Raw genomic sequence first — 57,671 nt, forward strand, 5'->3', positions numbered from 1 at the left:
TTCGAACCCGTCAGCTGGGACGAAGCCTTCGACGTCATGGCCGCCAAGTGGAAAGAGGCCCTTGCCAAGAAAGGGCCGACCAGTGTTGGTATGTTCGGCTCGGGCCAGTGGACCGTTTGGGAAGGTTATGCCGCTGCCAAGATGATGAAAGCCGGTTTCCGGTCCAACAACATCGACCCGAACGCGCGCCACTGCATGGCCTCGGCGGTGGTCGGCTTTATGCGGACATTTGGCATTGACGAGCCGATGGGCTGCTATGACGATTTTGAGCATGCCGATACGTTCGTGCTCTGGGGCTCGAACATGGCCGAGATGCACCCGATCCTGTGGTCACGTCTGACCGACACGCGTCTGACCAAACCGGGATCCGAAGTGCATGTGCTGTCGACTTATGAACACCGCTCGTTCGAGCTGGCCGACAATGGCATGGTCTTTGCGCCGCAGACCGATCTGGCGATCTTGAACTACATCGCCAACTACATCATCCAGAACGGCGCGGTGAACGAAGAGTTCGTCAAGAACCACGTCAACATCACCAAGACCGCCACCGATATCGGCTATGGCCTGCGCGACAATAACCCGCTGCAGCAAGAGGCCGAGAACCCGAACTCGGGCAAATTGGAACCGATCAGCTTCGAAGAATATGCCGAGGCGGTTTCGGAATACACGCTGGAATACACATCGGAACTTTCCGGCGTTCCTGCCTCTCAGCTCGAGCGTCTGGCCCAGCAATATGCAGATCCAAACCGCAAGGTGATGAGCCTGTGGACCATGGGCTTCAACCAGCACACCCGCGGATCGTGGGTGAACTCACTGATGTACAACGTGCACCTGCTGGTCGGTAAGATTTCAGAGCCCGGCAATTCGCCCTTCTCGCTTACCGGTCAGCCCTCGGCCTGTGGTACAGCACGTGAGGTTGGGACCTTCGCTCACCGTCTGCCCGCCGACATGGTCGTCGCCAACGACAAGCACCGCGAGATTTGCGAGACTGCGTGGAAAATCCCTGCGGGCACCATCCCGCCCAAACCCGGCTTCCACGCCGTATTGCAGCACCGCAAACTGAAAGACGGTGATCTGAACGCCTATTGGGTGCAGTGCACCAACAACATGCAGGCCGCACCAAACATCAACGAAGAGGGCTACCCCGGTTATCGCAACCCGGAAAACTTCATCGCCGTCTCAGACCCTTATCCGACCGTGACCGCCCTGTCCGCTGACTTGATCCTGCCCACCGCCATGTGGGTCGAGAAGGAAGGTGCCTATGGCAACGCCGAGCGTCGCACGCAATTCTGGCGGCAGCAAGTTAAGGCTCCGGGTGAGGCGAAATCGGACCTCTGGCAGCTGATGGAGTTCTCCAAACGCTTCACCGTTGAAGAGGTCTGGGGCGAGGAACTGCTGGCCACCATGCCCGAACATCGCGGCAAGACCATGTATGAGGTGTTGTTCGCAAACGGCACGATCGACCAGTTCCCGCTGTCTGAAACAGCAGAAGGCTTCGACAACGACGAGTCCGAGCACTTTGGCTACTACGTCCAGAAGGGCCTGTTCGAGGAATATGCCGAGTTCGGTCGCGGACATGCGCACGATCTGGCACCGTTCGAAACTTACCATCAGGCCCGCGGTCTTCGCTGGCCGGTCGTGGACGGCAAAGAGACTCTTTATCGCTTCCGCGAAGGCTATGATCCTTACGTACCCGAAGGTGCGGATGTGAAGTTCTATGGCCATAAGGATGGCAAGGCCAAGATCATCTTTGCCCCATACGAACCCGCCCCCGAGGAACCGGATGAAGAATTCAACCTGTGGCTCTGCACAGGCCGTGTGCTGGAACACTGGCATTCGGGTTCTATGACCCGCCGCGTGCCCGAACTGCACCGCGCCTATCCCGCCGCTGTTGTCTACATGCATCCGGACGATGCGCGCGATCGTGGTCTGCGGCGCGGGCAGGAGATCGTTCTGTCTACCCGCCGCGGCGAAGTCAACAGCCGGGTCGAAACCCGCGGCCGGAACAAAGTTCCGCGCGGTCTTGTCTTCATGCCTTGGTTCGACGAGGGCCAGCTAACCAACAAGCTGACCTTGGACGCGACCTGCCCGCTGTCGAAAGAGACCGACTTCAAGAAATGCGCCTGTAAGGTCGAGCGCGCGTAAAAGGCTGGCAAGGCAAAGGTCGTCCCCATGTCTCGTGTTGGCACACCCCTTTCGCCGCAGCGGCGCCGGTTCCTTCAGGACTCGGCGCGCGCAGCGGGTGGCTGCGTCGCAGCCGGGTCCCTGTTGGCCTGGCTGGCGCGGGACGCACGGGCGTTGCCGGCCGAAGCATTGCGACCTCCCGGTGCCTTGCCGGAAAAAGACTTTCTATCAGCCTGTATCCGCTGCGGTTTGTGCGTGCGGGAATGTCCCTATGACACGCTGAAACTGGCCGAACTGGGTGTTGATGCGGTGGCCACCGGCACGCCGTATTTCACCGCCCGTGATGTGCCTTGTGAAATGTGTGACGACATCCCCTGTGTCGCGGCCTGCCCCACCGGGGCGCTGGACCCTGGATTGGACAACATAGACGACGCCAAGATGGGCGTGGCCGTTCTGGTCGATCAGGAGAACTGCCTGAACTTTCTCGGCCTGCGTTGCGACGTCTGTTACCGCGTCTGCCCCATCATCGACGACGCCATCACTCTGGAAACCGAACACAACGCCCGCTCAGGCAGTCATGCGATCTTCATTCCAACCGTTCATGCCGATCATTGCACCGGATGTGGCGTTTGCGAGAAAAGCTGCGTTCTGCCCGAAGCTGCGATCAAAGTTCTTCCCACCCGATTGGCCCGGGGCAGCAGCGCAGATCACTATCGCAAGGGCTGGGAAGAGAAAGAAGCCAAAGGCGCGCCCGTCGTCGAAGGCATTATCGACCTGCCAGACCGCTTACCGGGACCGGGCACCGATAACCTTGTCGCACCGGGCGGGTTTGAGCCCAGCTTCAAGTTGCCGGAGGTCACCCAATGACCGCCCGCACAAATATGCCACTGGGGCAAGAGGCCATCGCTAGCAAAGGTTGGTTGAGTACCCATAAATACCTGCTGCTGCGCCGCGCCAGTCAGCTGTTCTTTCTGGTGCTGTTTCTGCTGGGCCCATGGTTCGGGATCTGGATCGTGCAGGGCACTCTGGCCGGGTCGCTGACGCTGGGCGTGCTGCCCCTGACCGATCCGTTTGTTTTTCTGCAAAGCCTGATCGCCGGGCACTGGCCCGAGCTGACTGCCGCCATCGGTGCCGCCATCGTCCTGGTTGCTTACGCGTTGATCGGAGGTCGCGTCTATTGCTCGTGGGTCTGCCCGATCAACCCCGTAACCGACGGCGCGCATTGGCTGCACCGCAAGCTGGGCCTGCAAAAAGGCTGGCAACCCAAACGTGGCACTCGGCTGTGGATTATGGCCACTGTGCTTATCGTCTCAGGCCTGACCGGAGCCATCGCGTGGGAGCTGGTCAATCCGATCACCATGCTGCATCGCGGGCTAATCTTTGGCATGGGATTTGTCTGGGCGATGGTCGCCGCGATCTTCCTATTCGACCTGCTGGTATCGCGCCACGGATGGTGCGGCCATATCTGCCCGGTAGGCGCGTTCTATGGATTGATCGGCAGCAAAGCGATGCTGCGGGTCAGCGCCGCCAACCGCTCCGCCTGCGATGACTGCATGGACTGCTACGCGGTCTGCCCGGAAAACCACGCGATCTCTCCGGCGCTGAAAGGCAAAGATACCGTGCTGATCCTGTCGCCCGACTGCACCAATTGCGGGCGCTGCATCGATATCTGTGCCGAAGACGTTTTCAAATTCACCCATCGGTTCGACGCCCTGACCGTCGCGCCACCGGAACCAACCGCCGCGCCTCAGCCGCGCGCCTCAAGACCTTTTTGAAGGAGTGAGAAGATGAAAAAGCCGATCCTAGTGGGCCTTGCCCTGATCCCGCCGCTGCTCCTCGGTGGCCTGGCCCTTGCACAATCTGCCGGGGTCAACAGCCTGCGCGGTGCCGAGGTAGATGAACCTGCCGTTCTGGATCAGGTGCATCGCACGGTCGAAGGCCGCATGCAGCGCAACTATCGCCAGCAGCCGCCGCTGATCCCGCACTCGATCGAACAGTACCAGATCGACCTGCGCACCAACCAGTGCCTGTCGTGCCACGACTGGACCAAAGCCGGTGAGCGCAATGCGCCGACACTGTCGATGACCCACTATCTGGACCGCGAAGGCCGTGAGTTGGATCAGATCGCGGGCACTCGGTATTTCTGCAACCAATGTCACGTGCCGCAGGCCGATGCGCTGCCGCTGGTCGACAACACTTTTGAACCTTCCTCCGGAAACTAAACTCAGGTCGAAAAGGAGAGCGCGACATGTCCGACTCCCAAGAAAAACAAGGGCTCATCCGGCGCCTCTGGACCTGGTTCTGGAGCCCGATCGCCGTCCTCAGCGTTGGTTTCACCCTGCTTGCCGGATTTCTGGCAGGCATCCTGTTCTGGGGTGGGTTCCACTGGACGCTGGAACTGACGAATACAGAAGAGTTCTGCACCTCGTGTCACACGATGGAGGTCAATCTCGGCGAATACCGCGAGACCATCCACTATAACAACCATTCGGGCGTGCGGGCGATCTGTTCGGATTGCCACGTCCCGGACGAGTGGAACCATAAGATCAAAGCCAAGATCATGGCCGTTAAGGATGTCTACCACGAACTGGCAGGCACGATCAGCACGCCCGAGAAGTATGAGGATCATCGTCTCGCTATGGCGACGGCCGTTTGGAAGAAGATGAAAGCATCCGACAGCCGGGAATGCCGTAACTGTCACAACTTCGACTATATGGACTTCACGATTCAGGAAACCCGGGCCGCCAATGAACACCAGCGCGCGATCGATAACGGCATGACCTGTATCGACTGCCATCAGGGTATCGCGCACAGCCTCCCACCCAACTATCTGGAAACGTATGAAAAGATTGCGAAAGAGATAGACGGCGAGGTTCTGCAGGAACACGCAGCCGCTTCAGGAGACGACATCCGCGCGTTCCTGAACAAAAGCTCGGATTAAGGTGGGACAGAGATGTTAGAAATACTTGGAACCATCGGCGGCAACGTATTGGGCCTACCCGGCATTCTGGGTCTGGCACTGGGCATGATGACCCGCCAATATTGGTTGGGGGCCCTATTGGGCGGTCTGGTAGGCCTGATCGCACCACTGCTTTTTGCCGGGTGGCAATTTTCCCATGTCGGAGCCATGGCGCTAATCATCGCGATCATCGTTGGCGTCTGTGCCGGTACCCTTGGCACCGCCATTCGCCGCAAGGGCGCGACAGTCTGAACAGGTCAACCCGGCAGCAATGTCGGGTTACCGACCCCAGTTTTCCGCCGGATCACTTTCGGCATAATCCCGCAGCAATGCTATATCCGATATTACAGCGTGGTTGCGGTTGATCTTTACCCCCACCGCCTTAAGCCTTGAAAACGCCCGGCTCAGGCTTTCGGGTTTCATACCCAGACGACCCGCGATCAGCATCTTGTCATAAGGCAGCGATACTTCGCACTCACCCGCATCAGTGTCACAGAGGTTCAGCAAAAACTCGGCCACGCGCTGTGCGCCGGTCTGCGCCTTGAGCTGTTCCAGCTGCGCCACCAGCGAGTGCAGATGGGTGAAGGTCGCGGCCAGGATCGAGATCCCGATCTCGGGGTCTTCCTTCATCAGCGAAATCAGGATTGGACTAGGAATGTGCATGACATCACAGGCCGAAACGGCCTCGGCCGAGACCGGATAGGGCACGTTGCGCAGCGCCACGGCTTCACCAAAACTGTCGCCACGGGTAAAGACGCTGACTACCGCTTCGGCACCGGTCGGGGTCATGCGGAACAGCTTGACCCAACCCTCCAATACGACGTGTATGGCCTGCGCCGTTTCCTCCTGCAGGAATATCGTCTCACCACGGTCATACTGACGCCAGATCGCGTGGCTCAGCAGCGTTTCCACATGCTGTTCCGGTAAACTGCGCAGCAGCAGCGACTGACGTGCGATCGCTTTTTGTGCTTCGTGAGACAAGAGAATACCCCTGTTACTTCCTGCCGGCGCGCGCGCTCGGTTGGTCCATCCCTGTCCCACGCTATGCCAGAGCCGGCAGTTGTGCACCATAGTTTTATGTTGTGTAAACTTGACTATTGTCATGTTGCGGGTTGGTTCGCTGCCCTATTCTCGGCTCAAAGCCAGTATTCCGGGGAGCACGTAACATGGACTACGAGCGTTATTTCAGCCAAAGCCTCAATGACCTTCGGGATGAAGGGAATTATCGTGTTTTCATAGACTTGCAGCGTCGTTGCGGTTCTTTTCCGAACGCACGTCAGACGGATGGCTCGGTCCAGCGGAATGTGCGGATCTGGTGCTCGAACGACTATCTCGGCATGGGCCAGCACCCCTCGGTGATCGGTGCGATGCATGACGCATTGGACCGCTGCGGCGCGGGGGCTGGCGGTACGCGGAACATATCGGGCACCACGCATGATCACGTGCTGCTTGAGGCCGAACTGGCTGATCTGCACGGAAAGGAATCCGCGCTTCTGTTTACTTCCGGGTATGTTTCGAATTGGGCAGCTCTTGGCACCCTCGCCGCGAAGATTCCGGGCCTGATCGTATTCTCTGACGCGCTGAACCACGCCTCGATGATCGAAGGCATCCGCCACTCGCGGGCGCAGAAGGTGATCTGGAAACACAACGATCTGGAAGACCTTGAGGCAAAACTGGCTGCCGCTGATCCAGATGCGCCCAAGATGATCGCCTTTGAATCGGTATATTCGATGGACGGTGACATCGCCCCGATCAAAGAGATTTGCGATCTGGCCGACAAATATGGCGCGATGACCTATCTGGATGAGGTTCATGCGGTTGGTCTTTACGGCCCGCGCGGCGGCGGCATCGCCGAACGCGAAGGGCTGATGGATCGCCTGACTGTTATCGAAGGCACGCTAGGCAAGGCGTTCGGTGTGGTGGGCGGGTACATCGCTGCCTCTGCTGCGCTGTGCGATTTCGTGCGCAGCTTTGCCAGCGGCTTCATTTTCACCACCGCCCTGCCGCCTTCGATTGCCGCCGGGGCTGCAGCCTCGATCCGGCATCTGAAACAATCGAATACTGAACGCGACTTGCAGAAAGCCCGCGTGGCACAGGTTCGGGCCCGTTTGGATGCGGAAGGTATCCCCCATATCCCCAACCCCAGCCATATCATCCCAGTGATGGTCGGCGATCCGGTGAAGTGCAAGTTCATCTCGGACACGCTGCTGGAAGAGTTCGGCATCTATATCCAGCCGATCAACTATCCCACCGTGCCGAAAGGGACCGAGCGGCTGCGGATCACGCCGTCGCCCGTCCATACCGATGAGGATATCGACCAACTTGTCGGCGCGCTGTCTGCCCTCTGGCAACGCTGTCAGATCGCGCGGATGCCGATGGCCGCCCAGTGATTAAGAAGCGCCCCCTTGCGTGACACTTCGCCGTCTCCTCGGAGGCGGCGTTTTTTTGGTCAGATCAGGTAGAGGACGAAGATGATGATGGCAAATCCTGTAGTCACCATGGTGAACCCCCGCAGCCAGGCCGGGCTGTTTGCGAGATCAAGATAACGAGCCAGGATGACGCGGCATTTCGCCAGTGCGAGGATCAGAATGCCGCCGGCCAGGGCGGCAGGCGGGATGGGCAGCACAGTCAGCAGTGCAGATGCGACGCTGAGCATCAGAAGGGTTAGCCATGCGCGTGTGAGCGCATTCGGGAGTCTCCGGCGGGCGTATTTAGGAAAAGATGAAGCTGCGGGCATCCGCATTATCCCAGCAGGTAAATCACGGGGAAAAGCAGGATCCAGACCAGATCGACCATGTGCCAGAACTGCGCACCTGCCTCGATGTTGCGGGGGTCATCGCGCCAAGCGACCAGCAGCAGGATGCCGACGCCAGCCAGCACATGAGCGGCGTGAAAGCCGGTCAGCAGGTAGTAGAACAGGAAGAACGGGTGGGTCTCGTAGGTGATCCCTTGTGCGGCTTTGCCTGCGTATTCCACGCCCTTGATGACAAGGAATACGGCGCCCAGCGCGGCGGCGGCGATCAGTGCCAGACGGGCTGCGAGCCGACGCGCGATCTGTCGCCAGTGCAGCGCTTGCGCCGCCAGATAGCCAGAGGTGACCAGCACCGCCGTATTGAGCGCCGCTCCGGTACGATAGAGATGCGATTGTGCTTCGGCGAACCCGGCCGGATCGGTCAACCGAACGCCCATGAAGGCAATCAGGCCAGCGCCGAATACCAGCAGTTCCGAGATGATCAGAACCCACATCAACAACTCGCCCGGAAGCTCGTCGATCAAAGAGGTATCACTCATGCGCCAACCAGTTGGCGGTAGATCTGCGGCAGGGCCATAGTCAGGCGGTGCGGATCGGGGATGACCGCAAATCCGCCTTGGCCGAACATGCGCGGGAACCAGCTTTTACCGGTTTTGTCGATGGTAACACCAAAGACCGATTGCCCGGCGCGGCGTGCCTCGCGGATGGCTTGGCGTGTGTCTTCGATACCGTGACGGCCTTCGTAGTGGTCCAGATCGTTGGGTTTGCCATCGGTGATCACCAGTAGCAACCTGCGTTTGCGCGATTGACTGGCCAGATCAGCCGAGCAATGGCGGATCGCCGCACCCAGCCTTGTATAGTGGCCCGGACGCAGGGACGCGATGCGCTGTTCTACCAATCTGCCCATCGGCTCATCAAACCGTTTGCAGCGCTGCACGTAGACGCGTTGGCGTTTCAGCGAGCTGAAAGCGTGAATGGCAAAATCGTCACCGCAGGCGTTCAGACCCCAGGCCAGCGCGGCCAGTGCCTCGCGTTCGATGTCGATCACGGCACGGCCTGTCACGGCGCTTTCGGTGGAGCGGCTGACATCCAATAGAATCGAAACGGCCAGATCGCGGGCTTCGGGGCGGGATTGCATCCAGACGCGTTCATTGCCTTCACCGCTGGCGTGGCGATCGGTTTCGGCACGCACGGCGGCCTCGATATCCAGTTGATCGCCGTCCAGATGGCCGCGGGTCATGACGCGGCCCGGGCGCAGCGCCTCGAACTGGCGCTTTACGGCGCGGATGCGGCGGGCGGTGGCCGGGTCTTTGCCGAATTCAGCCGAGTCTTCGCGGATATCGGCATCCGACAGCAGGACGTTGACGTGATCCGGCAGGTACTGCCCCGTACGCACGTCCCATTCAGGATAGAGGATGCGGCCTGAAAGACGCTCGCGGTTCACGTCCTCGGGCGCGAGGTCCAGATGCAGTTTCAGCTTGGTTGGCGGGGCTTTGGAGATCTGCCCCAAACCGATTTCTTCCTGATCGTCGGCGGCTTTCTTGGCGTTATCGGGATCGTCATCATCGATGCGCCGATTGATATTCAGGAACTCGGCCCAGCTGAGGATCGCTTCGAACTTGTGCAGGATGAAACTGTCACTGCGGTTGGCCTGATCCGATTTACGGCGGCGGGCGCGGTGGGTTTTCTCCCCTGATTCCTCAGGTGGACCTTCGGTATCGGGGTTTTCGACCTCGTTGTGTTCGGAAAATCCGACGGCGCGCAGTTCGGGCCACAGGGGAACAGGGCGGAGATGCTGATATCCACGTGGGGCGGTCAGATCATCATCCAAGGTCAGAAGCTGCTCGGCCCGCGCTGACAGGGGTGCGGGATCGCCCAACATGTAACGAACCAGTTCCTCGACCGCTGCTTCCACGGGAGGCAGGCCAGGGATGTCGCGGTGATGCAACACACCCTTGCAAAGCTCGTTATAAAGTGGGCGCAGGCCGGGGGCGTCGTCCAAAGTAGCCTCGACCATGCTCTGCGCGGCGATCAACGCGCGCAGGTCAGCGCGCAGAGGGTCATCTTCATCAATCCGGGTTCCGGCATGGGCGGCAGCAGCGGCCAGCCAGACAAAAAGCGCGCCATTGGCTTCGCGCGCGGGGAAAACGGCCAGCCGGTCCGGTAGGCGCAGAACTTCGCCATCGAAGGAGGCGCGCGGCATCAGCTCGGCCTCGGTTGCCAGCTTGCGGCGCCAGCTTAAACGGTGACGTGAAACCTCGGGTGAGACCGGGCGCAATTCAACGCCCGGACTACCCCCAAGCCCTCGGAAGAGGACGGCCAGCCGCCCTGCGACCTCAGAGAGGTCGACCGCGGCTCCATCATGCACCTCAGGTGCATCAAGGCGGCTGGCAAGGGTGTGCCATAGTTTCCCGATCGTTTCTTCGGGTTCCCATGGCTCAAAATCGATCCTGACCATCGGCCGGCCTCACCCAAAGACAGCCGTGACAAGATCGAGGAGCCCGCGTTTGATGTCCTCGTCATCAGTCAGAGGTTCAATCATAGCGGCAAGGATGGCGCGGTCGGTTGACATGCTCTGTGCGATTAGCGTCGCGGCATAGACAACCAGACGGGTGGAGACGCCTTCCTCAAGGTCCTGACCCTTGAGCCCACGCAGCTTGTTCGCCAACCGGATCAGGGGCTTGCAGCGCTCCAGCGCCAGCCCGCTTTCCTGCGCGACAACTTCGGCTTCCATCTCGGGCGATGGGAAGTCGAATTCCAGCGAGATGAACCGCTGCCGGGTCGAGGGTTTCAGGGTTTTCAGGATATTCTGGTATCCGGGGTTATATGAGGCCACCAGCATAAAGCCGGGCGCGGCCTCAAGTTCTTCGCCGGTGCGATCGATCGGCAGGATGCGCCGGTCGTCGGTCAGCGGGTGCAGCACGACGGTGACGTCCTTGCGGGCCTCGACCACCTCATCCAGATAGCAGATCGCGCCTTCGCGCACCGCGCGGGTCAGGGGGCCATCAACCCAGACGGTTTCTCCACCTTTCAAAAGGTAGCGGCCAATCAGGTCGGCAGCGGCAAGGTCATCGTGGCAGGCCACGGTGTAAAGCGGGCGGCCAAGCTTGGCGGCCATGTGGGCCACAAAGCGGGTCTTGCCGCAGCCCGTCGGCCCTTTCAGCAAAACCGGCAGATCGTTGTTATAGGCGGCGGTGAATACATCGCATTCATCACCTTGGGCGAGGTAGAAGGGGGCGTTTGCCGCCCCCTCGTTCAGTTTCATGGAGCCGTCCATCTTCATGACTCCGCCGCGACGTGGTCAGGATCGCTTTCCAGCCGGTCGCGTTCGATTGGGCCGGGTTCGACCACCTCTTTCCGGGGAACCCAGATCGAGTAGATGAACAGCAGCGCGCCAAGGACCACAACCACACCAGAGCCGAGACGCATCCAGTAGAAGATCGCGATCTGGTCCTGTACGTCCATGAAGTAGTCACCGACCACACGTTGCATGTGAGTCTGCACGGTACCGCCGAAAGTCAGGACGAAGGTCATGAACACCATGCCGCTGGTCATCAGCCAGAACGAACCCATGTTCAGAACCTGATTATAGGGATCACGGTTCTTCAGGATCGGCATCGCGTAGCTGAAGATCGCCAGGTTGAGGCAGACATAGGCACCGTAGAAGGCCAGGTGACCGTGCGCGGCGGTGATCTGTGTACCGTGGGTATAGTAGTTCACCCCATGCAGTGTGTGCAGGAAGCCCCATACACCGGCACCAAAGAAGGCGAGCGTGGCACAACCCAGCGACCACAGAAGCGCGGCCTTGTTGGGGTGGTCACGACGGCCTTTCCAGACCATGACGAAGGCAAAGGCCATCATTGCGAAGAACGGGATCACCTCGAGGCTCGAGAAGATCGAACCGATCCACTGCCAGTAAGCAGGCGTACCGATCCAATAGTAGTGGTGACCTGTCCCAAGGATGCCCGAGAACAACGCGGCGGCGACGATGACATAAAGCCATTTTTCGACGACCTCACGGTCTACACCTGTTAGTTTGAGCATCAGGTAGGCCAGGATCGACGCCATGATCAACTCCCACACACCTTCGACCCACAGGTGGACAACATACCACCAATATTGCTTGTCCAAGGACAAGTTGCCCGGGTTGTAGAAGGCAAACAGGAACAGAAGCGCCAGACCCCACAGACCCAACAGCAAGATGTTGGTGATGGCGGTTTTCTTACCCTTCAGAACAGTCATCGACACGTTGTAAAGGAAGATCAGCGCGGCCACGACAATACCCATCTTGACCCATTTGGGTTGCTCAAGGAACTCGCGCCCCTCTTTGCCCAGCAGCCAGTTGCCTTCGAACAGGTTGAAGACATAGGTCACAACCACGCCCAGCGTGCCGACCACAAGAATGATCAGCTGCAGATAAGCCAGCTTGGGTGAATGGATTTCACGTTCCGCCTCTTCCGGGATCAGGAAGTAGGCCGCTCCAAAGAAGCCAAGGATCAGCCAGACGATCAAAGAGTTGGTGTGAAGCATCCGCACGATGTTGAACGGCAGAAGCTCACTCAGGAAGTTCGGGAATACATAGATGAAACCGGCCAGAAGGCCGCCGATCACCTGTATCGCGAACAAGGCCATAGCTACAGCAAAGTAGGCATAGGCTATTTTTTGGGATTCGTATTTCATTGCTCCGTTCCCTTTCTCAGCCTGCCTCGTTGGGCGGCCAGCCCTGGGCGTCGATATTGTCGGTCCAGATCAGGAAGTTCGCCAGATCACGGATCTCTTCGTCGCTGAGGTTGAAATTGGGCATCTGTCGACGACCGGGAATGCCGGTCGGTTGTGCTTCCATCCAGCCCTTAAGTGCTTCAAAGGCTGATTCTGGGTCGTCCAGCACACCCCATCGGGTCATCACATTCGCGACTTCCGGCGCATAGTAGGCACCTTCACCCATGATAGTATGACAGTTGATGCAGGCGTGTTTTTCCCAGACATGCTTGCCCCGGACCACACTTTCATCAAGCTTTGCCGAATTCTCGGAGTTGACGATATACAAGTGCGAATGGGCCGACAGGGCCAGAAAGATGAGGATGAAGAACAGTGACCCGCCATAGAATATGTTGCGAGCCATGCTCTTTGTCATGACTTCTCGCATTGCGCTCTCCTTTGCGCAGATTAGCTAGTATGGAGACAATGCCGCTTGGGTAGTGGGGCTGCCTTAACGAAAGTCAAGACTGCAGAGGATGAGCGTTCCCCATTCCAAATCTTTGGTCATCAGAGGCCAACAACGATCTATCTTGACCCAACAACGGCAGATTCCCCTCATTAAACCGATATTTTTAATCGAATAATAACCTTGAAAACTGCATTTAGGGTGGTCAATTTCTTGCAGAATTCTTTGTCGGTCGGGGTTTTCCCTTCGGCCTGCGGTCCACTCAAGCTAGGCGGATAATATCAATGCCTATTAATATCTACGGTGCCTTTCGTACTGACACGACGATGACAGACAACACAGCGACCTTTGCGACGCTTGGGGCCACGTTTCAGATATCCCAATATAGCCAGATCACGATTGACGATGGTGCGGATGGGTCGGTTATTGAAGGCGACAATATCGTCAATGAATCCCCGAACGACCCGACCCAGACCTATTTGGGAGAGGTGTTTATCTGGGACTACACGATCGAAGTGAATGATGGCGTCAACACCTATCAGATTGGTGTGATGGACTGGGATGAAAACGGAGATGGCGATTTCGATTTCCCAACGGCGGAACAAGGCTATTTTCTCGGCTTTATCGGTGATGTACCCCCACTTAATACAACGCTGACTGTTGGCTCGGTTGTCGACAACGGCGCGAATATTGAAGTAGATACCGTTGTTCCCTGCTTCTGCGCTGGCACGCTGATAGATACACCAACCGGACCTCGCGCGATCGAAACACTATCCACTGGTGACAAAGTCGTCACCTTGGATCACGGTCCCCAAGTTATTCGTTGGATTGGATCGCGAACGCTTGATGCGTCTGAACTGGCTCGCAAACCCAGATTACGCCCTATCCGGATCGCTGCCGGTAGTCTGGGCAGCGGCCTGCCACGTCGTGATCTTTTGGTCTCACCCCAGCACCGCATGCTGATCCGTTCGAACATCGCGATTCGCATGTTCAACAGCGAGGAAGTCCTGGTCCCAGCCCACAAGCTTGTTGGCATCCCGGGAATTACTGTCGAAGAGGACGCTCAGAATGTCGTCTACCATCACATGCTCTTCGACCGGCATGAGATCGTGTTGGCCGAAGGTGCGCCATCCGAAAGCCTATTCACCGGGCAACAGGCGCTAAAGGCTATACACCCGGAAGCACTGGCTGAAATTGTTGCGCTTTTCCCTGAACTGGCCTCGCAGGATCATCAACCTGTGGCTGCGCGCCAGATTCCCAGGCAGGGAAGAAAAATCCACTCATTGCTGCGACGGCACAAAAAAAACGACAGAGCCTTGATCCGACCGTCTTGATACGGATTCATCGGCGCGCCTACAGTCAGGAAGCAATACGTGGCCCAGTCAAAGCAGGCCACATCGTGATCAGGTAAAGAACGATAGCGCTGATCCACAGACCGTCAGATACCAACATCATGACCAGATACCCCTGGTCGGTCACTGAACCAACCCAGCGCAAAATAGCAGCCGAAGCCATAAGACCGTAGGCGACCGCCATAGGTGGTGGGGCAACAAGTGCGCGGCCGCTATGGCCCAAAGCAGCCCGACTCATCACAGCTAGGGTCATGCCTCCGACACAACCGATCCCCAGAACGTGCAACGCGCCGATTTCGCTGCCGATACCCAGAACCGCCACCCCCCATAAAACCAGCCCCAGTGCCAGCATTCCCAGACCCAGATGCAGGGCAACCAAGATCGGTTGACGTATGGCCCAGCGCGCGCGCCATCGTGACATGCGCAGGATTTGGGTTATGCCAAGCGCTACGGCCGCGCCACCCGCTATCTTACCCAATCCGAAGAGAAAAACGCTGAGCGGTAGTAGCAGCGCCAATCCCATGCTGGCTTTGTCTAATGCAGCTACCGACACCGGCCACGCGGCTTCCGGCTCGCCAGCGCGCTTCATCGCATTCCGGGTGAAAGCTGGCGTTATACGTCCACCAAGTATCGCGATCATGCTGCACAGCGTCAGCAATCCTACACGCAATCCTATGTCCAGTGTACCGCCGGTAATGCCCATCCAATCAAGATGGGTCAGCAGATTGGCAATCCAGAAATAGCTGAGCAACAACAGAAAGATCATGTTCTGCGGCTTGGGGCGTCGGATCAGTTGGCTTGCGATCTTTGCCGCCAGAATCGGTACAAAGGCCAGATCGAAGACAGCGACCAGACCCGGCGGCAGAGCCCCGGAGAACCACATCGCGATCCGTCCGGCCAACCAGATACCCGCGGCAATAACAATAAACTGTACCCTTGCTTCCGGCGTACCCGTCCAGTTTGGCACCGCTGTCAGTAGAAATCCTCCAAGGGCAGCCGTGGCATATCCAAATATCATCTCATGCGCATGCCACATGGGTGGGTTCATGGCATAGGTCGGATTTTCGTAACCGACCAACCCGGTCTGAGTCGTGAGCCACACACCCCAAGCACCACCCGCGAATACACCGAATAGCCCCGCTGACAGAAAAAAGACGCGAAATCCTTCACTCAGTACCCGCGCGATCATTGCCGGCATGCCTGCTCTCCTCGGCCTTAGTGGCTGTTGGATCCGGTCTAACAAACCCGACTCGTTCGGGACTTAACCGAAATCAAGCACCCGGAGAAACATGACCTTAAAACATAGGTTTTTCTCATAATTTAAAGGCTAATCAGGACCTTCATTTTCCAGTTTGCGACCCTTCCGTTGACTTTCGTCAAGGAGTGATCGGCGCCAATGTTTCAGTCTGCAACCTGCCTCACCACGCAAATGGAGAGTGATCATGTCACTTGGAATCAGCTACGATAAGACCGGCCGCGCCTTTGGGGTCGGTTTGGCAATGCTGCTGGGCTCTGTCGCCGCGCCAGCATTTGCCGAAGAGCCAACGTTGAGCGACGAAGCATTTGAGTCGTCCAAGCAGCTCTATTTTGAACAATGCGCAGGGTGCCACGGCGTTCTGCGCAAAGGTGCAACCGGTAAGAACCTGGAACCTCACTGGAAAAAAACTGCAGCAGACGGCACCGTCACAGAAGGCGGCACGCTTCAGCTGGGTCAGGAGCGCCTTGAAAAGATCATCGCCTGGGGAACCGAAGGCGGGATGAACAACTTCTCGGACATTATGACCGAGCAGGAAATCAAGGACATGGCGACATACATCATGATGGAGGCCCCCAAGCCGCCGGAAATGTCGCTGGAGCAGATGAAAGAGACCCGCAAGGTCTATGTGGAAGAGGCCGACTATCCGACCGAGCCGCTGCATGGCCGCAACTGGGAAAACTTCTTCGTCGTCATCGAACGTGACGTGGGCAAAGTGGCTGTTATCGACGGCGACACCAAAGAAGTGCTGACCCACATCCCGACCGGTTATGCCGTACACGTTCTGAAAGCGTCTGAGCACCACTCGATCACCGAGCCGGAGCATCCCGGCCGCTTCTGGTACACGATGGGCCGCGACGGCAAGATGACTAAGATCGACCTCTGGCAGAAGCCTGAGAACATGTTGGTTTCCGAGGTCAAAATCGCCTATGACGCACGCGACGTTGCCGTTTCCGGCGACGGTAAATACGTCATCGGTGGCGGCTACTGGCCGCCGCATTTCGCGATCGTTGACGCGCAGACCATGGAACCGGTCAAGGTCGTTTCTACACGCGGTACCAACGTAGACGGCGAGTATGTGGAAGAAGCCCGCGTAGCCGCGATCTACACCACGCCGAACGAACCCACCTGGATCGTTGCCGTGAAAGAGCTCGGCCAGCTGTGGCAGGTCGATTATACCGACCTGGACAACCTGCGGATCGACAAGATCAACTCGGCCAAGTTCCTGCATGACGGGTTCTTCGACCCGACAGGCCGGTACTTCCAGATCGCTGCGAACGCGTCGAACAAGATGGTCGTCGTCGACACCGAGACCCACAAGCTGGAAGCGATGATCGACACTGCAGCCCTGCCGCACCCGGGACCCGGCGCCAACTGGGTCGACCCGAACTGTGGTCCGGTGGCTGGTACAACCCACCTTGGTGTTGGTACCGTAACGGTCTGGGGTAACGACCCCGAAGGTCATCCGGATCAGGCCTGGAAAACCTGCTACGAAGTGGAAACAGACGGCCCCGGCCTGTTTGTCCGTACCCACCCGAACTCGGACTACATCTGGGCCGACCAGACCAAACACCCCGAGCCGGAAATTCAGCAGTCTGTTCAGGTCATCTCGAAAGAGACCGGCGAGATCGTGAAAACCATCCAGATCACCGAAGACGAAGGCAGCGCCGCTGTTCACTTTGAATTCAACGCGGATGGTACCGAGGTCTGGGTTTCCAAATGGAACCTGTCGGATTCGAAGGAACCCAACGGTCAGATCGTAATCTTCGACGCCAAGACGCTGGAAGAGATAGGTCGTATCGACGGGCTCTATGCCCCGACTGGCAAGTTCAACGTCTACAACCGGTCGAACCACGTCACCTGACGGTTTGAGAACCAACACCGGAAAGGGCGGGCCCCTCGCCCGCCCTTTCCTCGTTTGACCCATCAGCCAAACTCACCGGCCTGCCATCTAAGGCCAGATAAGAAAGCCAAAACGGAGCCCGGATATGACCTCCGAACCGGATAAGAAAAAACCGATCTGGCGCCGGTATTTCCTATGGGGAATGCCTGTGGCCGGTATTGCTGCGGCCTTTGTCGGCGGCATCATCTTCTGGGGCGGGTTCAACACCGCCATGGAAGCCACCAACACCAAGGATTTCTGCATCTCGTGCCACGAAATGCGCGATTTCGTCTATGAAGAATACACCGGCACGATCCATGACGTGAATCGGTCGGGCGTCGGCGCGGTCTGTTCCGACTGCCACGTGCCCAAGGACTGGACGCATAAGATCATCCGCAAGATCAAGGCGTCGAAAGAGCTGTACGGCAAGATGGTCGGCACCATCAACACACGCGAAAAATTCGAAGCCAAACGCGTGCACCTGGCGATGAACGAATGGGAGCGGATGAAGTCCAGCGACTCGCGTGAGTGTCGCAACTGCCATGACTTCGAGTCGATGATGCCCGAGTTCCAAAAACCCCGTGCGCGTCAGCAGCACCTGAATGCGATGACCGTCGGGCAAACCTGTATCGACTGTCACAAAGGGATTGCACACTCGGACGCCCGGGATCGGGCTGACGAGGAGTATCTGGAAAAGCTTGAGGCCCCGAACCCGTCCTTTATCCGCGAGATACCGCCGGAATACCTGGCCAGCCTGGAACGGATCGAAGCCAAAGAAGCTGCCGAAGCTGAGGCCGAAAAAGCTGCCAAACAGACACAGCATGAAGCCATGCAGGCTCAGATTGCCGCGGCTGTGGATGCGGCGGTGGCCGAGGAGCGCGCCAAAGCCGGCGGCGAAGAGGCCGCAGCGCCTTCAGGTGGTGGAGGTGGCAGCGATGTCGGCTCGGACATAGATTGGAACGCGGTAGCTGCTACAGATCTCAAGCTGTTCTACCCCGGTCAGGCTTCGTTTGAATGGGTACAGAATGGCAAATTCCACGGAGGCGCTCGTCCGCTGACAAAAGGTGGTGACCAGTGCACGACCTGTCACGCCAAAGAGCTGGATACCATCGGCAACAAAATCGTCGCAGGTGGTGAGCTTGAGCCGACGCCGATCCCCGGCAAACGGGGCGTGATCGATGCGACCGTACAGGCCGCGCATGATGATCAGAACCTCTATGTCCGACTGCAGTGGCCGGATGCCGGGCACAATCCTGCACCTTTCGTTGATGGTGGCAAAATGGACCCTGACAACCAGATCAAGGTTGCCATGATGATCACCGGCACAGGGATCGAACTGGGCGAACAGGTGGGGTGTTGGGCCTCGTGCCACGCCGACAACAGCTATATGCCATTCGCGCCCGAGGCGGACGCCATCGCAGGCAACGCCGATGTGGCGGGACGCATGACATCTCAGGATACCGTGACCAAATACATCAGCGAAAGCCGCACCGATGTCGAAGTCAAAGGTCGTCGTGGCAAGGCGCTGGGTGGCTGGGACAAGCTGAAGGCCGAGGAGGAGCTTGCGCAATATCTTGAGGATGGCACCTATCTCGACCTGATGCGCGTCTATGCAGACGGCAGCGCAACCAACGGATATCTGCTTGAGCAACGCGTGGTGAACGAGGGTGAGATCGCGGCTGCGGCCAGCCTTGATGGTGGTATGTGGACAGTTGTGTTCTCGCGGCCACTGAACTCCGGCGCGCCCGGTGACGTGCCGCTGGAGGCCGGTCAGACCTACACGGTCGGCTTTGCCATCCACGATGACTTTGCCGCCGCGCGGTTCCACCACGTCACGCTGGATACCAGCCTGGCGCTGGACGATGACAGCGCCTTCATCAACGTGGTCAAACAATAAGGAACTGGGGCCGGGCAATCCGGCCCCTTCCGCTTAGAAGAGGAGACTTGGACGATGAAACCCCAACACCTTCTTCCCGCTTTGCTGTTTGTAGCCGCACCTGCCTGGGCGGATGAGACCGCCGAGCTATGCGCTGAAGCCGAAGAGCGTTATACCGAGCTGTTTGGTCAGCCCTCATCCTCCGTTGAGGATGCGGAAGTGGTGCTGATGTACAAATACACCTTCTGCCCCGTCGAGCTGACCGTGAAAGCAGGCACCACGGTGCGCTGGGTCAATATGGACAAACGCACCAGCCACTCGGTCCTGCTGAAAGATGGCAGCGAACCCGAAAGCGACAGGCTGTTTCCTGAGGAAACGGTTGAACTGACCTTCCTCACCCCCGGCCCGCAGGAGTATTTGTGCGGACCCCATTGGGAGACGCAGAACATGATCGGCATGATCACCGTCGAACCCTGAGCCGAGGCACCATACAGGCATGAGAGAGAGGAGCGCGGGACCAATTCCTGCGCTCCTTAACTTTAGTCAAGGAGGTTCCTTTTCGATTGCGCCAGTCTGGCCGCATGACACGCCCGGCTCACCCAGCAACGTCCCCTGATCGCGCAGGAATTCCGGGCTCCGAAGACATTCAGACCAAGCGAGTTTGCACATGAGCGGTAAGGTTTTTCTGATTGGCGCAGGCCCTGGTGACCCTGAACTGATGACCCTGCGCGCACTGCGGATGCTGCAAGAGGCGGATGTGGTTGTTTATGACCGTCTGGTCTCGGCCGATATCCTCAACTTGCATGCCGAGAGCGCACGGCTGATCCCGGTGGGAAAGGCCCCCAAATGCCATACGGTGCCGCAGGATCGCATCAACGAAATCCTGGTCGAAGAAGCAAGCGCCGGTCACACCGTTGCGCGGCTGAAAGGCGGCGACCCGATGATCTTCGGGCGTGGATCGGAAGAGGCGGCGCATCTGATGGCCAACGGCATCCCGGTCGAATATGCGCCGGGCATTACCGCAGCGCAGGGGGCATCCTGTTCCACCGGCGTGCCGCTGACCCATCGCGGGCTGGCGACCTCGGTGCAATATGTCACCGGGCATCGGCAGGCTGACAAGGTGCTGGATCTGGATTGGAAACGTCTGGCCGACCCGGACTCGACGCTGGTTGTCTATATGGGCGTCGCCAATATCGGCCAGATCGCCATGGGGCTGATGACCAAGAACCTGCCCGGTTCGACCCCGGTGCTGGCAGTTGGTAAAGCCACCACACCGGATGAACACCGCATGGTGTCCCGGCTGGATCGATTGGCAGCGGATGTGCGCGACGCTGATTTGAAAGCACCGACGCTGTTCATCATCGGCAAGGTCGTATCGCTATACGCAGAACGGCCCGTGGCTGAACTTCTGGAGCAGGCGCATGGCTAAGTTTGGTTCGAGGCGATCAGGGGGCAGTCGGTCGCTGCCCGATGGTGCTGCCAAGGGCCCAGGTTGGACCGCGCGCGCTGTACTGACAACGGCTGTGCTTGTGGCCACATCTGCCTTTGCCGCCGACACTCTTGACCCCAACGCGCTGAAACGTCTTGTCCATCAGGACTGCGGCTCGTGCCATGGGCTGTCGTTGAAAGGCGGTCTCGGCCCTGATCTGAGATCCGAGACATTGGAGCACTACGACGCGGACGTTCTGACCGGCGTGATTCTCGATGGCATCCCCGATACCGCGATGCCCCCATGGCGGCCTTTGATCAGCGAAGAAGAGGCTGAATGGATCGCGCGTTATCTGCTGGCACAGGAGGCACAATGAAACAGCTCATCCTCACCCTTGCCGCCACCCTGCTGATGACAACAGCACAGGCTGAGCCCACCGCGACCGGAGACCTCGGCCTTGTGATCGAACGGGCAAAAGGCTCGGTCCTGCTGGTGGATCAATCCGACCGCGCCGCGCTGGCCCGGATCGAAGGGCTTGGCGATCTCTCCCATGCCTCATTGGTCTATTCCCCCGATGAACGCTTTGCCTATGTCTTCGGGCGCGATGGAGGACTGACTAAGGTCGATATCGTCACCCGCCAGATCGTGAACCGCGTGGTCCAGGCGGGCAACGCCATCGGCGGCGCGATTTCGGATGACGGAAAACTGGTCGCCGTATCGAACTATGAACCCGGTGGCGTGCGTGTCTTTGACGCCGAGACGCTGGAGATGGTGGCCGATATCCCAACTGACAGCAAAACCATCGGTCTGGTCGACGCACCGGGTCGCCGGTTTGTCTTTACCATGTGGGATACGGGCGAGACCTGGATCGCCGATTTCGCCAAGGGTGACCCCGCAATCACCAAGATCACCGATATGGGCAAAAACCCCTATGACGCGCTGATCACCGCCAATGGTCGCACCTATATCACCGGCCTGTTCGGTGAGGATGGACTGACCGCGCTGGACCTGTGGTCCGACAATCCCGAACCCATCCGCGTGCTGCCTGACTATGGTCGCGGACAAGAAGAAATGCCGGTCTACAAGATGCCCCATCTCGAAGGCTGGGCGCTGACCGGGCGCGAATTCGTGCTGCCGGCTGTCGGCCATCACGAGGTTCTCTGGATCGCTTCCGACACCCTGACCGAGACCGGGCGCACGCAGACCCACGGCCAGCCGGTCTTTGCCATGGCCCGACCCGACGGTCGGCAGGTTTGGGTGAATTTCGCCCACCCGTTGAATGATACAATTCAGGTCATTGATTCAGTGAGCAAGGAAATCATCCACGAGTTCAAACCCGGCCCCGCCGTGCTGCATATGGAATTCACGCCTCGAGGGCATGAGGTTTGGATCAGCGTCCGCGATGCCAACAAAGTCATGGTCTACGACACCCAGACCTTTGAAAAGCTGCGCGAGATTGAGGCCGACAGCCCCTCGGGCATTTTCTTCACCGCGCGTGCGCACAGAACGGGGCTTTGACATGCAGCATATCACCGACCCGATCGACCGCCGTCTTCTGGACGATTTCCAGCGTGATTTTCCCATCGTAGAGCGCCCGTTTCAGGTTCTGGCCAACGCGCTTGGGCTGGAAGAGGCAGAAGTGCTCGACCGTCTTGCGCGGATGCGCAAAACCGGACGCATAACGCGGGTTGGCGCGACGATTGCACCCGGCGCGGTTTCCGCCAGCACGCTGGCGGCCGTGGCGGCTCCGGAAGAACGGCTGGAAGAGGTCGCGGCGCTGATCGATGCGGAACCCGGTGTGAACCACAATTACCAGCGCGAGGATGACTGGAACCTTTGGTTCGTGGCCACCGGCCCGGACCGGGCACATGTGAACGACACCCTCGCCCGGATCTCGCAGCGCTCGGGGCTGCGGGTTCTGGATTTGCGGCTGGTGCGGCCGTTCAACATTGATCTGGGCTTTCGTATGTCGGGCGAGACCCGCAATGCTCCTGGCCCGCGGAAAGTGGATCGTTCAGCCATGCGAGAGGGCGACCGACCCCTGTTGCAGACCCTCAGTTCTGGCCTGTCGCTGGTCTCTGATCCTTATGCTACGCTGGCTCGGACCCTGAACCGCAACACAGAAGACGTAATGGATCGCGTAGCCGCCTTGCACCGGGCCGGGATCGTCTCTCGCCTGGGCGTCATCGTACGCCACCGCGCTTTAGGCTGGTCCGCCAATGCAATGGTGGTCTGGGATATGCCGGCCGAGCAGGTCAGCAGCGCTGGCCCTGCACTGGCAGCGCATCCCGGTGTGACACTGTGCTATGAGCGCAACCCGGTCGAGGATATCTGGCCCTATCGCCTCTATTCCATGATCCATGCGCGTTCGCGCCCTGAGGCAATGGAGGTTCTGGCCGGGGCCGCCGCCTTGCCCGAGCTATTTGGCGCGCAACGCAAAGTGCTGTTCTCGACCCGCTGTTTCAAACAGACCGGCGCATTGATCCAACCGAAGGAGGCCGCCGCATGACGCTCGACGAAACAGACCGCGCGATTCTGAACCGGATGCAGGATGACCTGCCGCTGACAGCGCATCCTTACGCTGCAATTGCCCAGGAAATGGGGATCGCAGAGTCCGACCTATTGACCCGTCTCACACGGATGAAGGACGCGCGCGTAATCACCCGCTTTGGTCCCTTCTTTGACGCTGCTGCGATGGGCGGAGCCTTCTGTCTGTGCGCCATGGCCGTTCCCTCACAGGATTTCGAAAACGTCCTGACCAAAGTCAATGCGCATCCCGAGGTCGCCCATAATTATGAACGCACGCATCGGCTGAACATGTGGTTCGTTCTGGCGACCGAAACACCCGAAGGGATCGCAGCCACGGCCGAGGCTATCGCACGGGAAACAGGGATCGCGGTCCTGCAATTCCCCAAACTTCAGGAATTCTTCATCGGTTTCCGGGTGGCGGCATGATCGACGCAAAAGACAGAGAGATCATCGAGGCGCTGCAAGGCGGCCTGCCCCTTGTGCCAGCCCCCTACGCGCAGGCGGCCGAAGGGTTGGGCTTGGATGAAGAGATTCTGATGTCCCGTCTGGCCGATATGAAGTCGCGTGGCGTCATCCGCCGCATCGCGGCCGCCCCCAACCACTATAAACTGGGGATGACCTCGAACGGCATGACTGTGTGGGATGTCGACGATGACCGCGTCGCTGAATTGGGCGCTCAGATTGGTGCGCTACCCTTCGTCACCCATTGCTATGAACGCCCGCGCGCCCTGCCCGACTGGCCCTACAATCTGTTTGCCATGGTTCACGGATCGGACGCGCAAGAGGTCGAGGACAAGCGCGCCCAGATCACGGCAATCCTTGGCGATGCCTGCCGGGCCAAAGATATCCTCTATTCCACGCGCATCCTGAAAAAGACCGGGCTGCGCCTGAAAAAGAAAGGCTGAGACATGTTCCGCCTGACCGAATACATGCACCAGCTCGTGAAACCGACCCCGGTGCGCAAATGCCGCCCCGGCCCAGTGAAACCGGTGGTGATCTGGAACCTGACACGGCGTTGCAACCTGAAATGCCGCCATTGCTATACCGTCTCGGCGGATGTGGCGTTCCCCGGTGAGCTCAGCCATGAGCAAGCCATGGTAACCCTTGAGGATCTGGGCCAGTTTCGCGTCCCGGCCCTGATCCTCTCGGGTGGGGAACCACTGGACCGGTTCGATTTCTTCGACATCGCCAAACGCGCGCGTGATCTGGTGCCGATGCTAGCACTGTCGACCAACGGCACACGGATTTACGACGAAACTGCCGACATGATTGCCGACGTGGGCTTCAACTATGTTGGCATCTCGCTAGACGGAATCCGGGCCACGAATGACTGGTTCCGAGGTGTCGACGGCGCCTTTGCCGACGCCTTGCGCGGTGTGCGCGAATGCAAGAAACGCGGCATCAAGGTGGGCCTGCGGTTCTGCCTGACCGAAGGCACGCAACATCACCTGCCTGACCTGCTGCAGCTGTGCGATGATGAGGGAGTCGACAAGTTCTATCTGTCTCACCTCGTCTACGCCGGGCGCGGCGACAAAAACCGAGGCGAAGATGCCGAGCACCTGCGCACCCGTAAGGGTCTGGACCTGCTGCTGGAACGTGCGTGGGAGGCTGCGTCTGGCGGTCGTCTGCTGGATATCGTGACCGGCAATAACGACGCCGATGCCGGGTATTTCCTGAACTGGGTCCGGACGCATTTCGACGATGACAAAGCCGCCCATGTGCACGAACATCTGGCCGCATGGGGGGGGAACTCCAGCGGATTGGGTGTGGCTAATATCGACAATCTGGGGCGTGTACACCCCGACACTTATTGGTCCGACTACACGGTCGGCAATGTGAAGACCAAATCGTTCTCAGAGCTTTGGACCGGTGACGACCCGATGCTGGCTATGCTGCGCACCCGCCCGCGTCCTTTGAAAGGGCGTTGCGGAGCGTGCCAGCTGAAAGACGTCTGCGGTGGCAACACCCGCATCCGGGCGCTGCAACTTACTGGTGATCCGTGGGCCGAAGATCCGGCCTGCTATCTGTCGAACGAAGAAATCGGCGTGAATGGCGCGAGCGAGCGCCTGCAGGTCACGCCATTCCGGGGGAAAAGCCATGATCCGGCGCATCAGTTCTTTTGACACTCTGAAAATCGGCACTTTCTGCTCGCTACTGCTGGCGGGCACCGCTTGGGCCGATGCCCCAACTGATTACGCCGAACACTGCGCCTCATGCCATGGCGAGAACCGTCTGGGTGGGGTTGGTCCGGCGCTTATTCCAGAATCGCTGAAACGGATGCGGGGGCCGCGCGTGGCTGCCGTGATCGCCGAGGGGCGCATCGCGACACAGATGCCTGCGTTTTCGCATGAGCTGGATGCTCTGCAGATCGAGGAACTGGCGGGTTGGCTGAAATCTCCGCTGGAAACCAATCCCCAATGGGACGAGGCCGATATCATGGCCAGCCGCACTCTGGACGAGGAATACATTCCAGTCGATGCCCCGGTCTGGGACAGCGACCCGATGAACATCACGCTGGCCGTTGAGACCGGCGATCACCATGTCAGCGTTCTGGATGGGGATACTTTCGAGGTTCTGGACCGGTTCGAAACACCTTTTGCGGTGCATGGCGGGCCGAAGTTCAGCCCGGATGGGCGCTATGTCTTCATCATGTCCCGCGATGGCTGGGTGCAGAAATATGACATCTGGGCGCTGAAACAGGTGGGCCGCGTGCGTGCGGGCTTGAACAGCCGCAACATCGCCATGTCAGGAGACGGCAAGTGGGTGGCCGTGGCGAACTATTTGCCGAACTCTCTGACACTGCTATCCACCGAAGACCTGTCTGTAGCGAAAGTCATTGATGTAAAAAGCAAAAAAGGAAAACCCAGCCGCGTCTCGGCGGTCTATCAGGCACCGCCGCGCGAAAGCTTCGTTCTCGCGCTGAAAGACGTGCCCGAGATTTGGGAAGTATTCTACGGGGCGAACCCGCCGCAATCCGGTTTGGGGCATGACTTCCGCATTGAGGGTCAGTTCAAGAACCCCGATCCCTTCCCGGTGCGCAAGATTACCACGCCGGACTATCTGGACGATTTCTTCTTTGACCAGAGCTATGAATACGTCATGGGTGCCTCGCGCGATGGCAAGGGCGGTCAGGTGATCGATCTGGTGATTGGTCACAAGGTGGCTGATCTGGACCTACCGGGGATGCCTCACTTGGGTTCGGGGATTACCTGGAAACATGGCGATTCCACCGTGATGGCGACGCCGCATCTGACCGATGGCACGGTCTCGGTGATCGACATGGAAACATGGGAAACCGTCAAGCGGATCAAGACCGAAGGGCCGGGGTTTTTCATGCGCAGCCATGAGAATTCACCTTACGTCTGGGCCGATGTGTTCTTTGGGCCGAACAAGGATGCGATGCATGTGATCGACAAGCAAAGCCTTGAAATCGTAAAGACTTTACGCCCTGCGCCGGGCAAGACCGTGGCGCATGTTGAGTTCACCAAGGATGGCAGCCACGCGCTGGTTTCAATCTGGGAAGATGACGGCGCGGTGATCGTCTATGACGCGCAGACGCTGGAAGAGGTCCGCCGCCTGCCCATGCGCAAACCGTCTGGGAAGTACAATGTCTGGAACAAAATCACCTTCTCGGAAGGCACCAGCCACTGAGGGTAAATGGCCGGTCTGGAAACTGGCCATCCTGCTTTATCCGGCCACGGCTCTGACCGTGGCCATCAACCTGTTTCTGGCCGGGCTGATCCTGCACAGCGCTGGATTTGGTGCCATTGGGCCGGTGCCCGCGATCCTGTGGTCGATCCCATTGGGCATACCCGCCGCGTGGTTGGCGGGGCGTTGGGTGCGCGGGTTGATGGATGAGGCAGATGGTTGATTTCAAATGTTAAAATCGAAAATTTCCAGAACCTGACCTAAGTCAAGTATCGCGCCGAGAGAATCCCCTAGAACACGCGGCATAGCTTCCCGAGTCGGAGTCTCCATGCCTGCCCTCGTCCCTTTGCACAATCTCCCTGCCCGTGCGTTTCGCGCGGCGGCTGGGTTGGCGGGCATGCTCCTTCTATTGTTGCAGACCTTTGGACCGGCGCTGGCGAGTCCCGGTGAAAGTGTCTGGGTGGAGATCTGCTCGGAAGGCGGCGCGGTCTGGGTTGAGGTTGACCTTGAGGAGGGCACCGAAGACCCGACCGCGTACTGCCCGAAATGCGCCGATTGCGCGCTGTGCGCTGTCACCAGCGCGGCACCCGTGCCCGAGCTGGCGCAAGTGCCGCAAATCGGAATCTTCCGTGTTGTACAGGTTCAAAGCAGCAAATCTTCCGTGTTGTACAACTCGGATCGGCTGTGGCCCGAAACCCGGGGACCCCCGTGCGCGACCCAAAAAACAACTGAACGCGCCCCGCGCGCGTCCATGGCGTCTACCCTAAGTATCGGAGGTGCGCCGTGATCGTAAGTCGCGCAATCCATTTCCTGCTGGCCCTTGCCCTGTCCTGCCTAATGGCGATCAGTGCCCATGCCGACAGCCTTGCCAGCTTCCTGCCCGAGATTGAACCCGCCGATCTGGCCCCCGGTGCTGATGCCTTCGGGCCGGTACGTGATGACGTTCCGGTTGCCCCTGTCCTGAAGGGCGGCGAGACCGTTGCCTGGGCCTTCCTGACTTCTGACTTCGTGGGCACCACCGGATATTCCGGTAAACCGATCCATGTGGTTGCCGCCATCGATGACGACGCGGTGCTGACCGGTGTGCAGCTGGTCAAACACTCGGAACCCATCGTTCTGATCGGCATCCCGAACTCGAGGATGGTTGAGCTGACCGAAGGCTATGCCGGTCTGGACCTGAAGGTTGAGGCCGAAACCGGTGGCGAGGGGCATGACCTCGACATTATCTCGGGCGCGACAGTGACGATCATGGTGATCGATGACAGCCTCGTGCGTGGTGGGATCAAGGTGGCGCGTGCGCTGGGGCTGGGCGGGTTATCTCCGCTACAGGCAGACGGGCCGAAACGCGAAGTCGATATGGCACAGGATGCTGTTTACGACTGGACCACTTTGTCGGGTGACGGTTCGATACGGCGGCTGACACTGGATGTCGGTCAGGTCAACGCAGCTTTTGAAGCCACTGGCGATCAGCGCGCCATCAAACGCCCTGAACCGGGCGAGCCGGATGACACGTTCATCGACATGCACGTGGCGCTGGTCTCAGTTCCATCGATCGGCAAATCACTGTTAGGCGAGGCCGAATATCAGAACCTTGTCGAATGGCTGGACGAAGGCGAACAGGCCATTCTGGTGCTGGGGCGCGGTGCCTACAGCTTCAAGGGATCAGGGTATGTCCGCGGCGGAATCTTCGACCGGATTCAGCTTATTCAGGGCGACAATTCGGTGCGGTTCTTCGACAAGCAGCAAGAGCGCCTTGGCCGGGTTGCCGCCCCGGATGCGCCCAGTTTCACCGAGCTGGATATCTTCAAGATCCCCGCCGAAGCCGAGTTCAACCCCGCCGAGCCGTTCCGCCTGCAATTGCTGGTGCAACGGGCCGTGGGTGCGGTCGAAAAAACCTTCCTGACCTTCGATCTGGGCTACAAGCTGCCCGAGCAGTATCTGTTGCCAGTCGCAGCCCCCACTGTTGTGGATGACGCCACTGGCGAAGCCGCAGCAAAAGCCGCCTTGTGGAAACGCATCTGGAAGGATCGCACGGTCGAGATTGCCGGTCTGGGCGTCATGTTGTTGGTGCTGACCGCAACCTTCTTCTTCCAGTTCCACGCCACGATGAACGCCCGGGTCTTTTACTGGTTCCGCATCGGATATCTGACCCTGACGCTGTTCTTTATCGGCTGGTACGCCAATGCGCAGCTGAGCGTGGTGAACCTGATGGCTCTGGCGGGCAGCTTGCGCACCGGGTTCTCATGGGACGCCTTCCTGCTGGATCCGCTGGTCTTTATCCAATGGTTTGCCGTGGCCGCTGCCCTGCTGTTCTGGGGACGCGGGGCCTATTGCGGCTGGCTGTGCCCATTTGGTGCGCTGCAAGAACTGACCAACAAGATCGCTCGCGCGCTGAAAGTGCCACAATGGACACTGCCATGGGGGCTGAACGAACGTCTGTGGCCTGCGAAATACATGATCTTCCTTGGCCTCTTCGGGCTCAGCTTTGTCTCGATCCCGCTGGCTGAGACCTATGCCGAGATCGAGCCGTTCAAGACCGCCATCATTCTGAAATTCTTGCGCGACTGGCCCTTCGTTGTCTTTGCGCTGACCCTGCTGGGGATCGGGCTGTTCATCGAACGGTTCTATTGCCGCTACCTCTGCCCGCTGGGTGGAGCGCTGGCGATCCCCGCCCGAATTCGCATGTTCGACTGGCTGCGCCGCTACAAGGAATGCGGCAGCCCCTGTCAGACCTGCGCCAACGAATGCCCCGTTCAGGCAATCCACCCAACTGGTGAGATCAACCCGAACGAGTGCGTCACCTGCCTGCATTGTCAGGTGCTCTACCAGTCCGAGGACAAATGTCCCGTCGTTATCCGCCAGCTTAAGCGGCGGGCCAAGACAGGGTCGGTCAACCTCAAGACCCCCCTCGGGCAACCACCGGCGAACCATCCGAACGCCAAACCGCAATCCGTTTCCTAAAAAGGAGGAACGATCATGTCGGAACAAGACAACAAACTGAATATCACCCGCCGCGGGATGCTGGGGGCAACCGCCACCGGTGCCGTGCTGGCCGGGACCGGTCTGGGTTCGACCCTGATGACCGCGAAACAGGCCAGCGCTGCGGCCAATGCCAACCTGGAGCCCGGTGAGCTGGACGAATATTACGGCTTCTGGTCCTCGGGTCAGACCGGTGAATTGCGCATCCTGGGCTTCCCGTCCATGCGCGAGCTGATGCGGGTGCCGGTGTTTAACCGTTGCTCTGCAACCGGTTGGGGTCAGACCAATGAGTCTCTGAAGATCATGACCGATGGTCTGCTGCCGGAAACCAAGGAATTCCTCGCCAAGCGCGGCATGAAAACCTATGACAACGGCGACCTGCACCACCCGCACATGTCGTTCACCGACGGGACCTATGACGGCCGTTACCTGTTCATGAACGACAAGGCCAACACCCGCGTTGCCCGTGTGCGTTGCGATGTGATGAAATGCGACAAGATCACCGAGATCCCGAATGCCAAGGCGATCCACGGTCTGCGTCCGCAGAAATTCCCGCGCACCGGCTATGTCTTTGCCAATGGTGAAGATGAAACGCCGCTGGTCAATGATGGCACCGTGCTGGACGATCCATCGCAATACGTGAACATCTTCACCGCGCTGGACGGTGACACCATGGAAGTTGCCTGGCAGGTGATCGTGTCGGGTAACCTCGACAATACCGACTGCGATTATCAGGGCAAATACGCCTATTCGACCTCGTACAACTCGGAAATGGGTATGAACCTGGCCGAGATGACCGAGAACGAACTCGACCACGTTGTTGTTTTCAACCTCGCGGAAATCGAAAAAGGCATCGAAGCCGGCGACTATCAGGAACTGAAAGGCGTCAAGGTTCTGGACGGCCGTAAGGGTCAGAACAAGAAGTACACCCGCTACATTCCGATCCCGAACTCGCCGCACGGTATCAACACCGCGCCTGACGGCAAGCACGTCTGCATCAACGGTAAGCTGTCGCCCACCGTGTCGATCATGGACGTGACCAAGCTGGACGCCCTGTTCGAAAGCGATGCCGATCCGCGGTCGTGCATCGTGGGTGAGCCGCAGCTGGGTCTTGGCCCGCTTCACACCGCGTATGACGGTCAGGGCAATGCGTTTACCACGCTGTTCCTCGACAGCCAGATCGTGAAGTGGAACATGGACAAGGCGATCCGCGCCTATGCGGGTGAGGATGTCGATCCGATTATCTCGAAGGTCGATGTTCACTATCAGCCGGGTCACAACTCGACTTCCATGGGTGAAACCAAGGATGCTGACGGCAAGTGGCTGATTTCGATGAACAAGTTCTCGAAAGACCGCTTCCTGAACGTGGGTCCGCTGAAGCCCGAGAACGAACAGCTGATCGACATCTCATCGGATGAGATGAAGGTGGTTCACGACGGGCCAACCTTTGCCGAGCCGCATGACTCGATCATCGTTCGCAGCGACATCGTTAACCCGGTCAACGTGTGGGACCGCAACGACGTCACATGGGAAGACGCCCGCAAACAGGCCGAAGCCGATGGCATCGATCTGGAAGAAGGTGCCGAGGAACCGATCCGGGATGGCAACAAGGTGCGGGTCTACATGACATCGCAGGCCCCGACCTTCAGCCTTGAGAAGTTCACCGTCAAACAGGGCGACGAGGTAACAATCTACGTCACCAACCTGGATGACGTGGATGACGTGACCCACGGCTTCTGCCTGGGCAACTACGGCATCGCCTTCGAGATCGGACCGATGGCAACCGCGTCGATCACCTTCACCGCTGACCGTCCGGGCGTGCACTGGTTCTATTGCCAGTGGTTCTGCCACGCGCTGCACATGGAAATGCGCGGCCGGATGCTGGTCGAGCCGCAGGGAGCATAACCCATGCGTTGGCCCCTGCTCATACCGCTCCTGCTCGGCTCGCCCCTTTGGGCGGCGGACTGGGATGTGCCCAATCGGGCGGGGGCCATTAATGAATTCCTGGCGCAGGCGGCGGATGGGGACACCCTCCGCCTGAGCCCCGGTGTCTACACCGAAACACTGGTTCTGGACCGGCCCGTAACCCTCGACGGGCTGGGACAGGCCACCATTGACGGACAAGGTAACGGCAGCGTCATCACCGTGACCGGGCCGGGCGTGACTGTGCGCGGTCTGACAGTGATCGGCTCCGGCTCAAGCCATGAGGGGATCGACAGTGGCATCCAGCTGACCAAAACAGCTATGGCGCCCGTGGTCGAGGATAACGTGCTGCTGGGCAACCTCTACGGCGTCGACATTCACGGGGCCAAAGACAGTATCGTACGCGGCAACCGGATCGAAGGACGTTTGGATCAGCGGATGAATGACCGCGGCAATGGCGTCTATGTCTGGAACGCGCCGGGTGCGGTGGTTGATGGCAATGACATCCGTTACGGGCGCGACGGGATTTTTGTGAACTCGTCCAAAAAGAACACCTTCACCAACAACCTGTTCCGCGATCTGCGCTTTGCAGTGCACTACATGTATGCCGACAATTCGATCGTCAGCGACAACGTCTCGATCGGCAATGATCTGGGCTATGCGGTGATGTTCACCACCAATGTGACTGTGGCCAACAACGTCTCGATCGGCGACCGCGAACACGGCGTGATGCTGAACTACGCCAACAAGAGCACCATCACTGGAAACGTTGTGAAAGGCGCCAAGGAAAAATGCACCTTCCTCTATAACTCGAACAAGAACGAATTCACCGATAACTGGTTCCAAGGCTGCGGTATCGGCATCCACTTTACCGCTGGCAGCGAGCGTAATCGCATCGTTGGCAACTCATTCATCGGGAACCGGACGCAGGTGAAATACGTCTCGACCAAATGGGTCGAATGGTCCGAGGACGGGCGTGGCAATTACTGGTCTGATTTTGCCGCCTATGATGTGGATGGCAACGGCATTGCCGATGCCCCCTATCGCCCCAATGACAGTATGGACCATGTGCTGTGGACCCAACCCGCAGCCAAATTGTTGCTCGGCTCCCCTGCCGTGCAGCTGGTGCGCTGGTCTCAATCGGCCTTCCCGGCGCTGTTGCCGGGGGGTGTGATGGACAGCAACCCATTGATGCAAGCCCCTGAACCCTCAGCTATGAAAAAGGTGCCTCATGACGGATAAGGCCCTGTCAATCGACCATGTTCTCAAGGACCGTGGAAAAACCCGCGTTCTTGACGATATCACACTGTCTCTTGCCCCCGGCCAGCGCGTTGCGCTGCTGGGGCATAACGGCGCGGGCAAGTCGACCCTGATCAAATCCATCCTCGGCCTGACGCCGATCCATGGCGGCGCCATTCGGATCGGGGACGCCACCCCCGGTAGCGCTCAGGCACGGCGCGAGACGGCCTATCTGCCCGAGGCGGTGTCATTTCATCCCGCGCTAACCGGGCGTGAGCAGTTGACGCTGTTTGCGCAGCTTTCAGGCGCAAAAGCTGATGTGCCCGGATTGCTGGATCGTGTCGGCCTGAGCGACGCTCTGGACCGTCGGATCGGAACCTATTCCAAAGGCATGCGGCAACGTCTGGGTCTGGCGCAGGTGCTGTTGGGTCAACCGAAAGTGGCTTTGCTGGATGAACCGACAAGCGGGCTGGACCCGATCTCGCGGCAAGATCTTTATGCCATTATCGACGAACTGGCTGCCCAAGGCACCGCCGTTCTGATTGCCTCACACGCGCTGACCGAGGTCGAGGCGCGCACCGACCGGATCGCCATCATGCGCAAGGGTCGGATGGTGGCCGACGACACGCTGACCAACCTGTCGGCGCTGGCCGGTCTGCCGATCCGCCTGAAAGTCCGCGCCAGCGCCAATCCAGATGTGCTGGCCGCTGAACTGGGCGGCAGCCGGATCAATGGGGCATCCGTTGAATTGCTCTGCACACCCGAAGACAAGATGGAGGCCCTGCGCCGGATCGCCGGACTGGGCGATGCGGTAGCAGATGTGGAAATGACCCCGCCCAAGCTGGAAGACCTCTATCGCCACTACGCTCAGGAGGATTTGCAATGACCCGCTTCCTCGCCATCACCCGGACCGAGATGCTGATCCTGCGCCGCAACCGCTGGCTGCTGGTCGCAACGCTGATCATGGTTCTGTTCGCCTTGGCGCTGACCTTTGCAGGCAGCGCGCCCACCGGCACGCTGGGGGTCGACATGCTGACCATTTCGGTCGCGTCGATGACCACACTGTCGGTCTACCTTGCCCCGCTGCTGGCGCTGATGATTGCCTTTGACGCCATCGCGGGCGACGTGGATCGCGGCAGCCTTTCACTGCTGCTGTCTTACCCGGCAGGACGCGGAGAAATCCTGTTGGGCAAGTTCACCGCCCATCTGGCCGCGCTGGCCTTTGCCATGACCATCGGTTTCGGCACCGCAGGCGCGGTGGCAGCCTTCTTTGGCGGCGCGGGGCCAGAGAGCCTGATGGCGCTGATCCGCCTTATCCTCACATCCATCCTGCTGGGCGCTGTCTTTCTGGCGCTTGGATACCTGTTGTCCGCCCTGGCAAAGGGGGCCACGGCGGCGGCAGGTTTGTCGGCCGGGCTCTGGCTGGTTTTTGTCGTCCTCTATGATCTTGGGCTGTTGGGAGCCGTCGTCATGGACAAGGGCGGCACTTTCACCCAATCCGTCTTTCCTTGGGTGATGGTAGCCAACCCGGCCGACGCATTCCGTCTGTGGAACATCGCCGCGACCGAGGGCGTCGCTATGGCATCCGGCATGACCGGGGCGGCGCAGGCGCTGCCGGTCTGGGCTGCACCCGTCTCACTGTTGATCTGGCCAGTGCTGGGCTTCGCCCTTGCGCGGCTAGCGTTCCGGAGGGTTGAGCCATGAAACGCCTCGTCCTGATCGCGCTGGTCGCGCTGGCGGCCTGCAAGGAAGAGATCGCCGAGGCCCCTGACCCGGTTGACCTCACCCCCGATGCGCTGAGCTATTTCTGCCAGATGAACATCGCCGAACACGGCGGGCCCAAAGGTCAGATTCATCTGGAAGGCTATCCTGCGCCCTTGTTCTTTGCGCAGGTGCGCGACATGCTGGCCTATCTGAAAGGCCCTGAACGCGATGCCAAGATCACCGCTATTTACGTCAGCGACATGGGTGTCGCCCCCAGCTGGGGGCAGCCGGGGATTTCAAACTGGATCGCTGCTGATGACGCGACCTTTGTCGTCGGCGCAGATGTCGCCGGAGGCATGGGCGCGCGCGAGGTCGTCCCGTTTGCGGAACCCGCCGAGGCCGAGGCGTTTATCCTGCGCTATGGCGGGTCCGCTTTGCCCCTGCCCGAGATCCCCGACGCCGAAGTCCTTGGACCCGTTGATCTGGACTTGATTCTGGAGACCCCCGCATGACCCTTGTGACTCGCCGCCGCTTCTTGAGCATCTCAGCCGCCTGCGCCGCCATGCCCGCAGCTGCCAGCAGTTCGGCCCAATGGCGCGGCATCGCGCTGGGCGCACCTGCCAACCTGCGTCTTGAAGGCCTGACGGATGTACAGGCCGCACCGATCTTTGGGGCTGTCGAGTCCGAATTGAACCGGCTTGAGGATATCTTCAGCCTCTACCGACCACATTCGCAGATCAGCCAGTTGAACCGCACCGGTCACTTGAATGCACCTGCGCCTGAGCTGCTGGAGGTGCTGAGCCTGTGTTCCGCGCTTCACGAAGCCTCGGGCGGGGCGTTTGATCCGACGATCCAGCCGCTCTGGCTGGCGCTGGCCAGCGGAGCGGAGCAGCCAATAGTGGAACGCGCGCATGCAACGATCGGATGGAACAACGTGCATGTCGGTACGGATGAAATCCGCCTGCCATATCCCAGACATTCGGCGATCACGTTGAACGGGATTGCGCAAGGTGCGATCACCGACCGGATTGTTGCTTTGCTGCGGTCCTTCGATCTGCGCAATGTATTGGTGGATATGGGTGAGGTCGCCGCTCTTGGCCAGCGATACACTAGCGAACCATGGCGCGTGGGGCTGGCCGCCCCCGATGGCAAGGTGGCCAAACGAATCAGGCTTCAGGATCGAGCTGTCGCAACCTCAGCGCCCGGCGGTACGATGTTACAGGGCAAACATGGCCATATCCTGAACCCGAAAGGGCACAAAGTTATGCAACACGCAGTATCAGTATCCGCGGCGCGGGCCGTTGTTGCCGATGGGCTATCAACCGCCCTTTGCCTGACTCCGGATAGCGGAGCAAACGCGCTGGCGTCGCGGTTTCCAGGGGCAAAAATCGAGATGCTACTCTGAGCCACAAGAGCGGCGGGCACCTCAAAAATATCTAGCGCTCGCTTTGGGGTGCCCCGTTATGGTCGGGATATTCAGTGAATGGTTTTGTTGGAGAATTATGTTCGCCAATGTGAATTGATTTTGACGGCTGGCCAGTGAGATGGAGGGGTTTGCGCCGATCAACGAACCGCATTGTATTGATGCTTTAGCCAAGTTCCCCGAGGAGGCACGCCAACATCGAGCTATGATTTCCTCGAGTGAATATTGCAAGCACAGTGACTGAAAGAGAGTTCCTCCAACCGCCCTTAAGCGTCTAATAGGGTTAAGTTTTTTCAAACACTTTTTACTCATTGAAATGCGCCGAGTAGCAGATTGTTGGCGCATTTCCTCAAATATTTGCATCGATCCGAACGAAGGCGCTGTGCGCTTGAGGCGGACGAAGATCAGTAGATCTGCACGATTACAACCTACAAAGTTCCGAAATCGCGCGAATTGTTAACGCAATGTTAACGATGCGTTTTCGATCCATTCAAAGACATTCCGGCATACTAACAGTATGTTATGTCGCCGACGATTATACGGCACCTGCCAAACTTTCTAGATTGGAAGACCCGATGTTAAACTTCTCTCTAAACTTCACGGTTGCCTCAATTGGGATTTTTTCTGGCTTTCTAACAATATATGCTTATTTGTGATCGGCTCAGGAACTGATGTTCGAACCCTCAACCCCAAACAGTGCAGCCGTAAATGCATACCGGCTGAAACGTTCCAATTCGGAATATGACGTAGCGATGTGGGCAGCTTGCGCTTTAATGGCGCTGCACAAAGACGAGCCAGCCGTATTGCAAGAATATGCATGTCTCTGGGCGAGCAGAGCGAAATTAGACGGATCAAAAAGAAGTCACTCAGAGCAGTCATAAAGTGGACAGCCCGGCGATCAAAAGGCAACAATCTTAATGGACTAAAATTCCGCCTCAAAGCTAAATATCTGAGGCTAAGCTGTGACCCTGCTCCTGGATCCCGATCGTTTGGACGTAAAAGCCGTTTCTGCCTCTTCGTATTGATTGAATTGTGGTCCATGTCTGCTAATCAGTACCACTGAATAACTCAAACGAAGCAAGCATGAGGTACGCTGAGATTCGCCTAATAATCTGAAACTAGCCCGCCAACAAAAGTGCGCGCTCGCTTTGTGATATGGTCGATCCTGCAGTTTTTGATGATCTTTCGCGTTTTGGCGAGATTGCAGCTGTCGGCAATACTGCAAGCTCCTTTCCTGACGCAGCATTTGAGGATGCGCTAGTTACTTTTTTCTCAGCGCCCTAGCCTTGTCAAACGCCAGAACGGGGCAACCCCATCATGAGGAAAGAAACTGACAGGCCCATCACTTTCCGCGCGCCCAAGTATATCCTCACCTGTTTGGTTCTTCAGTGTCTCATTCAAAGGTAGCAATCTATTGCTGTCGAATGGCTTGATCTGGGGGTGCTCCCAGTTTTGCTTTGACAGCATCAACATGCGGCGTAGTCCAACCCGCACCCTCTCGCCAGCTTCACTCTGCCAAGGGCGCAGCCCTGCAGCTGAAAGATGGTCGAACAGGTTAACCCAACTCTGTAAATTGAAAGCCCAATAGTGCTGCGTCAGTGTGCGCTGCAGTTCGTGCGGTTGATCTCCATCAGGGGTGATCGTAGAAATGGCTCGAGCTTGCGCTCGTAAGTCGAGGGCTTGCAGATAATCATCTTTTTCCAGAAATGCGGCAAGACTGGCGGCCTGCAAGTCATAGCATGTCCCGTGGTTGTTGGCTGCTCTGCATTCTTGGCGACCTTGCACGCTATCAGTGAACCAATCAAAGAACTCCGCGCTCCACTCTTTCATGCGGTCGGTTATGTGCGAATCTCTAAGAATCCGAACCGCATCAAGAAGAAAATAAAAATCTTTGGTTTCTATAACCCCATGGGCAGCCCCCATGTTACCCTGGTGACCCAGCCGAACCTGCGCATAAGAAAGGTTGGGCTTCATGCCAGTTTCAGCGTCCAGGAACCACGTCCTCAGAATTGAGCAGGCGTGTGCGTGGAAGCTCGGATCGGCGTCTTGTAATGTACTCGCTAATGCAAGGGCTGTGGTGTCGTCGAAGACGCGTTGTAAACGAGTTCGATCGAAGCGGCCACTCTCTGGTTCATAAAGTTCCGTGCCCGGCAGTCGTTCACCGTCGCGCCTGACATAGGGCAAGCCATCTTTCGAATTTGGGTTCGGCCACCAATATGGCGCCGGATGGAAATAGTCGCGAAGATCGCCAGAGGGGCCGGGCTCGGGTTTTTGCGTAACCGAAAATGGGCCTCGGCCTAACGCCTGCTGTGCGGCCTCCCGAACAGCTGCCCAATCTTCTGACTGAGCCGGATCAGCCGTGGTCAGGTCATAAGATAGGGCTTGGTCCTGCGCGAACGTCGCACGGACTGGGCGCGCCGACAACATGTCCAAAGTCGAACGGATCGCAGAAGCGCGTGCGAGACCACGGTTAACAAATGCCTTCCGATCAGCCTGTTCAAGGTGGGCTTTTCCTGACGCCAGCCGCGCGACCCAACCGGCTTGCCCGACCCGATGACCATCAGGGTGAACTCGGCGTGGCGGAATGTCGAAATCTTCCACAGGCCATCGCGTCCACGGACCCTCGATACCAAGATGCATGAAAAGCTCAACCTTTGGACGACGACCATAGGGAAGGTCCTCGTTGAACCTCAATGGTGCATCGCATCGAAAAACCAATTGGGGCTCTTCTTCCGCAGAAAAGGTATTGTTAGGTTCCAGCAAATCTTGATTGTTGGTGATCCTTGCCATTGGAACAACAAAATATCGCTTGTCCCGGGCCTCTAAGATGTTCGAATGCAGCCGCGCCCATCCTGAGGACGTAAGGAAGCAATTCCCATCAAAAGGCAGCGCCCACTTGCCGTATTCCAGACAAAACTCGAGAGCTGCATTTCGTGCACCGTTGTTGTGCATCACATAGTTATTGCGGGCGCGGTAAGCCTGCATAACCGCCTGCGTCGTGCGCGTACTGGTTGAATCTATTTCAAGATGTCCGTCGTAGAACATATCAGGCTGTTTGAACGTATCGAAGCTGTAACCGATAGACTGATATTCTTCTGGATCGAAGGCGATACGTCGATAGGTCTGCCCTCGTTCCTCAAGCAAGCTGATAATCTTTGCTTCAGTCTCCGCGTTAAATATCCTGTTGAGCAACCATAACTTTTTTACGCCCTCGAATTCTGGTTCATTGTCTAAAATAAAGCGCACATTTGAGAGGCTTTGGCCAACCTTGTGCCTTGGCTCGAGATCGTTGCCGACAATCCGACAGAGCGCGAATGTATCCGCCAAATCGTTGATCTCAGATTCCAGTTTTGGATCAATGGGCTCTTGTTTCACATCACGCAGAGTACCGCTGATGTCACCCATCCGCTGCACGCTGAAAGAAGTGTTGATGCGGTTGCGCCTAATGTCTCGCCGATATCGGTGCAGCCTGTACAGCAGGTAGAGAGGGAACAAAGCTATGATCGATATTCGAATTAGCGGGGAGCTTCGCTTGAAGTCGTGTATAAATTGTTCAAGCAAAGCTTGTCTCCTGTAAGTTCGCCTTGGTACGCATATTGGCTTTGTTTGATCTCAACAACCAATTCAAAGACGGGCGTGCGCTCATGATTGGCTCGGCTCTTCTGAGCCTTTGTTCGCAGGAGTGCCCCACTTGATGTGTTTGTGTGTTTGTGTGTTTGAATGCACGCTTGTTTTTGATGTAGCAAGCGGCGTTGCTGAATTGTTGGTTTCTTAATTTTGTACCTTTCTCTGATGGGGACTTTATCGCGCCCGAAGTAGATATCGTCGGGTATATATTAATAAGGCTCTCGTGGTTGTGCTCGATATTATGGGAATTGACGAAAGAGTCGAACTGACTTTCTTAGTCACCAGGCAAACTGTTGAGTTCTGGCGAGGCTCGTTTTTTTATTGGTCCGGTTCCATCGCTAGATTTTGCCCCGGTGTGCGTTGTCAGGATGAGTGAGTGACTTCGCCCTCTCGCATGGTTATGCGGAGCTTGCAGAAAATGATCTAATAGATGCGATCATCCGGGATCGAGCTCAGCCAATACCACCCTCACCGATGATCTTGAAGCAGGTGAACTCGGCCTGTCACATCTGGTTTACGGCCGTGGTCCTATCCGTGAGCCCGTCAGCAACTTCGATCACCATATATCTCGCCGCAGTGAACAGGTCAGCTTTTTTCGGAAATAGGTTGGCTGATAATCCAGATTTGAAACACCGCTATTCAGTGGTGTATTTCTTCGTCATTTCCTGATTCGGCTGCACCCCGCGTTGCAACCCAAACTCGATAAATTCGCCTTGGCTCTGCTATGGGAGGCAGCTCGAGAAAGATATTGGGCTCAGGGAACGATTCGCCAAGGCAAATAAGCCCCTACGAGCCTGCGATCTTACCACCAATCCCGTTATTCACTTATGTGCAGGCGGGTTTCCAAGGTCAAGTCGGCCTTCCATGCGACGGTTTGGTTTTTTGCTTTGTCTGGGCAGCGCGGATCCCTGTTGCACCACCTACGCAATGTGACGCCGTGGTATGACTTCGTTGAGACGGGCGACTTTGTGACAGACTATTTAGGCAGGGTCCCAGTCAGCTAGGCTTGGGTATCAACGCCATTAAGCTTGGTGGTCTCAACCAGAGGATAGGCGATTGCGGTAGCCGCGCGACCGGCATCGGAGTCGACAAAAAAGGAATTTCTACTGCCCAAGAACACACAGAGATTGAACCTTTGGCTGAGCATTGTTCAGTTCCAGAAACCCATTTGTCAGGTATTTTCGCATTTTCTTCTTTCAACCATGGCTTAGTGGATCGAATTGGCGTGATCAATTTGACTGGAAATTCGGTCCAAATGGGTGCCAGCATTCATTGGTCGGACGGCAGTTAATGTGACAACTCCAACAGCCCCTCACCGCGACGACTAAGTCGCGACCAAAAGTCTAAACCCAACTTAACCTTGAACTTTCAAGATGTCATTTTGCGGGATAACCATCCCCTCAGGTGCCTCGAACTCCCGTGTTTGATTGCTGAAAGAGCGATAGAGTACTTCGTTCCTGTGCTCTTGATGCCATTTCTTCCAGCTGTCGCGATATTCGACCCGAATCTGAGAGGGGCCGCCTCGGTTGCTAATCCCGGATGCCGGATTGTTGGTAAGACTGCCTTTTTCATTGAGGCAAAGCATTGTGCAAGCACGGTCTTCCACCACCGAGTTTGGGAATGCACGCTCGACGCGTGCCAAGAATTCCATATCCGCACCAAAGCGAACGCTGTCCCAGTATCCAACAAGCGAGAAAACCTCTCGCCTTAACATCAGCGAAATCATGGCGCGGCGCAAAATGCCATCAAAGCTGTGATTTGCAATGCGCGATAGATAGTTCGGGCGGCCAGTTTCGTCCAAACGGACCATGTGCCCGTAGGTTCCAACCAACGAATGGTCATGCAGCAAAGGCCGCACTTGGCGCTCTAAACGGTCCGGTAGCGCCAGATCGTCTGCATCATGGCCAGTAATGAAATCGCCCGACGCAACAGTTAAGGCACGATTTTTTGACACATAGGGTCCCACATTTACCAGGTTGTTGAGAACTATGAGGCGTGGTTCTTGTTGTGCCAAACCAGCCAGTATTTCAGCCGTGTTGTCTGTGCTGTTGTCATCGACGACAATCAGTTCGAGGTTTCTCCAAGTCTGCTGGAGTATGGATTGCACCGCCAATCTGATCGTGGTCTCAGCATTGTGTGCCGGCATCACGACCGATATCTTTGGCTGCGAGCCAACCACAGGTGGCAAATCCTCAAAGTTGATACGTAAAAACCTGGCATCTGTTCCAGGTTTCAACCTGATGACAGAACGACTGTGTCGTTTCAGCCACGCATTCATGTTCTCAGTCCACGCCACGTCATCTGTCGCTGCAATTGCTTTGAAAAGATCCGTAGTTCCGGGCGAATGGTAGAAGTCATTTCGCCTGAGATAAGAAAGCGTCTTCCCGAGTCCATCAGATAGAAGCATGTCGTAGGCTGTGATGATGCTGCTATTTAGGTCTGCTTTCCTTTTCTTGGTAAGAAACAGAATTCCGGGTTTTCGAAGGACCCTTAGGAATCGGGCCCAGCGCGATAGTTTTCGGCTAGTTCTTACCCTTTTTCTGCCAAGAAAACTCACCTGTACTCTCCCAGGGTTAAGAACACATAGGTACAAAAATGGAACTCTATCTCCGCGCGGCGCCGCGACCGCCAGAATTGCGGGACGTAAGCCTGGCGAAACTAATACGGCAGGTCGGGAAACTCAACAAAGGTTGCTGTTGCGCAGCAGGTTGCCTACCCGAAACTTCCTACGGTTGAATCTCTTGGATATCGAACTATAAGCACCTGTGCTTGGAATCTCTGTCATTTGAACAGCCCATCAATAGTTATAACATCTGCGGGCAAAAAAGTAGGGCAAAACATGAGGAAACGTGCTTTAAGCTTATACGCTGTAAGCGAAAACTCATCCTCAAATCGATTGCGCCCACCGGGTTTTATTCGGAAGGTGTTTCGCCGAAAGCTCAAGCGAGAGATTCGGAGTAAGCGCGCACAAATGACGGAACTGAATCGCGAACGCAGATACTCGGAGGCATTAGTGCTTTGTCGCCAAATCTGCCAATCGAGCTTCGCGCGCCCTCAGGATCATTTCCAGCGAACCAAAATTCTTCATGCGTTGGGTAAGGGCGCTGTAGTCAGGCGATATGTCGACTGGCTCTACACCCTCTATGATCGCCAACAGATTTCACGGGCGGATTTGGCTTTCCGTCTGTGGAAATCATGGCGGCCGAAATCGGCGATGGACGTTCTGGGGGAACGTCAGAACTGGCAAACCAACGCAACCGCCGAGCGTAGCGCCCTGTTATCGCTGATTGACCTGCGCCGCTATGTCGAGGCGCGTGAGCTGAATTCAGATCTTAAACACGTGAGGCAAAGCAGCCGGCTCAGTAAGAGAATCAATACTGCGCTTAATTCGTTGTCCGCTGAAGGCATATCCGCTGAGGAAGAGGAAGACATCGCCTTTTCGGTACTTAGGCATTGGGTCAAATGCCAAAAAGAGCAACCGACGCAAACCTACAAGGCGCACGCCGGTCGAGTTCTGTTGTACAATCATTCGCTGGGAATTGGCGGAGCCGAGAGGCAGGTTACACATCTAATCGCAAACCTTGCTCAGGACCCCTCGGTTTCGTCTTTGCATATGCTCACAAAAGAGCAACCCAGGAACGTCTACAAGCTTCCAAGCGGGTATAGCAAACTGTCAAATCATCAACTTGATGACATGCCGGTCTCGCTGCCCGACCCGTGGAAAGACGAGCCTACTCTACAGAGTGTTGCGTCACTATCTGAAGCGATAGGAATGCGGTGGCTTCGCGCGGTTTTGGGCACCCTTTACGAGTTGCGTCCGGAGGTTGTGCACATAAGAGGCGGCCTACACGCCGAACTTGCGCTGGCAGCGGTTATCTCAGGTACGCCGCGTGTTGTAGTGCATTTCGGATCGATGACACGCGGACAGCAATCGTCGGGGTCCGAGATCGAAAGCCTGCGCGAGAGGCTTTCCGAATACACCATCAAACTATGCGCGCAGTTCCCGCAGGTTGTTCTGGCGGCAAACAGCAGGGCCGCTGCTGATGATTGGGCCCAAGCAACAGGTTTGCCCGATACGCGCTTTACAACCATTTACAACGCCATTGAGCCCAAAGAACTTGGCTTTAAGGAACTGAGCCCGCCAAAACCAGATTCCGGCCAACAATTGACTGTTGGCGGTGTCTTTCGGTTTTCTCCGGTGAAGGATCCGCTGCTATGGGTCTCGGTCGCCAAAAGAGTGAACACCGCGATCCCGGGCACCCGCTTTCTAATGGTCGGTGATGGACCCCTGCGGAAAGACATTGAAAAAGCCATTGCATCTGCCGGGCTGACAGATCAGTTCGTACTGCCCGGCCTAGTGTCCGAGGGCTTGTTCGACTATCTGCGGCAAATGGACTTGTTTCTGATGACCACGTGTACAGAAAGCCTGCCAAACGCAGTAATCGAGGCTCAACTCGCAGGATTGCCCGTTGTCGCCCCGGATGTTGGTGGCATAAACGAAGCAATTGCCGACCATGACACCGCAAGGCTGACAATGCGAAGCGCTGATGCATTGGCTCAGGCCGTTATTGACGGGTTGCAAAATGAAGATTGGCGCGCATCTGTGCATGCGCGTAGTCCGGGTTTGATCATGAACAAATTCTCGCGCGCCGCGCAGCTGAATGCTGTTAAAACAGCTTACGGGTGGTGCTAAGATATGAAATACAGGCCAGAAATTGACGGCCTCCGCGCGCTTGCAGTGATCCCGGTTATCCTTTTTCATGCAGGATTCCCTTATTTCACAGGAGGTTATGTCGGCGTAGATGTGTTCTTTGTAATCTCCGGGTATCTCATCACAACAATACTCGTTGGCGATCTTGAACAGGGACGCTATTCAATCATTAAGTTCTATGAGCGCCGCGTAAGGCGCATCATTCCTGCCCTTTTCTGCGTCGTGGCGGTAAGCTTTGTCGCGGGTTGGTTCATATTGCTTCCGGCAGATTTCAAAAGCTTTTCACTCAGCGTTGTTGCGGTCACAACGTTCTGGTCTAACTTTTTTTTCTGGATGGAAAGCGGATATTTTGACACCGCGACCGAACTAAAACCACTTTTGCATACCTGGTCATTGGCTGTGGAAGAGCAATTCTATATTTTCTTCCCGATTGCGCTCGCGCTGCTCTGGCGATTTGGCCTCAAGATTGTTTTTGTCGTGCTAAGTCTGATTTTTGCAGTCAGTTTTGCATTTGCCACCTGGGATCTCGGCGCGTTAAGCGAACCCGAAGCGGCATTCTATCTGCTTCCTACGCGCGCTTGGGAATTGATGGCTGGCGCGCTTACCGCACTTTATTTGGGACGCCCAAATCCGTGGAGACCGGGTTCGGCCCTGTCCGGAGTTCTATCGGTTCTGGGTATTGCGCTGATCCTGTATGCTATCCTAGTCTATGACAAACACACGCCATTCCCTAGCCCTTATGCATTAGCACCCGTGCTGGGAACCGTTCTGATCATCTTGTTCGAGCGTCGAGGCACGTGGTCTTTCCCTATTTTGGCCAATCCGGTTTGCATAGGTGTCGGATTGATCAGCTATTCTGCATATCTTTGGCATCAACCCGTCTTGGCCTATGCCCGATATCTGAGTTGGCACGAGCCGCCGCTTTGGTTCATGGCAGTGTTGTGTGGCTTCACGCTCTTGCTTGCCTTCCTCAGCTACAAGTTTGTTGAAACGCCATTTAGAAAAGGTCCAGTATTTCCTGGTATGGCAATAATGCTGCCGGCAGGGGCAGCCGGGGCCGCGCTGATCGTGGCTGGCCTCGCTATCACCTGGACGCAGGGCGTACCGGGCCGTTATACCGAAAATCATCAAGCGGTTTTTGAGCAATATGATGATCCAGCAAACTATGTACGCGGGCAGTTCTCAGAATTCCAAAAAGCAGAGTTTGATGGGACTGATCAACGGAACAAGCTGCTGATTATCGGTGACAGCTACGCGCAGGACATGCTTAACGCCGTGCTGGAATCTCCATTGGCAGACAAGTTCCAACTTTCGACCTTCTACATATCTGGGCGCTGCGGTAACCTGTTCCTGAAACGTGATTTCACGGATCTTGTCGCTCCTAAAGATCGTGAGTTGTGTGCAAAAAGGCCAGGCTACGAGGACGAAACGCTGCAGGCCCGGATAGAGCATGCGGATGAAATCTGGCTGGTATCCAGCTGGAAAGATTGGCACGTCGAGAATCTGCCTGAAAGTCTTGAAAACCTTGGCGACGTGACACTGGCAAGAATTCGGGTTATGGGACGCAAGAACTTCGGTTCCGGTATGTCTCTAAAGCGTTACATGACGGAATTCGAAACGGGCAACGAGGACATATTGGTTGAAATGAGCCAAGGCCATTTGGCTACTAATCAATCCATGAACGAAACTCTATCACAGGGACAATTCGTGGACATTTCAAACTTGATGTGCGGCAATGGTAAAACGTGTCGCAATACGAACGAGGACGGGCTTTTGATTTCATATGACGGAGGCCACCTGACCCGCGCGGGCGCAATTATGCTGGGTCATCGCTTGACCGAATGGCTGGAACAATGATTTGAGAAGGCTCTCAACTCGCATCCAGAGCCCTAAGGTGTTCTTAACTAAGCAACAAAACAAGGAAACAGACGGGTGCAAAAAGTTCTGATTACCGGCACAGCCGGGTTTATTGGTTTTCATCTTGCCAAACTGCTGCTCGCGAATGGAGACAGAGTGCATGGCTTTGACGGGATGACAGATTACTATGACGTCCGTTTGAAACAACGCCGCCATGCCGCACTGTTGCAGAACCCCAATTTTTCCTGTGATGAAGGAATGCTGGAAGACGCGGAGAAATTCGATGTCGTCGCCGACCGTTTCGAGCCCGATGTCATCGTTCACCTCGCCGCACAGGCCGGTGTCCGTTATAGCCTTGAAAATCCCCGGGCATATATCGACAGCAATGTCGTTGGAACATTCAATGTCATGGAAGCCGCACGTCGCCACAAAGTTCAGCATTTGCTCATGGCGTCAACGTCCTCGGTTTATGGTGCCAACACAGAAATGCCGTTCGATGAATGCGAAAAGGCAGATACGCAGTTGACGATCTATGCGGCGACCAAAAAAGCAAATGAGAGCATGGGCCATTCCTATGCCCATCTCTGGGATCTGCCCACAACCATGTTCCGGTTCTTTACGGTTTACGGCACATGGGGTCGGCCTGACCTTGCGCTTTATAAATTTGTCGATGCGATACTGGATGACCGGCCGATCGATATCTACAACCACGGCGATATGTACCGCGATTTCACATATGTTGACGATCTGGTACGCGCGATCTCACTTTTAATCAAAGCCGTGCCGGTGCGTCCGGAGAATCCGGAAGACATCGAAGAAGGTGACAGCCTAAGCCCGGTTGCACCTTACCGCGTCGTCAATATAGGTAACTCGGACAAAGTGCGGTTGCTGGATTTTGTCGACGCAATCGAAGATTGTCTGGGTAAGAAAGCTATCAGAAACTACATGGACATCCAAATGGGTGATGTCCCGGCAACCTGGGCAAACGCGGACCTGCTGCAGCGTCTGACCGGATATCGCCCTCAGACCGATTTCAAAGATGGAATTCAGAAATTTGTCGACTGGTTTCGCGACTATTATGACAAATAGAGGACAAAGCGCACCTTTCGTAGACATTGCCCAATCGTCAGGGCGCAGGTGCCTGCACTGAGACAGGACGCTGTGAAAATGACAATGCCCCGCTTATTCCGCCTGACATACACTGGCACATTCAATCTAAGACGCCTATTAATCCTATCGTGATAAACGGGGCAATTCAAAACATTCGTCAGGCATTGGGCCAAGTCAGTGACCCGGCAACTTTGTTCGCCAACATCGGCTCTGTGGCTGCTCTGGCGGCTTCAGGTGTTGCGCTAAACCTGTTGATCGGTAGGTACTACGGCTTTGAGGGGCTCGGCGTATTCAGCCAATCCCTGTTGTTTTTCCTTATTCTGGGTCAGGTATCGGCGGGTGGCTTTGCCTTTGCGGCACTATACTATTTTTCACGCCATGGCGCATCGGACCCCAGCGCACGTACCTATTTGATAGCAGCTTTTTTGCCCGTTCTCGCGGTTGGCATGCTGATGGCATTGCTGCTGTGGCACGGGGCACCGGTCATCGGTTCAGTTCTCGACAGCCCGGAGCTGGCAGAAACCATGCCTGCGGTCGGTTTAGGGGTAATGTTGTTTGGCCTCAACAAGGTTGGCGTTCACTCGCTCAATGGGATGGAACATCTCAAAACCTATGCGGTCCTGCAGGGTATTCGTATGCCAACTATGCTGTTGGCATTTCTGGCTTTGCTAATCCTGCACGCCCCGACAGGGTGGTTTGGATGGCTGTTTGTGGCATCCGAGGCACTAATATTTGCGCTCATGCTGGTGATGCTTTGGCTCTATACTAGGGGAACACGTCTGGAGTTTAGTAGACTATTTGCGGTCATGATCAGCGAGAACGGACGTGGTTGGCGGGGTGCATTAATCGGATTGCTGTCGGATGTGAACAGCAGGATAGATGTTTTGGTTCTGGGTCTTCTGGCATCCGACAGGGTTGTGGGCATGTACGCTCTTGGCGCGATGTTTGCAGACGGATTGCGTATGCTTCTCGCTGCGGTCCAAAGCGTCATTAATCCGCGGGTTGCCAACTATTTGTTCCATCAAGACAGGGCTGCATTTGACGAGTTGTATTCGTCCTTGGCGTTAGTTGGCAGGGCAATCAGTATCGTCACGCTGATATGCGCTTCGGGGTTGCTGATTTTTGCCGCCCCAGTGCTGCTGGGTGCCGAAGATAGTCGAACCTCCACCGAAGTATTTTTGATCATGGGCCTCGCGACAACAATTGCAGCTCCTGCGATAGTTCTCAATCAATCGTTCACCCAGGGAGGGCAACCAGTCTTACAAACAGCGTTCTTTGCGATCCTCGCAATGCTAAACTTGGTGTTCAACCTCGTGCTGATCCCGTATTTCGGCCCACAAGGCGCAGCGGTAGCAACGGGAATCGCAGAGATCGCGCAGCTTTATCTGCTGCGGGTGTGGAAACCCAGATTGTTCGGTACGACTTGATATTCCGGCTTCAAAGAATGGTCGCACGTCTGATATGCCCCGTGAATCAATACCGTCTGGGGATTGACAGAATCCTCGTCATGGCTTTGTCGAAATTCACTCCAACGGTCGCCAGGTATTCGCGAAGATCGTCCATCCTGGGTTCATTTTCGATTTGAATACGTTCGGCACCGAATTCTCGTGTGATCTTACCGTCGCGAATTTGATTTGAGCGGAAGGTATCAAACTCGGTAAACCCAGCAACCGTGCGGTAGATAAAGTTGTAGAACGGTGCCGTTCCGTCGCCAATTCTCCACGTAGTCGGACAACCCTCTGGGACTTCAAAACCATATTCGTCGATCAAAACGCGTTCGACGGTTTCTTCTTCCCACGGGATATAATCAAAAAGCTGAATGTAGTCATGCTTGAGGAAATAGCTCGAGATGAACGCTTCTATGCTGTCCAGTAGCGAGCGGTTCAGATAAGCGGGGTTCCGCAGAAACTGACCTGCATAATACGACATGTAACGGAACTTTTCGATCATTGACAGGTTCCAAAGCCGCCGATTCCCCTCATTGATGCCGGCAAACCCCGCTTTGAACCAAGTCTTCTCGTAGCGCCCGTTCTCGCAAAAGATAATCGCGGGCACGTCCAGTTCTTTCTGCAAGCGGTTCGCGTGCTGATAAAACTGTTTATCACCCGCTGTGAATATCGGGACCATCCCTAGTTCCGGCCGTTTGAGCCATGCTTCGATATTCTTGCGGATGTTCTCTTGCTTGCGAGGAATGTCCGCCGAAACGATGATATGCTCGATGCCCAGTTTGGCGCAGACGCGCGATGTGTTGCGTCGGGCCAAGTCTGTCACCATGCCCCAATCGTAAGTGAAGGCAATCGGGTTCAGCCCAAGTTCTGTCTTTGCAACGTGAAGACCATAGCAGCTGTCTCGTCCGCCACTGACCGCCATAAGGCAATTTGGGCGATCTGTGATTTTGCGTAATTTTTCGAGCTGCGCATCCAGTTCGTCGCGCTCTTTCAGCGGCGTCAGAAGGCTGTTGCGGCACCAGTTGCATACACCAGCATCATCAAACTCGATAAAGGGCATCGTGTGGGGCAGCAGACAGTTTGCGCAGCGACGTAGCTCGGCGTTTCTTGGGTCCGTAAGCGCGCTTAGATCTACTGGTTTCGTAGGCGCTGCTGGTTTGATCGCCTTTTGGTCGTCGGTCACGCACCAGCTGTCTACAGTGCCCGGATCATAGCGGCGGACATCACCTTTCTGGATACCAACGCTCGCAAGATGCGCTTCCATCAACCGAAGCATTTCCCGCTCGGACATAAGAAGCCGGCCGACCGGAGCACCATCACGCATCAACTGCGCCTCATAGAGCGAGCCATTGTTAGATGCCGCATGTATTTGACCGAACACTGTGTCAACCATCAGGTATGAAACGACCCCCTGAAGATCGTTCAGCGTAGCTACATTGGCGTCCTCGGCGGAGTTGCCAGCATCAAGATGGTGGCGCAACCGGGTTGGGATTGCCAAGCTGTCCAGCTCGGGCACGGGAAGGTCAGGGGCAAAGAATTCGCTGTGATTGACAATCACCCCGTTATGCACCCCCACAAATCCTTTGTCATCAAAGGGTTGGTTATTGTCATGAAAGGCTCTGAGACCATTTGTAACCAGCCTTGCGTGACCAATAATTGCAACACCGCCGTTGTCGGGATTCACAAAGGCTTTTTGGGAAAACTCGGCGAATTCCGGACCTCGAACGATTGCAGACGCAGAACTCGGGCGCTTGATGTAAAAAGTCCGCCCGTTTTGATAGGTGCAGACTCCCGCCGCTTCCCGGCCCCGCCGTTCGGCAATCAGGAGCATTTCGCGCGTCAATCGGGTCAGGATTACCGCGTCGAGATTGTGATTGGCATTAAGCGAAAGACAGAAAATCCCGCACATAGGCGTTCAACCCTTCAGTTCGTTGTTCGGCATTCGGACCCTGACTTCGCTATCCCAAAAAATGCTGCAACGCCATTGCTGTTTGCAAGATGCGTTCGTTATTTGCACGCCCAGTTCGCTGCGCACTCAAAATGCGCTCGATGTAATCAGAATTGAAAAAGCCAACGCGCTCGACGGCCTCACGGCTGAGATAATGATCGATCACGGGTCCAAATTGGGGACCATTTATCCAAACAGTAGTCGGAACCTCGAACCCCATCTTCTTATACGGACCAAGCGCGGCTACGGCATCGGGTGCACTCTGCTGCAAATAGTGGTTCAGGGCTTTCTTCAAAAGCCGCTTGGGATCTGTCGCGTGAAACCGGACCCCTAATGGCAGAGTTTTAACCAGCTCCGCCATTTCAACATCCAAAAGCGGAATCCGCGTCTCGACGCTTTGAGACATATAGGCGTTGTCGTTCGGAACCAGACTGCAAGATGCCAGAAAGCTCTTGATATCAATGTATGAAAGCTGGTCTATCAGGGGCCAGTCCTCGATCCGCTCGCGGTATTGGGTGAACGCAATCGCTGGATCAATTTCACCAACTATCGCATAGGCTTCCGGCGTCAATGCCTCTTTCCAATCACGATAGCGAATGACTTCTTTGAAACCGTAGAAGCTGCGTAACAGATCACCTGTCACGGATTTTGCAAAACTCTGCGCCATAAAACTAAGCGGCAGTCGGCTAGATCCAGCTGGCAGCAGATCGGTGGCATTGGCGATCAGAGATCTGACGGGCGCGGGAAGGTATCGGTAGTAGCGTGCAATATTCGCAGCATGAAGTGTCGGGTAGCCGCAGAACAACTCGTCACCGCCTTCTCCGGTCAGCACCGCCTTATAGCCCTGCGCGCGAATTTCTCCGGCAAGAGCTTCGGACGCCGAATTGACCCAGACTCCATAAGGCTGACCATGTCCAGCATAGCGATTTGGGACAATGCTGGCGAATTGTGCTTCGCCGAGACGTAAAACATGATGCTCACGATCCAGCGCCTTGGTCCAGGCAGCAGCCAATGGGCTTTCGTCAAAAGCGGCCTCGTCATATCCGACCGTATAAGCTTGGCCGGTCCCCCCTTGCACCCAGGCGGCCGCAGAGACTGCCCGGCTATCAAGACCTCCAGACAACAGTGTCCCGACAGGTCGATCCGCCATCAGGTGTCTACCTACCGCCCGCGGAAGCACATCGGCAACTGCCGCAATCGCATCGGCTTCATTGCGACGGCTATTGTCGGGATTGAAAGTCATATCCCAATAGCGGTGTTTTTCCTGACCTTGCGCAGTGCAAACCAAAGCACATCCCGGTTCCAGCGCCCGTATATCCTCGAAAACTGTAAAGGGCTCGGAAACATACATACTGCCGAGAAAGGTGGCGAGCCCTTCGGGGCTATATTTGTTCGAGAAGCCCTTGACCGATTTGAGCGCATTGAGCTCGCTGGCAAATAGCAGATCACCAGGCACCGACAGGCTCTTAAGAAGATAAAGGGGCTTCATGCCAAAGCGATCGCGGGCAATGATCACCTTGCCCTTGCGCAAATCGTAGATTGCAAAGGCAAACATACCGTTGAGATGATCCAGAACTTCAAGCCCAAATTCCTCGTATCCGTGAACCAGAACTTCGGTATCAGTGTCGGTGGCAAACCTGTGCCCCATTGCCGTCAGGCTGCGTACGAGGTCTGGAGCATTATAGATTTCTCCATTCATTACGACGACGACTGTGCGGTTTTCGTTCCAGATCGGCTGGCGACCGTTCTCCTCACCGACGACCGCAAGACGGGTGTTACCCATCCAGACGCGATCACCGTTATACTGTCCACGTTCGTCAGGACCACGATGATGAAGCCGATCCAACATCGTCGCGAGACAAGCTTCAGCTTTTGTTGGTTCAATGGTCTGTGTTAGCGCCAAGATACCCGCGATGCCGCACATTCCTCAGGCGTCCCGCTGTTTTTCGGCAATCATATACATTACATCGCCGGTCGGGACATAAATGGTAAGCTTGCCCAGACCCATCTTCACCGCGAGCTTTCCGAATGACTTCGGCAACAGGCCAACCCTCCCCGCCTTGTAGACAATAAACGCGACGTTGGCGTATTTCCCCATAGACTTGGAATATGATGTGTATAGCCCGGCGCTTTGAAGCGCCTGCGCCATCGCGGGACGAGTAAAAAATGAAAGGTGTTCCGGTGGTGTCATAAATGGCCACCGACGGCCTGTAAGCTTAGCCATATTCGCGCCAATATCTGGGGTGGTCACGATCATGCGACCTCCCGGCTTGAGCCAGCTTGCCGCGCGCTTCAGAACTGGTTGCGGATCGTACACATGCTCAATGGTGTCAAAGATCAACACGCCGTCAAAGCCACCGTCCGGGAGGCTGGGGTTAAAATCTTCGACTGATTCCGAACTCAGCCTGTCGGCAGGTAAATTCGGAAGCCTGGTCCGTGCCTCCTCAATCCCGGCCTCTGAAAAGTCCATACCGTACCATTTGAAAGTATCTGCACAGGTTGCGATAAACTGCCCTGCTCCACAGCCGATTTCCAGCAGACTATCCCCGGGCTTGAACCCGGCGCGATCCATTAAATTGTGGCGACGCTCATACTCAAGCTCTATGGCTTTTGGATCGGTATATTTGGCTTTCTGAAAATAGAGGGTCCCATAGAGCTCTTGAAGTTCTGCAACAGAAGGCTCTGGGTCAATTTGCTGAAACCCGCATGCGCCACATTTGAACAGGTCAAACTGTTCAAAGCGATAACCCGATCGCAGTTCTGTCGTACCGCCGCACAGGCGGCACCGTTCATGCAGCTTCATCTTTTTGCATGGTGCCTGCTTCTATACGCGCCAAGGCCGCGTCGGTACGGGCTTGTGCGATACGGATGGCTGAAACCTGATCGCAAACGATCCCCATGAAAAAGAGGATCAGAGATGTCAGAAGCATTACAGCGCCAAGGACAGGCAGACCCAGCCCCTGTGCGACAATTACGATCACCGAGTAAACAATACCCAGAGCGGCCAGCGTAAACGAGGGCAACAAGAACAAGCGAATTGGATCATATAAGGCCACAAGACGGGTGATCAGGAGAAGCACATTAAAGCCATCCTTGATTACAGAAACCGATGACTTGCCAACCCTTTTGCGAGTTTCAATGGGCATGAAGCTCACGTCGAATTTTTGTTTGAGATAAAGGATCAGCGATGTTGCGGAGGCTGAAAATCCATTTGGCAACAACTCTGCGAATGACAACAACTGAGTGCGTCGGTAGATCCGCAAGCCGCAATTAAGATCGGGGATTTGCTGACCCACCAGAAGCCTCGAGAACCCCGACAGTATCATCTTACCGGGTTTGCGAACCGGGTCCACATGAGAAGATTTGCTGCGTGCACCAGAAATAAGCGCGGGCTTGGTTCGCTGCCATTGCTTGATCAATGCACGGGCCTGCTGGGCCGTGAACTGACCGTCAGCATCATAAAACATGACAAACGGAGTCGTGGCCTCTTTCAAACCTGTTTTCCATGTTCCCCCATAACCACGATTGCGAGGGTGCGAAATAACATGAGCCCCTGCCGTACGGGCAACTTGGGCCGTATTGTCAACGCTTCCATCGTCTACCAACAGCAACGTCACTTCTGGAAGCTCATCCCGCAATTCGCGGATCACCGCACCGACGGCCTGTTCCTCGTTATAGGCAGGCAATATGATTGTGATATTTTCCGGTGAGAATTCTTCCACGGTTCAGCGCTTTCTATGGCCTAATCGATATTGCTGTTAACAGGGGACATGCTTTCTTACAAGCGCGGTCGTTGCTGCTATTGTGCGCGTCGGTAGTATGCAAATGGACCAAGTTCCAACTGCAAGTCAAAACCATACTCGGAGACAAGCCGTGCTTCTGCCAGTTCTTGCACGACGCGACGATCAATCACCACATCTGGTGAACCAAGCACATCCACAAATCCAGTAATAATTGGAACCTGAGCGTCGGGATCACGTCGCGCTTTGCGGATGGCATCAATTTGGTCCATCAATGCGCGATGCTCGCGCGAATCAAGGCGACCGCTGTACGATATAAAGTTATTGTCCTTGCGATTAAAAGTCAGCGGTAGGAACGCGACGTAACGCAATGCGCTAGAAAGATAATCATAGCGCAAAACCGGGGTGATCGGACCAACGCCGTCAATTTCAGCCATCTTCTGAGAGAACTGTCCAAACTGCGTCAGATTGGTATCTTCTATGCTCTGACCTTTGGTCATGCGATACAGACCGTGGCTGGTAGACGGGTAGGCAAACAACCAGACCCAGGCGGCGAGAGCTATCGTACAAGTCGGAGCAAGGCACGAGGCCTTGGGCTTAAACCGCTGCGCCAGATATGTGATCAGCATAAACATGCCAATATATGCTGCGGGAACTCCAAAACGCGTGGCTCGAATGAAATCAAGCTGCAGAGGGCCACGCGCCTGCGCCGCCGCGATAGCTTGATCAATCGCAGAAATACCCAATGCCAAAAAAATCGTGGTGGTAAAGAAACCAGCAACCCAATACCACGACTGCGGAAAAGACAGACGTGACCGTAGATGCGAAGGCAGAATGCTTGCAAAGGTGACGACCAAAACGGATAACCCGCCAACAACGAATAACACGCCGAAGAAAGGTACGACAACTCGATCCGCCCACTCCATGCCCGGTACGCGAGAAATCAAGATAGACATGCGTCTGACGCCTCGCAATGTTGATAGATGATCAATCGCCATGCCGACATTCGCATAAGGAGAATTTGCAAACTGCTGCAAGGCTTCCTTGTCCCCTGCAGCGAAGGTTTGAGAAAACAACAAAGCATACGGGCTCATCAGCGCGAGATATAGCACCCCGGCAAGCACATGATGAACTAAAGCATAACCCCAGCCTTGGCCCTCACCTCGCCGCAACAAACTGACAAACAGAAGAGCCAGAGCAACAGGTGGGCCAGAAGGAAGATGCAGGTAGCTCGCAGCGGCAGCGGCGGCCATCAGTGCATAGGGTCTGGGTCGGGACGGGGATATCAATATCAACAAAAGCCAGGGCAACGCTGCACCGTATGCGCTGCGCAGAAGCGGTGAATAGTAGTGACCCCATAAATCACCGGAAACCGTAAAAACCGTGGGAATGCTGATCAGTGCAAGAGCGATCGCAACATTCCGATTTAAAAAGAGCTGTTTTCCAAGAAGGTAAAAGCCGCCCATCTGCGCCATCGCTATTGGGAAACATATGATCACATAAAAAAAGCCGAGCTGAACCCCTGCTAGCCCAAGCAGATAGTTGGGCCACATCAAAGCTGCCTGATAAAAACTGGTTGTGCCATCGACGCCCAACAACACATCATCCATGAACGCTTCGGGCTGAATCCAATGCGCGATGATATAGAGAATGGAACCGTTGTCACCGTTTTCGATCACGAATGGCGCACGTGTGTTCAAGGCGAGAAACATTTGAAGGAGAAACGCGACGCCGACAAAAATTGCCCATGCTGACCACTCCGAACCGTATCGCCCAACTGCAGAGCGGTGCTGAAGTTCATCAAGATTGTCAGACCCGTTTTGACGCATGGGTTCCATTTTTTAACTTTCAATCTATCGATATACGAATCCTGCAACCAAAGACGGCTTCGCGGTCACAACTGTCTGGTGATATTTGTCAGCTCGCGGATATTACATAGCACATAGTCGATCTTTGAGCCTCTATCCCTCTTCCGCATCTGTCCACGTCAGACGCAATTACATGCGCGCGTAAAGTCACCCTGCTAGGCTCTTACGACATTTTTCGCACCAGTATCATATACACCTCTTGTGTCGATGATGAGCTGGGCGTGCTTGGTGATCATTTCATAGTCAAACTTATCATGATTGGTCGCAAGAATGATCGCATCTTGCGCGGCCAGCACTTCGGGCGTCAGCGCTTCAGACGACAAGTCGAACTGGTGTTCCCTCATATTCGGGAAAACCGGAACATGTGGATCGGAATAACTTAGGACACCACCCCGATCCCGAACTTTCTCCATCAGCGCAACGGATGGGCTTTCACGCATATCATCTACATTTTTCTTGTAGGCTATCCCCAGAACCATGATTTTACTTCCGCGAACCGATTTGGAACGCTCGTTCAAAGCCGAGGCGAGCTTGCCAAAGACATAGTCCGGCATTGCGGTGTTGATTTCACCGGCCAATTCGATGAAACGCGTATTTACACCGTATTCACGGGCCTTCCAGGTTAGATAAAAAGGGTCAATCGGGATACAGTGCCCACCGAGGCCAGGGCCAGGATAGTAGGGTGTAAACCCAAACGGTTTTGTTGCCGCTGCTTTGATCACCTCAAAGATATCAATTCCCATTCGATCGGCTACGATCTTCATCTCGTTTACAAGACCAATGTTCACCGCGCGGTGGATATTCTCTAGAAGTTTCGTCATTTCGGCGGTCTCAGTCGAACTTACTGGAACAAGACTGTCAATCGCGTGATTATACAGAGCAAGACCTGCTTCAAGACAAGCTTTGGTGTGACCTCCAACGACCTTCGGAATAGTATGAGTAGTAAAATCTGCGTTGGCCGGGTCTTCGCGTTCTGGAGAGTAGACAGCAAAAATTGTCTCACCGGCCTTTAAGCCATTGCGTTCCAGACGTGGCAGAACTTCATCCTTAGTTGTGCCTGGATAGGTGGTGCTTTCCAATGCTACGACCTGCCCTTCACGTAAGTACGGAGCGATCTGATCGCA

50 protein-coding genes (2 of these 50 cut by a window edge) are annotated in these 57,671 nt (G+C 56.4%); 34 read left to right on the plus strand and 16 right to left on the minus strand.

Annotated features, from left to right (window positions below):
- The 6 genes in view from napA to ACR0JR_RS09685 are tightly spaced (at most 27 nt apart) and all read left to right on the plus strand, a layout consistent with a single transcriptional unit that may run on beyond the window.
- Positions 1-2,145: the 3' portion of a nitrate reductase catalytic subunit NapA gene (gene napA / locus ACR0JR_RS09660; protein ID WP_480455984.1), read on the plus strand. The gene continues 348 nt to the left of window position 1, outside the view; 2,145 of the gene's 2,493 nt are visible here — the last part of the coding sequence; the start codon falls outside the window, past its left edge; its stop codon occupies positions 2,143-2,145.
- 27 nt (positions 2,146-2,172) lie between these two features.
- Positions 2,173-2,991 (plus strand): ferredoxin-type protein NapG, encoded by an 819-nt coding sequence (gene napG, locus ACR0JR_RS09665; RefSeq protein ID WP_170773374.1) that lies wholly within the window; start codon positions 2,173-2,175, stop codon positions 2,989-2,991.
- Positions 2,988-3,899 carry a quinol dehydrogenase ferredoxin subunit NapH gene (gene napH / locus ACR0JR_RS09670; protein ID WP_480455985.1) on the plus strand — a complete coding sequence of 304 codons (912 nt, stop codon included), beginning with the start codon at positions 2,988-2,990 and terminating at the stop codon, positions 3,897-3,899. The genes napG and napH overlap by 4 nt, the downstream gene beginning before the upstream one ends.
- Before the next feature lie 12 nt (positions 3,900-3,911).
- Positions 3,912-4,346, plus strand: a complete 435-nt coding sequence (locus ACR0JR_RS09675; protein WP_170398181.1) for a nitrate reductase cytochrome c-type subunit — start codon at positions 3,912-3,914, stop codon at positions 4,344-4,346.
- Between the two features lie 26 nt (positions 4,347-4,372).
- Complete coding sequence (locus ACR0JR_RS09680) at positions 4,373-5,065, plus strand: NapC/NirT family cytochrome c (RefSeq protein ID WP_170471354.1); 693 nt, start codon at positions 4,373-4,375, stop codon at positions 5,063-5,065.
- 12 nt (positions 5,066-5,077) lie between these two features.
- Positions 5,078-5,335 (plus strand): hypothetical protein, encoded by a 258-nt coding sequence (locus tag ACR0JR_RS09685; protein WP_010443117.1) that lies wholly within the window; start codon positions 5,078-5,080, stop codon positions 5,333-5,335.
- A 27-nt stretch (positions 5,336-5,362) separates the two neighbouring features.
- Here the strand turns inward: ACR0JR_RS09685 and ACR0JR_RS09690 are convergent, their stop codons facing one another.
- A complete protein-coding gene (locus tag ACR0JR_RS09690) occupies positions 5,363-6,064 on the minus strand; it encodes a Crp/Fnr family transcriptional regulator (protein WP_170471352.1) in 702 nt (233 codons plus the stop codon).
- A gap of 185 nt (positions 6,065-6,249) precedes the next feature.
- Here ACR0JR_RS09690 and hemA point away from each other — a divergent pair, with 185 nt between their 5' ends.
- Complete coding sequence (hemA, locus tag ACR0JR_RS09695) at positions 6,250-7,473, plus strand: 5-aminolevulinate synthase (protein WP_480455986.1); 1,224 nt, start codon at positions 6,250-6,252, stop codon at positions 7,471-7,473.
- 59 nt (positions 7,474-7,532) lie between these two features.
- Here hemA and ACR0JR_RS09700 read toward each other — a convergent pair whose 3' ends face one another.
- Genes ACR0JR_RS09700 through ACR0JR_RS09725 form a run of 6 tightly spaced genes read right to left on the minus strand, consistent with a single transcriptional unit; the run spans position 7,533 to position 12,981 of the window.
- Positions 7,533-7,826 (minus strand): cytochrome C oxidase subunit IV family protein, encoded by a 294-nt coding sequence (locus ACR0JR_RS09700; protein ID WP_480455987.1) that lies wholly within the window; start codon positions 7,824-7,826, stop codon positions 7,533-7,535.
- On the minus strand, positions 7,826-8,374 hold the full coding sequence (locus ACR0JR_RS09705; protein WP_480455988.1) for a cytochrome c oxidase subunit 3: 549 nt from the start codon (positions 8,372-8,374) through the stop codon (positions 7,826-7,828). The genes ACR0JR_RS09700 and ACR0JR_RS09705 overlap by 1 nt, the downstream gene beginning before the upstream one ends.
- Entirely contained in the window at positions 8,371-10,293 is a 1,923-nt protein-coding gene (locus tag ACR0JR_RS09710; protein WP_480455989.1) for a nitric oxide reductase activation protein NorD, read from the minus strand. The genes ACR0JR_RS09705 and ACR0JR_RS09710 overlap by 4 nt, the downstream gene beginning before the upstream one ends.
- A 9-nt stretch (positions 10,294-10,302) precedes the next feature.
- Positions 10,303-11,112 carry an AAA family ATPase gene (locus ACR0JR_RS09715; protein ID WP_480455990.1) on the minus strand — a complete coding sequence of 270 codons (810 nt, stop codon included), beginning with the start codon at positions 11,110-11,112 and terminating at the stop codon, positions 10,303-10,305.
- Between the two features lie 2 nt (positions 11,113-11,114).
- Positions 11,115-12,515, minus strand: a complete 1,401-nt coding sequence (locus ACR0JR_RS09720; RefSeq protein ID WP_010443110.1) for a cbb3-type cytochrome c oxidase subunit I — start codon at positions 12,513-12,515, stop codon at positions 11,115-11,117.
- 16 nt (positions 12,516-12,531) lie between these two features.
- Positions 12,532-12,981: a c-type cytochrome gene (locus ACR0JR_RS09725; protein ID WP_010443109.1), complete on the minus strand. Its 450-nt coding sequence runs from the start codon at positions 12,979-12,981 to the stop codon at positions 12,532-12,534.
- A gap of 302 nt (positions 12,982-13,283) precedes the next feature.
- Between ACR0JR_RS09725 and ACR0JR_RS09730 the strand changes: the two genes are divergently transcribed.
- Positions 13,284-14,333 (plus strand): Hint domain-containing protein, encoded by a 1,050-nt coding sequence (locus ACR0JR_RS09730; protein WP_480455991.1) that lies wholly within the window; start codon positions 13,284-13,286, stop codon positions 14,331-14,333.
- 25 nt (positions 14,334-14,358) lie between these two features.
- Here the strand turns inward: ACR0JR_RS09730 and ACR0JR_RS09735 are convergent, their stop codons facing one another.
- On the minus strand, positions 14,359-15,549 hold the full coding sequence (locus ACR0JR_RS09735) for an NnrS family protein (protein WP_480455992.1): 1,191 nt from the start codon (positions 15,547-15,549) through the stop codon (positions 14,359-14,361).
- A gap of 244 nt (positions 15,550-15,793) precedes the next feature.
- Between ACR0JR_RS09735 and ACR0JR_RS09740 the strand changes: the two genes are divergently transcribed.
- From ACR0JR_RS09740 to ACR0JR_RS09835, 20 genes are all read left to right on the plus strand, one after another.
- A complete protein-coding gene (locus ACR0JR_RS09740; RefSeq protein ID WP_480455993.1) occupies positions 15,794-17,470 on the plus strand; it encodes a cytochrome D1 domain-containing protein in 1,677 nt (558 codons plus the stop codon).
- Between the two features lie 124 nt (positions 17,471-17,594).
- Complete coding sequence (locus ACR0JR_RS09745; protein ID WP_480455995.1) at positions 17,595-19,385, plus strand: NapC/NirT family cytochrome c; 1,791 nt, start codon at positions 17,595-17,597, stop codon at positions 19,383-19,385.
- 54 nt (positions 19,386-19,439) lie between these two features.
- A complete protein-coding gene (locus ACR0JR_RS09750) occupies positions 19,440-19,841 on the plus strand; it encodes a cupredoxin domain-containing protein (protein WP_480455996.1) in 402 nt (133 codons plus the stop codon).
- A 190-nt stretch (positions 19,842-20,031) separates the two neighbouring features.
- Positions 20,032-20,793, plus strand: coding sequence for a uroporphyrinogen-III C-methyltransferase (gene cobA / locus ACR0JR_RS09755; RefSeq protein ID WP_480455997.1), 762 nt, complete (start codon positions 20,032-20,034; stop codon positions 20,791-20,793).
- Complete coding sequence (locus ACR0JR_RS09760; protein WP_319545883.1) at positions 20,786-21,169, plus strand: c-type cytochrome; 384 nt, start codon at positions 20,786-20,788, stop codon at positions 21,167-21,169. The genes cobA and ACR0JR_RS09760 overlap by 8 nt, the downstream gene beginning before the upstream one ends.
- Positions 21,166-22,311, plus strand: a complete 1,146-nt coding sequence (locus ACR0JR_RS09765; RefSeq protein ID WP_480455998.1) for a cytochrome D1 domain-containing protein — start codon at positions 21,166-21,168, stop codon at positions 22,309-22,311. The genes ACR0JR_RS09760 and ACR0JR_RS09765 overlap by 4 nt, the downstream gene beginning before the upstream one ends.
- A gap of 1 nt (position 22,312) precedes the next feature.
- A complete protein-coding gene (ahbB, locus tag ACR0JR_RS09770; RefSeq protein ID WP_480455999.1) occupies positions 22,313-23,302 on the plus strand; it encodes a siroheme decarboxylase subunit beta in 990 nt (329 codons plus the stop codon).
- Positions 23,299-23,748 carry an Lrp/AsnC family transcriptional regulator gene (locus tag ACR0JR_RS09775; RefSeq protein WP_480456000.1) on the plus strand — a complete coding sequence of 150 codons (450 nt, stop codon included), beginning with the start codon at positions 23,299-23,301 and terminating at the stop codon, positions 23,746-23,748. The genes ahbB (ACR0JR_RS09770) and ACR0JR_RS09775 overlap by 4 nt, the downstream gene beginning before the upstream one ends.
- Positions 23,745-24,227, plus strand: coding sequence for a siroheme decarboxylase subunit beta (ahbB, locus tag ACR0JR_RS09780; RefSeq protein ID WP_480456001.1), 483 nt, complete (start codon positions 23,745-23,747; stop codon positions 24,225-24,227). The genes ACR0JR_RS09775 and ahbB (ACR0JR_RS09780) overlap by 4 nt, the downstream gene beginning before the upstream one ends.
- A gap of 3 nt (positions 24,228-24,230) precedes the next feature.
- On the plus strand, positions 24,231-25,445 hold the full coding sequence (gene nirJ, locus ACR0JR_RS09785) for a heme d1 biosynthesis radical SAM protein NirJ (RefSeq protein WP_480456002.1): 1,215 nt from the start codon (positions 24,231-24,233) through the stop codon (positions 25,443-25,445).
- Positions 25,420-26,973 carry a cytochrome D1 domain-containing protein gene (locus ACR0JR_RS09790; protein ID WP_480456003.1) on the plus strand — a complete coding sequence of 518 codons (1,554 nt, stop codon included), beginning with the start codon at positions 25,420-25,422 and terminating at the stop codon, positions 26,971-26,973. The genes nirJ and ACR0JR_RS09790 overlap by 26 nt, the downstream gene beginning before the upstream one ends.
- Positions 26,930-27,193 carry a hypothetical protein gene (locus ACR0JR_RS09795; RefSeq protein ID WP_480456004.1) on the plus strand — a complete coding sequence of 88 codons (264 nt, stop codon included), beginning with the start codon at positions 26,930-26,932 and terminating at the stop codon, positions 27,191-27,193. Before ACR0JR_RS09790 ends, ACR0JR_RS09795 begins: the two co-directional genes overlap by 44 nt.
- Positions 27,194-27,298: 105 nt before the next feature.
- A complete protein-coding gene (locus ACR0JR_RS09800) occupies positions 27,299-27,757 on the plus strand; it encodes a DUF2946 family protein (protein ID WP_480456005.1) in 459 nt (152 codons plus the stop codon).
- Between the two features lie 50 nt (positions 27,758-27,807).
- Positions 27,808-29,931, plus strand: a complete 2,124-nt coding sequence (locus ACR0JR_RS09805) for a 4Fe-4S binding protein (RefSeq protein WP_480456044.1) — start codon at positions 27,808-27,810, stop codon at positions 29,929-29,931.
- A gap of 15 nt (positions 29,932-29,946) precedes the next feature.
- Entirely contained in the window at positions 29,947-31,854 is a 1,908-nt protein-coding gene (nosZ, locus tag ACR0JR_RS09810) for a TAT-dependent nitrous-oxide reductase (protein ID WP_480456007.1), read from the plus strand.
- Between the two features lie 3 nt (positions 31,855-31,857).
- On the plus strand, positions 31,858-33,114 hold the full coding sequence (locus ACR0JR_RS09815; RefSeq protein WP_319545874.1) for a nitrous oxide reductase family maturation protein NosD: 1,257 nt from the start codon (positions 31,858-31,860) through the stop codon (positions 33,112-33,114).
- The gene (locus ACR0JR_RS09820) at positions 33,104-33,997 is read left to right on the plus strand and encodes an ABC transporter ATP-binding protein (protein WP_319545873.1); all 894 of its coding nucleotides are present in this window, start codon (positions 33,104-33,106) and stop codon (positions 33,995-33,997) included. Before ACR0JR_RS09815 ends, ACR0JR_RS09820 begins: the two co-directional genes overlap by 11 nt.
- Positions 33,994-34,815, plus strand: a complete 822-nt coding sequence (locus ACR0JR_RS09825) for an ABC transporter permease (protein WP_480456008.1) — start codon at positions 33,994-33,996, stop codon at positions 34,813-34,815. The genes ACR0JR_RS09820 and ACR0JR_RS09825 overlap by 4 nt, the downstream gene beginning before the upstream one ends.
- Positions 34,812-35,327, plus strand: a complete 516-nt coding sequence (locus ACR0JR_RS09830; protein ID WP_480456009.1) for a nitrous oxide reductase accessory protein NosL — start codon at positions 34,812-34,814, stop codon at positions 35,325-35,327. Before ACR0JR_RS09825 ends, ACR0JR_RS09830 begins: the two co-directional genes overlap by 4 nt.
- Positions 35,324-36,220 (plus strand): FAD:protein FMN transferase, encoded by an 897-nt coding sequence (locus tag ACR0JR_RS09835; RefSeq protein ID WP_480456010.1) that lies wholly within the window; start codon positions 35,324-35,326, stop codon positions 36,218-36,220. The genes ACR0JR_RS09830 and ACR0JR_RS09835 overlap by 4 nt, the downstream gene beginning before the upstream one ends.
- A gap of 1,290 nt (positions 36,221-37,510) precedes the next feature.
- On the opposite strand, the gene ACR0JR_RS09840 is transcribed toward ACR0JR_RS09835, so the two are convergent.
- Positions 37,511-39,643 (minus strand): alginate lyase family protein, encoded by a 2,133-nt coding sequence (locus ACR0JR_RS09840; RefSeq protein ID WP_480456011.1) that lies wholly within the window; start codon positions 39,641-39,643, stop codon positions 37,511-37,513.
- Between the two features lie 1,228 nt (positions 39,644-40,871).
- Between ACR0JR_RS09840 and ACR0JR_RS09845 the strand changes: the two genes are divergently transcribed.
- Positions 40,872-41,156: a hypothetical protein gene (locus tag ACR0JR_RS09845; protein ID WP_480456012.1), complete on the plus strand. Its 285-nt coding sequence runs from the start codon at positions 40,872-40,874 to the stop codon at positions 41,154-41,156.
- A 63-nt stretch (positions 41,157-41,219) separates the two neighbouring features.
- Here the strand turns inward: ACR0JR_RS09845 and ACR0JR_RS09850 are convergent, their stop codons facing one another.
- Positions 41,220-42,422 carry a glycosyltransferase family 2 protein gene (locus tag ACR0JR_RS09850; protein ID WP_480456013.1) on the minus strand — a complete coding sequence of 401 codons (1,203 nt, stop codon included), beginning with the start codon at positions 42,420-42,422 and terminating at the stop codon, positions 41,220-41,222.
- A 414-nt stretch (positions 42,423-42,836) separates the two neighbouring features.
- On the opposite strand from ACR0JR_RS09850, the gene ACR0JR_RS09855 reads away from it, so the two are divergent.
- The 4 genes from ACR0JR_RS09855 to ACR0JR_RS09870 all read left to right on the plus strand — a co-directional run bounded on the left by ACR0JR_RS09855 (position 42,837) and on the right by ACR0JR_RS09870 (position 48,970).
- Complete coding sequence (locus tag ACR0JR_RS09855; RefSeq protein ID WP_480456014.1) at positions 42,837-44,558, plus strand: glycosyltransferase; 1,722 nt, start codon at positions 42,837-42,839, stop codon at positions 44,556-44,558.
- A gap of 3 nt (positions 44,559-44,561) precedes the next feature.
- Positions 44,562-46,433 carry an acyltransferase family protein gene (locus ACR0JR_RS09860; protein WP_480456016.1) on the plus strand — a complete coding sequence of 624 codons (1,872 nt, stop codon included), beginning with the start codon at positions 44,562-44,564 and terminating at the stop codon, positions 46,431-46,433.
- Positions 46,434-46,508: 75 nt separating this feature from the next.
- Complete coding sequence (locus tag ACR0JR_RS09865; protein ID WP_480456017.1) at positions 46,509-47,522, plus strand: NAD-dependent epimerase/dehydratase family protein; 1,014 nt, start codon at positions 46,509-46,511, stop codon at positions 47,520-47,522.
- A 149-nt stretch (positions 47,523-47,671) separates the two neighbouring features.
- Positions 47,672-48,970 carry an oligosaccharide flippase family protein gene (locus ACR0JR_RS09870; RefSeq protein WP_480456018.1) on the plus strand — a complete coding sequence of 433 codons (1,299 nt, stop codon included), beginning with the start codon at positions 47,672-47,674 and terminating at the stop codon, positions 48,968-48,970.
- Between the two features lie 46 nt (positions 48,971-49,016).
- Here the strand turns inward: ACR0JR_RS09870 and ACR0JR_RS09875 are convergent, their stop codons facing one another.
- The 5 genes from ACR0JR_RS09875 to ACR0JR_RS09895 form a co-directional block, all read right to left on the minus strand.
- Complete coding sequence (locus ACR0JR_RS09875; RefSeq protein ID WP_480456020.1) at positions 49,017-50,822, minus strand: hypothetical protein; 1,806 nt, start codon at positions 50,820-50,822, stop codon at positions 49,017-49,019.
- Between the two features lie 127 nt (positions 50,823-50,949).
- Positions 50,950-52,863: an asparagine synthase (glutamine-hydrolyzing) gene (gene asnB / locus ACR0JR_RS09880; protein WP_480456021.1), complete on the minus strand. Its 1,914-nt coding sequence runs from the start codon at positions 52,861-52,863 to the stop codon at positions 50,950-50,952.
- A 3-nt stretch (positions 52,864-52,866) separates the two neighbouring features.
- Positions 52,867-53,742, minus strand: coding sequence for a class I SAM-dependent methyltransferase (locus tag ACR0JR_RS09885; RefSeq protein WP_480456022.1), 876 nt, complete (start codon positions 53,740-53,742; stop codon positions 52,867-52,869).
- Entirely contained in the window at positions 53,729-54,625 is an 897-nt protein-coding gene (locus ACR0JR_RS09890) for a glycosyltransferase family 2 protein (protein ID WP_480456023.1), read from the minus strand. The genes ACR0JR_RS09885 and ACR0JR_RS09890 overlap by 14 nt, the downstream gene beginning before the upstream one ends.
- 113 nt (positions 54,626-54,738) lie before the next feature.
- Positions 54,739-56,274, minus strand: a complete 1,536-nt coding sequence (locus ACR0JR_RS09895) for a hypothetical protein (RefSeq protein ID WP_480456024.1) — start codon at positions 56,272-56,274, stop codon at positions 54,739-54,741.
- A gap of 152 nt (positions 56,275-56,426) precedes the next feature.
- Between ACR0JR_RS09895 and ACR0JR_RS09900 the strand changes: the two genes are divergently transcribed.
- The gene (locus tag ACR0JR_RS09900; RefSeq protein ID WP_480456026.1) at positions 56,427-56,618 is read left to right on the plus strand and encodes a hypothetical protein; all 192 of its coding nucleotides are present in this window, start codon (positions 56,427-56,429) and stop codon (positions 56,616-56,618) included.
- 84 nt (positions 56,619-56,702) lie between these two features.
- Here ACR0JR_RS09900 and ACR0JR_RS09905 read toward each other — a convergent pair whose 3' ends face one another.
- Positions 56,703-57,671 carry the 3' portion of a nucleotide sugar dehydrogenase gene (locus ACR0JR_RS09905; protein WP_480456027.1) on the minus strand. The gene runs 363 nt beyond the window's last position, so only the last 969 of its 1,332 coding nucleotides appear in the window; the start codon falls outside the window, past its right edge; the stop codon is at positions 56,703-56,705.

This window comes from Ruegeria sp. AA3 (genome assembly GCF_056542905.1).

Coding starts and splice junctions, on each gene's coding strand:
- napG (WP_170773374.1), top strand. CDS start 2,173: ATGTCTCGTGTTGGCACACCCCTTTCGCCGCAGCGGCGCCGGTTCCTT.
- napH (WP_480455985.1), top strand. CDS start 2,988: ATGACCGCCCGCACAAATATGCCACTGGGGCAAGAGGCCATCGCTAGC.
- ACR0JR_RS09675 (WP_170398181.1), top strand. CDS start 3,912: ATGAAAAAGCCGATCCTAGTGGGCCTTGCCCTGATCCCGCCGCTGCTC.
- ACR0JR_RS09680 (WP_170471354.1), top strand. CDS start 4,373: ATGTCCGACTCCCAAGAAAAACAAGGGCTCATCCGGCGCCTCTGGACC.
- ACR0JR_RS09685 (WP_010443117.1), top strand. CDS start 5,078: ATGTTAGAAATACTTGGAACCATCGGCGGCAACGTATTGGGCCTACCC.
- hemA (WP_480455986.1), top strand. CDS start 6,250: ATGGACTACGAGCGTTATTTCAGCCAAAGCCTCAATGACCTTCGGGAT.
- ACR0JR_RS09700 (WP_480455987.1), bottom strand. CDS start 7,826: ATGCGGATGCCCGCAGCTTCATCTTTTCCTAAATACGCCCGCCGGAGA.
- ACR0JR_RS09705 (WP_480455988.1), bottom strand. CDS start 8,374: ATGAGTGATACCTCTTTGATCGACGAGCTTCCGGGCGAGTTGTTGATG.
- ACR0JR_RS09710 (WP_480455989.1), bottom strand. CDS start 10,293: ATGGTCAGGATCGATTTTGAGCCATGGGAACCCGAAGAAACGATCGGG.
- ACR0JR_RS09715 (WP_480455990.1), bottom strand. CDS start 11,112: ATGGACGGCTCCATGAAACTGAACGAGGGGGCGGCAAACGCCCCCTTC.
- ACR0JR_RS09720 (WP_010443110.1), bottom strand. CDS start 12,515: ATGAAATACGAATCCCAAAAAATAGCCTATGCCTACTTTGCTGTAGCT.
- ACR0JR_RS09725 (WP_010443109.1), bottom strand. CDS start 12,981: ATGCGAGAAGTCATGACAAAGAGCATGGCTCGCAACATATTCTATGGC.
- ACR0JR_RS09730 (WP_480455991.1), top strand. CDS start 13,284: ATGCCTATTAATATCTACGGTGCCTTTCGTACTGACACGACGATGACA.
- ACR0JR_RS09735 (WP_480455992.1), bottom strand. CDS start 15,549: ATGCCGGCAATGATCGCGCGGGTACTGAGTGAAGGATTTCGCGTCTTT.
- ACR0JR_RS09740 (WP_480455993.1), top strand. CDS start 15,794: ATGTCACTTGGAATCAGCTACGATAAGACCGGCCGCGCCTTTGGGGTC.
- ACR0JR_RS09745 (WP_480455995.1), top strand. CDS start 17,595: ATGACCTCCGAACCGGATAAGAAAAAACCGATCTGGCGCCGGTATTTC.
- ACR0JR_RS09750 (WP_480455996.1), top strand. CDS start 19,440: ATGAAACCCCAACACCTTCTTCCCGCTTTGCTGTTTGTAGCCGCACCT.
- cobA (WP_480455997.1), top strand. CDS start 20,032: ATGAGCGGTAAGGTTTTTCTGATTGGCGCAGGCCCTGGTGACCCTGAA.
- ACR0JR_RS09760 (WP_319545883.1), top strand. CDS start 20,786: ATGGCTAAGTTTGGTTCGAGGCGATCAGGGGGCAGTCGGTCGCTGCCC.
- ACR0JR_RS09765 (WP_480455998.1), top strand. CDS start 21,166: ATGAAACAGCTCATCCTCACCCTTGCCGCCACCCTGCTGATGACAACA.
- ahbB (WP_480455999.1), top strand. CDS start 22,313: ATGCAGCATATCACCGACCCGATCGACCGCCGTCTTCTGGACGATTTC.
- ACR0JR_RS09775 (WP_480456000.1), top strand. CDS start 23,299: ATGACGCTCGACGAAACAGACCGCGCGATTCTGAACCGGATGCAGGAT.
- ahbB (WP_480456001.1), top strand. CDS start 23,745: ATGATCGACGCAAAAGACAGAGAGATCATCGAGGCGCTGCAAGGCGGC.
- nirJ (WP_480456002.1), top strand. CDS start 24,231: ATGTTCCGCCTGACCGAATACATGCACCAGCTCGTGAAACCGACCCCG.
- ACR0JR_RS09790 (WP_480456003.1), top strand. CDS start 25,420: ATGATCCGGCGCATCAGTTCTTTTGACACTCTGAAAATCGGCACTTTC.
- ACR0JR_RS09795 (WP_480456004.1), top strand. CDS start 26,930: ATGTCTGGAACAAAATCACCTTCTCGGAAGGCACCAGCCACTGAGGGT.
- ACR0JR_RS09800 (WP_480456005.1), top strand. CDS start 27,299: ATGCCTGCCCTCGTCCCTTTGCACAATCTCCCTGCCCGTGCGTTTCGC.
- ACR0JR_RS09805 (WP_480456044.1), top strand. CDS start 27,808: ATGGCGATCAGTGCCCATGCCGACAGCCTTGCCAGCTTCCTGCCCGAG.
- nosZ (WP_480456007.1), top strand. CDS start 29,947: ATGTCGGAACAAGACAACAAACTGAATATCACCCGCCGCGGGATGCTG.
- ACR0JR_RS09815 (WP_319545874.1), top strand. CDS start 31,858: ATGCGTTGGCCCCTGCTCATACCGCTCCTGCTCGGCTCGCCCCTTTGG.
- ACR0JR_RS09820 (WP_319545873.1), top strand. CDS start 33,104: ATGACGGATAAGGCCCTGTCAATCGACCATGTTCTCAAGGACCGTGGA.
- ACR0JR_RS09825 (WP_480456008.1), top strand. CDS start 33,994: ATGACCCGCTTCCTCGCCATCACCCGGACCGAGATGCTGATCCTGCGC.
- ACR0JR_RS09830 (WP_480456009.1), top strand. CDS start 34,812: ATGAAACGCCTCGTCCTGATCGCGCTGGTCGCGCTGGCGGCCTGCAAG.
- ACR0JR_RS09835 (WP_480456010.1), top strand. CDS start 35,324: ATGACCCTTGTGACTCGCCGCCGCTTCTTGAGCATCTCAGCCGCCTGC.
- ACR0JR_RS09840 (WP_480456011.1), bottom strand. CDS start 39,643: ATGGGTGACATCAGCGGTACTCTGCGTGATGTGAAACAAGAGCCCATT.
- ACR0JR_RS09855 (WP_480456014.1), top strand. CDS start 42,837: ATGACGGAACTGAATCGCGAACGCAGATACTCGGAGGCATTAGTGCTT.
- ACR0JR_RS09860 (WP_480456016.1), top strand. CDS start 44,562: ATGAAATACAGGCCAGAAATTGACGGCCTCCGCGCGCTTGCAGTGATC.
- ACR0JR_RS09875 (WP_480456020.1), bottom strand. CDS start 50,822: ATGCTCCTGATTGCCGAACGGCGGGGCCGGGAAGCGGCGGGAGTCTGC.
- asnB (WP_480456021.1), bottom strand. CDS start 52,863: ATGTGCGGCATCGCGGGTATCTTGGCGCTAACACAGACCATTGAACCA.
- ACR0JR_RS09885 (WP_480456022.1), bottom strand. CDS start 53,742: ATGAAGCTGCATGAACGGTGCCGCCTGTGCGGCGGTACGACAGAACTG.
- ACR0JR_RS09900 (WP_480456026.1), top strand. CDS start 56,427: ATGCTGACCACTCCGAACCGTATCGCCCAACTGCAGAGCGGTGCTGAA.